58 protein-coding genes, 1 tRNA gene and 4 pseudogenes (1 of these 63 cut by a window edge) are annotated in these 55372 nt (G+C 60.2%); 22 read left to right on the forward strand and 41 right to left on the reverse strand.

All coding sequences use genetic code 11. The features are described 5' to 3' along the window. From IEX16_RS17165 to IEX16_RS17180, 4 genes are all read right to left on the reverse strand, one after another. Nucleotides 1–1371, reverse strand: a 1371-nt coding sequence (locus tag IEX16_RS17165; protein WP_188709710.1) for a retention module-containing protein, incomplete at its 3' end; no start/stop codon positions are given. Nucleotides 1372–1458: 87 nt separating this feature from the next. Next, nucleotides 1459–1983, reverse strand: a complete 525-nt coding sequence (locus tag IEX16_RS17170; protein WP_188709711.1) for a response regulator transcription factor — start codon at nucleotides 1981–1983, stop codon at nucleotides 1459–1461. 129 nt (nucleotides 1984–2112) lie between these two features. Further along, on the reverse strand, nucleotides 2113–3528 hold the full coding sequence (locus IEX16_RS17175) for an HlyD family type I secretion periplasmic adaptor subunit (protein ID WP_188709712.1): 1416 nt from the start codon (nucleotides 3526–3528) through the stop codon (nucleotides 2113–2115). After that, nucleotides 3525–5714, reverse strand: a complete 2190-nt coding sequence (locus tag IEX16_RS17180; RefSeq protein ID WP_188709713.1) for a type I secretion system permease/ATPase — start codon at nucleotides 5712–5714, stop codon at nucleotides 3525–3527. Before IEX16_RS17180 ends, IEX16_RS17175 begins: the two co-directional genes overlap by 4 nt. A 225-nt stretch (nucleotides 5715–5939) precedes the next feature. On the opposite strand from IEX16_RS17180, the pseudogene IEX16_RS17185 reads away from it, so the two are divergent. Further along, nucleotides 5940–6983, forward strand: a pseudogene (locus IEX16_RS17185) (IS3 family transposase). Between the two features lie 146 nt (nucleotides 6984–7129). Here the strand turns inward: IEX16_RS17185 and IEX16_RS17190 are convergent. From IEX16_RS17190 to IEX16_RS17290, 21 genes and pseudogenes are all read right to left on the reverse strand, one after another. After that, a tRNA-Met gene (locus IEX16_RS17190) sits at nucleotides 7130–7206 on the reverse strand. A 17-nt stretch (nucleotides 7207–7223) separates the two neighbouring features. Continuing rightward, on the reverse strand, nucleotides 7224–7625 hold the full coding sequence (rplQ, locus tag IEX16_RS17195) for a 50S ribosomal protein L17 (protein ID WP_188709714.1): 402 nt from the start codon (nucleotides 7623–7625) through the stop codon (nucleotides 7224–7226). 86 nt (nucleotides 7626–7711) lie between these two features. Further along, on the reverse strand, nucleotides 7712–8701 hold the full coding sequence (locus IEX16_RS17200; protein WP_077592473.1) for a DNA-directed RNA polymerase subunit alpha: 990 nt from the start codon (nucleotides 8699–8701) through the stop codon (nucleotides 7712–7714). Between the two features lie 95 nt (nucleotides 8702–8796). Next, on the reverse strand, nucleotides 8797–9420 hold the full coding sequence (gene rpsD, locus IEX16_RS17205) for a 30S ribosomal protein S4 (RefSeq protein ID WP_188709715.1): 624 nt from the start codon (nucleotides 9418–9420) through the stop codon (nucleotides 8797–8799). Between the two features lie 130 nt (nucleotides 9421–9550). Next, the gene (rpsK, locus tag IEX16_RS17210; protein WP_077592475.1) at nucleotides 9551–9955 is read right to left on the reverse strand and encodes a 30S ribosomal protein S11; all 405 of its coding nucleotides are present in this window, start codon (nucleotides 9953–9955) and stop codon (nucleotides 9551–9553) included. 17 nt (nucleotides 9956–9972) lie between these two features. Next, nucleotides 9973–10338, reverse strand: coding sequence for a 30S ribosomal protein S13 (gene rpsM, locus IEX16_RS17215; RefSeq protein ID WP_188709716.1), 366 nt, complete (start codon nucleotides 10336–10338; stop codon nucleotides 9973–9975). A 25-nt stretch (nucleotides 10339–10363) separates the two neighbouring features. Beyond that, nucleotides 10364–10477, reverse strand: a complete 114-nt coding sequence (rpmJ, locus tag IEX16_RS17220; RefSeq protein WP_188709717.1) for a 50S ribosomal protein L36 — start codon at nucleotides 10475–10477, stop codon at nucleotides 10364–10366. A gap of 28 nt (nucleotides 10478–10505) precedes the next feature. Next, entirely contained in the window at nucleotides 10506–10724 is a 219-nt protein-coding gene (gene infA, locus IEX16_RS17225; protein ID WP_188709718.1) for a translation initiation factor IF-1, read from the reverse strand. 3 nt (nucleotides 10725–10727) lie between these two features. Further along, nucleotides 10728–12047: a preprotein translocase subunit SecY gene (gene secY, locus IEX16_RS17230; protein WP_188709719.1), complete on the reverse strand. Its 1320-nt coding sequence runs from the start codon at nucleotides 12045–12047 to the stop codon at nucleotides 10728–10730. Between the two features lie 20 nt (nucleotides 12048–12067). Beyond that, the gene (rplO, locus tag IEX16_RS17235) at nucleotides 12068–12499 is read right to left on the reverse strand and encodes a 50S ribosomal protein L15 (RefSeq protein ID WP_188709720.1); all 432 of its coding nucleotides are present in this window, start codon (nucleotides 12497–12499) and stop codon (nucleotides 12068–12070) included. Between the two features lie 12 nt (nucleotides 12500–12511). Then, the gene (gene rpmD / locus IEX16_RS17240) at nucleotides 12512–12694 is read right to left on the reverse strand and encodes a 50S ribosomal protein L30 (RefSeq protein WP_077592479.1); all 183 of its coding nucleotides are present in this window, start codon (nucleotides 12692–12694) and stop codon (nucleotides 12512–12514) included. Between the two features lie 11 nt (nucleotides 12695–12705). Further along, nucleotides 12706–13224: a 30S ribosomal protein S5 gene (gene rpsE, locus IEX16_RS17245; RefSeq protein WP_188709721.1), complete on the reverse strand. Its 519-nt coding sequence runs from the start codon at nucleotides 13222–13224 to the stop codon at nucleotides 12706–12708. A gap of 17 nt (nucleotides 13225–13241) precedes the next feature. Continuing rightward, entirely contained in the window at nucleotides 13242–13607 is a 366-nt protein-coding gene (gene rplR, locus IEX16_RS17250) for a 50S ribosomal protein L18 (protein ID WP_188709722.1), read from the reverse strand. An 11-nt stretch (nucleotides 13608–13618) separates the two neighbouring features. After that, on the reverse strand, nucleotides 13619–14152 hold the full coding sequence (rplF, locus tag IEX16_RS17255; protein WP_188709723.1) for a 50S ribosomal protein L6: 534 nt from the start codon (nucleotides 14150–14152) through the stop codon (nucleotides 13619–13621). Between the two features lie 24 nt (nucleotides 14153–14176). Beyond that, nucleotides 14177–14572, reverse strand: coding sequence for a 30S ribosomal protein S8 (gene rpsH / locus IEX16_RS17260; protein WP_188709724.1), 396 nt, complete (start codon nucleotides 14570–14572; stop codon nucleotides 14177–14179). Nucleotides 14573–14589: 17 nt separating this feature from the next. Beyond that, nucleotides 14590–14895: a 30S ribosomal protein S14 gene (gene rpsN / locus IEX16_RS17265; RefSeq protein ID WP_188709725.1), complete on the reverse strand. Its 306-nt coding sequence runs from the start codon at nucleotides 14893–14895 to the stop codon at nucleotides 14590–14592. A gap of 7 nt (nucleotides 14896–14902) precedes the next feature. After that, nucleotides 14903–15478 (reverse strand): 50S ribosomal protein L5, encoded by a 576-nt coding sequence (gene rplE / locus IEX16_RS17270; RefSeq protein WP_188709726.1) that lies wholly within the window; start codon nucleotides 15476–15478, stop codon nucleotides 14903–14905. Nucleotides 15479–15480: 2 nt separating this feature from the next. Continuing rightward, nucleotides 15481–15801 (reverse strand): 50S ribosomal protein L24, encoded by a 321-nt coding sequence (gene rplX, locus IEX16_RS17275; protein WP_188709727.1) that lies wholly within the window; start codon nucleotides 15799–15801, stop codon nucleotides 15481–15483. Between the two features lie 9 nt (nucleotides 15802–15810). Then, nucleotides 15811–16179: a 50S ribosomal protein L14 gene (rplN, locus tag IEX16_RS17280; RefSeq protein ID WP_188709728.1), complete on the reverse strand. Its 369-nt coding sequence runs from the start codon at nucleotides 16177–16179 to the stop codon at nucleotides 15811–15813. A gap of 329 nt (nucleotides 16180–16508) precedes the next feature. Next, complete coding sequence (locus IEX16_RS17285; RefSeq protein WP_188709729.1) at nucleotides 16509–18095, reverse strand: glycerol-3-phosphate dehydrogenase/oxidase; 1587 nt, start codon at nucleotides 18093–18095, stop codon at nucleotides 16509–16511. Nucleotides 18096–18215: 120 nt separating this feature from the next. After that, a pseudogene (locus IEX16_RS17290) lies at nucleotides 18216–18491 on the reverse strand (ATP-binding cassette domain-containing protein); the annotation flags it as partial. Between the two features lie 187 nt (nucleotides 18492–18678). On the opposite strand from IEX16_RS17290, the gene IEX16_RS17295 reads away from it, so the two are divergent. The 4 genes from IEX16_RS17295 (at nucleotide 18679) to proC (ending at nucleotide 23079) form a co-directional block, all read left to right on the forward strand. Next, nucleotides 18679–19446, forward strand: a complete 768-nt coding sequence (locus IEX16_RS17295) for a DeoR/GlpR family DNA-binding transcription regulator (RefSeq protein WP_188709730.1) — start codon at nucleotides 18679–18681, stop codon at nucleotides 19444–19446. Nucleotides 19447–19455: 9 nt separating this feature from the next. Beyond that, complete coding sequence (glpK, locus tag IEX16_RS17300) at nucleotides 19456–20949, forward strand: glycerol kinase GlpK (protein ID WP_188709731.1); 1494 nt, start codon at nucleotides 19456–19458, stop codon at nucleotides 20947–20949. Between the two features lie 82 nt (nucleotides 20950–21031). Continuing rightward, nucleotides 21032–22231 (forward strand): esterase-like activity of phytase family protein, encoded by a 1200-nt coding sequence (locus IEX16_RS17305; protein ID WP_229676408.1) that lies wholly within the window; start codon nucleotides 21032–21034, stop codon nucleotides 22229–22231. Nucleotides 22232–22236: 5 nt separating this feature from the next. Continuing rightward, the gene (gene proC, locus IEX16_RS17310) at nucleotides 22237–23079 is read left to right on the forward strand and encodes a pyrroline-5-carboxylate reductase (RefSeq protein WP_188709732.1); all 843 of its coding nucleotides are present in this window, start codon (nucleotides 22237–22239) and stop codon (nucleotides 23077–23079) included. A gap of 91 nt (nucleotides 23080–23170) precedes the next feature. On the opposite strand, the gene ubiA is transcribed toward proC, so the two are convergent. From ubiA to recG, 5 genes are all read right to left on the reverse strand, one after another. Then, nucleotides 23171–24034 (reverse strand): 4-hydroxybenzoate octaprenyltransferase, encoded by an 864-nt coding sequence (gene ubiA, locus IEX16_RS17315; protein WP_188709733.1) that lies wholly within the window; start codon nucleotides 24032–24034, stop codon nucleotides 23171–23173. Nucleotides 24035–24059: 25 nt separating this feature from the next. Continuing rightward, nucleotides 24060–24584, reverse strand: a complete 525-nt coding sequence (locus tag IEX16_RS17320) for a Dps family protein (protein WP_188709734.1) — start codon at nucleotides 24582–24584, stop codon at nucleotides 24060–24062. A gap of 114 nt (nucleotides 24585–24698) precedes the next feature. Continuing rightward, nucleotides 24699–25682, reverse strand: coding sequence for a LysR substrate-binding domain-containing protein (locus IEX16_RS17325; RefSeq protein WP_188709735.1), 984 nt, complete (start codon nucleotides 25680–25682; stop codon nucleotides 24699–24701). A gap of 58 nt (nucleotides 25683–25740) precedes the next feature. After that, nucleotides 25741–26244, reverse strand: a complete 504-nt coding sequence (locus tag IEX16_RS17330) for a hypothetical protein (RefSeq protein WP_188709736.1) — start codon at nucleotides 26242–26244, stop codon at nucleotides 25741–25743. Nucleotides 26245–26294: 50 nt separating this feature from the next. After that, nucleotides 26295–28427 (reverse strand): ATP-dependent DNA helicase RecG, encoded by a 2133-nt coding sequence (recG, locus tag IEX16_RS17335; protein WP_188709737.1) that lies wholly within the window; start codon nucleotides 28425–28427, stop codon nucleotides 26295–26297. Between the two features lie 256 nt (nucleotides 28428–28683). Between recG and queA the strand changes: the two genes are divergently transcribed. From queA to IEX16_RS17355, 4 genes are read left to right on the forward strand one after another with little or no spacing between them, the layout of a single operon-like run. Further along, nucleotides 28684–29751 (forward strand): tRNA preQ1(34) S-adenosylmethionine ribosyltransferase-isomerase QueA, encoded by a 1068-nt coding sequence (gene queA / locus IEX16_RS17340; RefSeq protein ID WP_188709738.1) that lies wholly within the window; start codon nucleotides 28684–28686, stop codon nucleotides 29749–29751. Then, nucleotides 29745–30896, forward strand: coding sequence for a tRNA guanosine(34) transglycosylase Tgt (gene tgt / locus IEX16_RS17345; RefSeq protein ID WP_188709739.1), 1152 nt, complete (start codon nucleotides 29745–29747; stop codon nucleotides 30894–30896). The genes queA and tgt overlap by 7 nt, the downstream gene beginning before the upstream one ends. A gap of 24 nt (nucleotides 30897–30920) precedes the next feature. After that, nucleotides 30921–31928: an aldo/keto reductase gene (locus IEX16_RS17350; protein ID WP_188709740.1), complete on the forward strand. Its 1008-nt coding sequence runs from the start codon at nucleotides 30921–30923 to the stop codon at nucleotides 31926–31928. 42 nt (nucleotides 31929–31970) lie between these two features. Then, nucleotides 31971–33173, forward strand: coding sequence for a hypothetical protein (locus IEX16_RS17355; RefSeq protein WP_188709741.1), 1203 nt, complete (start codon nucleotides 31971–31973; stop codon nucleotides 33171–33173). 163 nt (nucleotides 33174–33336) lie between these two features. Here IEX16_RS17355 and IEX16_RS17360 read toward each other — a convergent pair whose 3' ends face one another. From IEX16_RS17360 to IEX16_RS17380, 5 genes and pseudogenes are all read right to left on the reverse strand, one after another. Beyond that, entirely contained in the window at nucleotides 33337–34680 is a 1344-nt protein-coding gene (locus IEX16_RS17360) for a hypothetical protein (RefSeq protein ID WP_188709742.1), read from the reverse strand. A 209-nt stretch (nucleotides 34681–34889) separates the two neighbouring features. Beyond that, nucleotides 34890–35352 (reverse strand): annotated as a pseudogene (locus IEX16_RS17365) (serine endopeptidase); the annotation flags it as partial. A gap of 181 nt (nucleotides 35353–35533) precedes the next feature. After that, nucleotides 35534–36814 (reverse strand): FIST signal transduction protein, encoded by a 1281-nt coding sequence (locus IEX16_RS17370; RefSeq protein WP_188709743.1) that lies wholly within the window; start codon nucleotides 36812–36814, stop codon nucleotides 35534–35536. A gap of 73 nt (nucleotides 36815–36887) precedes the next feature. After that, a complete protein-coding gene (locus IEX16_RS17375; protein WP_188709744.1) occupies nucleotides 36888–37742 on the reverse strand; it encodes a PhaM family polyhydroxyalkanoate granule multifunctional regulatory protein in 855 nt (284 codons plus the stop codon). Nucleotides 37743–37946: 204 nt separating this feature from the next. Further along, complete coding sequence (locus IEX16_RS17380) at nucleotides 37947–38765, reverse strand: enoyl-CoA hydratase/isomerase family protein (RefSeq protein WP_188709745.1); 819 nt, start codon at nucleotides 38763–38765, stop codon at nucleotides 37947–37949. Nucleotides 38766–39020: 255 nt separating this feature from the next. Between IEX16_RS17380 and IEX16_RS17385 the strand changes: the two genes are divergently transcribed. Together IEX16_RS17385 and IEX16_RS17390 are read left to right on the forward strand one after the other, a co-directional pair. Further along, nucleotides 39021–39434 (forward strand): VOC family protein, encoded by a 414-nt coding sequence (locus tag IEX16_RS17385; protein WP_188709746.1) that lies wholly within the window; start codon nucleotides 39021–39023, stop codon nucleotides 39432–39434. A gap of 114 nt (nucleotides 39435–39548) precedes the next feature. After that, nucleotides 39549–40154 (forward strand): MarC family protein, encoded by a 606-nt coding sequence (locus tag IEX16_RS17390; RefSeq protein ID WP_188709785.1) that lies wholly within the window; start codon nucleotides 39549–39551, stop codon nucleotides 40152–40154. 116 nt (nucleotides 40155–40270) lie between these two features. Here the strand turns inward: IEX16_RS17390 and IEX16_RS17395 are convergent, their stop codons facing one another. Beyond that, the gene (locus tag IEX16_RS17395; protein WP_188709747.1) at nucleotides 40271–41287 is read right to left on the reverse strand and encodes a fumarylacetoacetate hydrolase family protein; all 1017 of its coding nucleotides are present in this window, start codon (nucleotides 41285–41287) and stop codon (nucleotides 40271–40273) included. Between the two features lie 154 nt (nucleotides 41288–41441). Here IEX16_RS17395 and IEX16_RS17400 point away from each other — a divergent pair, with 154 nt between their 5' ends. The 4 genes from IEX16_RS17400 (at nucleotide 41442) to IEX16_RS17415 (ending at nucleotide 44137) form a co-directional block, all read left to right on the forward strand. Further along, nucleotides 41442–42275 carry an IclR family transcriptional regulator gene (locus IEX16_RS17400; protein ID WP_188709786.1) on the forward strand — a complete coding sequence of 278 codons (834 nt, stop codon included), beginning with the start codon at nucleotides 41442–41444 and terminating at the stop codon, nucleotides 42273–42275. Next, nucleotides 42272–43342, forward strand: a complete 1071-nt coding sequence (locus tag IEX16_RS17405; protein WP_188709748.1) for a DUF3108 domain-containing protein — start codon at nucleotides 42272–42274, stop codon at nucleotides 43340–43342. The genes IEX16_RS17400 and IEX16_RS17405 overlap by 4 nt, the downstream gene beginning before the upstream one ends. A 109-nt stretch (nucleotides 43343–43451) precedes the next feature. Further along, on the forward strand, nucleotides 43452–43733 hold the full coding sequence (locus IEX16_RS17410; protein WP_188709749.1) for a BTH_I0359 family protein: 282 nt from the start codon (nucleotides 43452–43454) through the stop codon (nucleotides 43731–43733). A 2-nt stretch (nucleotides 43734–43735) separates the two neighbouring features. Next, on the forward strand, nucleotides 43736–44137 hold the full coding sequence (locus tag IEX16_RS17415; RefSeq protein ID WP_229676409.1) for a hypothetical protein: 402 nt from the start codon (nucleotides 43736–43738) through the stop codon (nucleotides 44135–44137). A gap of 3 nt (nucleotides 44138–44140) precedes the next feature. On the opposite strand, the gene IEX16_RS17420 is transcribed toward IEX16_RS17415, so the two are convergent. Beyond that, nucleotides 44141–44392 (reverse strand): helix-turn-helix domain-containing protein, encoded by a 252-nt coding sequence (locus tag IEX16_RS17420; protein ID WP_308421369.1) that lies wholly within the window; start codon nucleotides 44390–44392, stop codon nucleotides 44141–44143. A gap of 12 nt (nucleotides 44393–44404) precedes the next feature. Between IEX16_RS17420 and IEX16_RS17425 the strand changes: the two are divergent. Then, a pseudogene (locus IEX16_RS17425) lies at nucleotides 44405–44830 on the forward strand (cbb3-type cytochrome c oxidase subunit I); the annotation flags it as partial. 71 nt (nucleotides 44831–44901) lie between these two features. On the opposite strand, the gene IEX16_RS17430 reads toward IEX16_RS17425, so the two are convergent. Beyond that, nucleotides 44902–45975: an AbrB family transcriptional regulator gene (locus IEX16_RS17430; protein ID WP_188709789.1), complete on the reverse strand. Its 1074-nt coding sequence runs from the start codon at nucleotides 45973–45975 to the stop codon at nucleotides 44902–44904. Nucleotides 45976–46058: 83 nt separating this feature from the next. Between IEX16_RS17430 and IEX16_RS17435 the strand changes: the two genes are divergently transcribed. Then, entirely contained in the window at nucleotides 46059–46919 is an 861-nt protein-coding gene (locus IEX16_RS17435) for a ChaN family lipoprotein (protein ID WP_188709750.1), read from the forward strand. A 127-nt stretch (nucleotides 46920–47046) separates the two neighbouring features. Here IEX16_RS17435 and aptA read toward each other — a convergent pair whose 3' ends face one another. After that, on the reverse strand, nucleotides 47047–48387 hold the full coding sequence (gene aptA, locus IEX16_RS17440; protein WP_188709751.1) for an omega-aminotransferase AptA: 1341 nt from the start codon (nucleotides 48385–48387) through the stop codon (nucleotides 47047–47049). 99 nt (nucleotides 48388–48486) lie between these two features. Between aptA and purU the strand changes: the two genes are divergently transcribed. The 5 genes from purU to IEX16_RS17465 all read left to right on the forward strand — a co-directional run bounded on the left by purU (nucleotide 48487) and on the right by IEX16_RS17465 (nucleotide 53307). Then, entirely contained in the window at nucleotides 48487–49359 is an 873-nt protein-coding gene (purU, locus tag IEX16_RS17445; RefSeq protein ID WP_188709752.1) for a formyltetrahydrofolate deformylase, read from the forward strand. Nucleotides 49360–49435: 76 nt separating this feature from the next. Further along, a complete protein-coding gene (locus tag IEX16_RS17450) occupies nucleotides 49436–50317 on the forward strand; it encodes a LysR substrate-binding domain-containing protein (protein WP_188709753.1) in 882 nt (293 codons plus the stop codon). A gap of 170 nt (nucleotides 50318–50487) precedes the next feature. Continuing rightward, nucleotides 50488–51990: an FAD-linked oxidase C-terminal domain-containing protein gene (locus IEX16_RS17455; RefSeq protein WP_188709754.1), complete on the forward strand. Its 1503-nt coding sequence runs from the start codon at nucleotides 50488–50490 to the stop codon at nucleotides 51988–51990. Between the two features lie 251 nt (nucleotides 51991–52241). Continuing rightward, the gene (locus IEX16_RS17460) at nucleotides 52242–52598 is read left to right on the forward strand and encodes a CidA/LrgA family protein (protein ID WP_188709755.1); all 357 of its coding nucleotides are present in this window, start codon (nucleotides 52242–52244) and stop codon (nucleotides 52596–52598) included. Then, complete coding sequence (locus IEX16_RS17465; RefSeq protein ID WP_188709756.1) at nucleotides 52582–53307, forward strand: LrgB family protein; 726 nt, start codon at nucleotides 52582–52584, stop codon at nucleotides 53305–53307. Before IEX16_RS17460 ends, IEX16_RS17465 begins: the two co-directional genes overlap by 17 nt. A gap of 89 nt (nucleotides 53308–53396) precedes the next feature. On the opposite strand, the gene IEX16_RS17470 is transcribed toward IEX16_RS17465, so the two are convergent. Continuing rightward, entirely contained in the window at nucleotides 53397–55232 is a 1836-nt protein-coding gene (locus tag IEX16_RS17470) for a carboxyl transferase domain-containing protein (RefSeq protein ID WP_188709757.1), read from the reverse strand. Nucleotides 55233–55343: 111 nt separating this feature from the next. Further along, nucleotides 55344–55372 carry the 3' end of a bactofilin family protein gene (locus tag IEX16_RS17475; protein WP_188709758.1) on the reverse strand. The gene runs 526 nt beyond the window's last position, so the window shows 29 of its 555 coding nt (coding positions 527–555); the start codon falls outside the window, past its right edge — the gene reads right to left on this strand; the stop codon is at nucleotides 55344–55346.

The following is a 55372-nucleotide window of genomic DNA, read 5'->3' on the forward strand; positions in this document are numbered from 1 at the left end:
GCTGGCCGTCAACGCGCCGTCTTCTTCCACGCTGCCGCTTTGCACCGCGCTGCTGATCACCGGCGTGTGATTGTTATTTAGAAGCGTGGTAGTAACACTGCTGGCACTACCCACCACCAAGCTCTCGAAATCCCCCCCCACGACCGAAACCACCGTCACAGTGATATTTTCCGCACCCTCGGCAAGAAAATCATCTATCGCTGTGATGTCGAAGCTCGCCGAGCTGCTCCCAATGGCAATCGCAACCGTAACCACGCCCGTGAAGTCACTACCATCTGCAGCAGTGCCACTGTAAGCAAGGTTAACCATCACCGCCGTCATCTGGGCCGGGCTGGTCAGACTCACCGTGTAAGAGGCTGTCCCACCCTCAGTTACCGATTCACTTCCCATCAGACTGAGCGTCGCTGTGTCAACGTCGTCGACCACGATGTTGGCCACCGTGCCGATCGCGGCCACTGCTTCAAAGCTGCCGCCACTGATGCCACCTATCGTCACCGACAGCGCCTCGTTGCCGTTGCCGTACAAGTTATCTGCTCTGACCGTATACAGTGCCGTGGCGCTGCTTTGGCCAACCGGGATCGTGATGGTCTGGCCGTTACTCAGACCTACCACCAGGTCGCTACCAGTCACCGGGGCGCCGACGGTGGCGATGTAGGTGATCGAGCCGCCTTCAGTTATGCTGGCGCCCGCCGTCGCCGAGCTCAGCGTCACGGTAGTGGTAGTCGTAGTCGTAGTAGGAGTGGTTGCAGGCGTGGATACAGGTGAGAGTGTTGACACCAGCTCCAGAAAATCTTTTCTCGATGTGCGCTGAACAACTATCTCATCACCAATATCAGGAACGCCAGCTGTGTTGGTAGAACGTCCGCCGCCAGTAGGCGAATACTCAACGGAATGCCGCTCGAGAGAAGTGTACTCATAGGTCAATGGGGCAAGTGCCTCGGCTATTCGTATTAGCCGAACAAAGCTATTACCATCATCTGGCCTGATATTGTTGCCGCTAACGCTAGACGCAGACCCTACTCCTGAGGATGTTTCCTGCAAAAGCCTGTCAAGGCTACTTCCCTCGCTAATCGCATTGATAATGTTTGTAAGCTCTCCAATCCGCGGCAGAAGAGCGCCACTATTGCCGTCGGGCAATAAGTTATCGAACACCGTCGAATCTAGCGTGACGGTTTCTTTGGAACGAAGAAGAAACTTACCACCTTGATCAAACACCAGTTCCACGCGCCCGCCAGTGGCCGTGACGAGAACCTCGCCTTCAAAGACAGGGTCACCAAACTGGAGTTGACGCTGTACCCCCTCTTTGTTTTGAGCAAAGGCAACGCCTTCAATCACAACTACATTACCGACAACTTTGGTTTCGTTAGCCATTGAAAATCCAGACGGAGTTACCACACTGGCTTCAATGTACCTCGGTTATCCAGTCACAGAAACTGTACTGAGGTACTAGAGCGGCACTCAGCCACGTCCATTGAGTATGAGTGATAGCTGAAGACGGTCCCGAACTTGAAGTTTTTCAAGGATAGCGCCCACATGAGCTTTGACGGTTCGGTCTGTTATACCCAACGCCCGTGCGATTTCCTTGTTGCTGGCGCCTCGAGCAAGCGTTCTGGCGACCTGCTCCTCCCGATCCGTCAGAGTTCTGGACCAAGTTTCGTTCTTCTCTGTCACCCCAGTAGACGGGAGCGCTTGAAGTCGGTTTGTAGCACCAACCAGCCTTTGCATTAATGACTCGCCAATCCAGAGTCCACCTTGAAGTACAACTGCAGCTACCTGAATCAGCATTTGCGCCGCGGCATGCGTGTTGCAATATCCTCTAGCACCAGCAGCGAAGGCTGCGAGAGCCTCTTCATCTGTGGGCCGATCACTCAACACCACGCAAGGAATCTGCCTCAATTTCGGTGCGAGTCGTTCAAGTTGGATCGCCACAGGCAACTCCTGCTCCAAACGCAACCAAATCATATCGGCGTTAACGAGCTTCACGCCCACTTTTACAGTGGGCACTTTTCCAGCCCTCCCCTCCTGAAATGCCTCACTCCAGCGAGGGAGCATACGGCCATGCGGACAGAGAAACAAATGCACAAACTCCTGATTTCTCACTGCTGCCTCGATCTAACGCTCGGTAAAGGCAGCCTGCTTCGCCTTTAAAACAGGTTTTAGGATATACGACAGAATCGATTTTTGCCCAGTAATAATATCTACCTCCGCCACCATTCCGGGGATTATGGGAAGACCCTCGCCCAACTTCGATTTTTCGGTGCGGACACGTACCGTATAAAAGGTGTTACCACGCTCATCCGTTACAGAGTCGGCACCAATGAATTCCAGCTTAGCCTCAAGACCTCCATAAATGGAGAAGTCATACGCAGTAAATTTCACAAGGGCTCGATCCCCGGGGCGCAAGAAGGCAATATCTTTCGGTAAAACTTTTGCCTCCAAAAGCAAATTTTCTTCAAGAGGCACAATCTCAATGATGTCCCTCCCTGGTTGAACCACGCCACCTACGGTATTGACCAAAAGACGCTTCACAGTCCCCCTAACGGGCGACCGCAAAGAAGACTTATCCACCTTGTCAGCAAGCCCAACACCGCCGGCTGAACTAACGTTGAGTTTTGCCAGCGTCTCCGACAACTCTTTACGCGCCTCACTTTGGAAGTTCAAAGTGATTTCTTGAATCTTGCGAGAAGCCTCAACAATAGCCGATTGTGTTTTTGATATTTGGGCGGACGCCATCTCACGCTCCCCCAAGAAACGCCCCGTTTCACGCTCCAACCTCAATAGCTCAACTTCGGATACCGCCCCATCTTTCAACAATGGCTTGGTATATCCCAATTCCCTGGCCGTCAACTCGTACGCACGGGAAGCCTGCTCTCGCTTGGCGCGCATCTCGACAAGCTCTTGCTGGCGTTGGGCTAGCTGCTGCTGAGCAATTGACAACTGTGCATTCAATGTCGAAGTACTGGCCTCATACGCACGCAACTCCTCTTCGACCGTCTTCGGAGCATCAGCAACCGCTTCAGGCGGCGGCACAAAAGGTACGCCTTCGGCAAGGGCCCGCACCCGTGCCGCTCTGGCAAGCAGAGCGAGATACTGAACACGATTTTCCTTAACCGAAGAATCAAAACGTGTGGTGTCGATATTCACCAAAATCTGTCCCGGTTCAACAACTTGCCCTTCCTGAACCAGGATCTCAGAAACCACTCCGCCATCCAAACTTTGCATGATCTGCAGCTGTTTGGACGGAATGACTTTGCCTTCGCCTTTTGTAATTTCGTCGATTTCGGACAGCCCCGCCCACAAAATCGCCAGAACAAGAACAATGCCAAGACTATTGACAAGCAAACGAGCGCGCAATGGCTCTTGGTCCAATATGGCGCGGTCTGCGTCCCCACTAAAGCCTGCGTCCATCCGTCCTTCGTCTTGACGCCACAGCGCGATTGTGCGGTCCAGGCGAGGCTGCAAAGCTAGCCTGATTGCCTCCAAAATCGCAACTAGAGGTCGGGCCCAAGTTATCCAGCGAGGCTTCATGAAGCTTTTCCAATGCGCCCAGCCTTCAGCGCTTCGATAACCTGCTCATAGGGTCCATCCGCAACAATTCGACCCTCGTCAATAACAATAATCCGGTCCGCCAAATCCAGCAGCGTATTTCGGTGTGTTACCACAATCATCGTCTTATGCTTTGCGTAGCTACGCAACCGCTCTTTAAACTGCGCTTCGGAGGAAAAATCCATGGCCCCCGTCGGTTCATCCAGCAATAGAACTGGCGGCTCAAGCAAAGCCGCCCTGGCAATAGCTACCCCCTGACGCTGCCCCCCAGACAAAGATTCTCCACGCTCTCCGATAATCATGTCAAAGCCTTGAGGGTGGCGATTCGCAAACTCAATCAAACCACCGACTTCAGCAGCTGCGAGAATAGCACCGTCGCCTGCATAAGGCGCCGCAATAGCAATGTTGTCGCGCAACGTCCCATAGAAAAGCATAGCGTCTTGCTCAACATAACCTACATTGCGGCGCAAGTCAGCGGGATCTAGCTGCCTAAGGTCAATCCCGTCCATGGTGATTGCACCCTCAGTCGGGGTATAAAGTCCGAGTATCAGCCTTTGCAAAGTAGTTTTTCCCGAACCAACCCGACCGATTACAACCACATTTTCACCAGGCTTGATTCTGAAGGAGACGCCCCTCAATGCCTCCTGCGTACGCCCCGGATAACTAAAGTGCACATTGTCAAATACAATTTCTCCCGCCAAATCCGGCCGGTGCACGAAATTTATTTCACCAGAACGCTCTCCGGGTTTTTTCATAGTGTCCTCCAGCGAGGACAATGCCGTTCTAGCATTCTGATATTGCATCAGCAGCGCCACGATTTGCCCCAAAGGCGCCATGGCTCGACCAGACAGCATGGTGGCAGCCACCAGCCCCCCCATGGTCAACATACCTGCGTGAATCAAATAAACGCCTGCAACGATGATCGTAATATTGACCAGTTGCTGGAGGGTTGAAACACCATTGATCACCGAGGAGGACAACAAGCGTAGTTGTGCGCTAACCCGAGCCAAAAAAGAAGCAGTGTCTTCAAGCTTAGACTGCATCTGACTTTCTGCACCGTGGGCCTTGATGGCCTCCATGGCCGTGAGCGTCTCCACGAGAGTTGCGTTTCGCATCGCAGCGGCTCTGAAAGTGGTTTCTGACAGCTCGTGCATCTTGTGCTGGACGATGTAGCTGTAAATAACCACCAAAATAACCCCGATAAGCGGAGGGATCACAAGAGGCCAAGAAATCCAGCCGAGCACAAAGAAAAAGAGAAGACCAAATGGCAGATCCACAACTGCAGTAACCGTAGCTGATGCGATGAAGTCTCGCACTGACTCAAAAGAGCGCAGGGTAGCAGCATACGAGCCGACAGAGGCAGGTCGCTCTGATAGCCGCATTCCCAGTACCCGCTCCATGATTAGAGTAGAAAGCTTGAGATCAATGCGCGAACCAGCCAAATCAACGAAGTATCCTCGCATTACGCGTAGGAAATAATCAATCACGAGCACGAGCAACAACCCGAATGCCAGCATCCAAAGGGTCTCTACCGCGAAGTTAGGTACTACGCGGTCATAAATATTCATCGAAAACAGCGGGACCGCGAGCGCGAACAGATTTATTAGCAGCGCTGCGGCCAGAATGTCCCGATAAAGCGGAAGCTGATCGCGAAAAGCGCCCCAGAACCAGTGACGCTGAGAAGTGCTAGAGAGTTCGGGCGTCCGCTGGTCGAATCGAAAATTCGGTCGCGAAAATATCGCAATACCTGCATACCGGCCAAGCAACTCTTCTCGCTGAAGCACCACCACACCTTGACCCGCCTCAGGGAAAAGTAGATTTGCCGCCCCCCCCTTTTCATCCCATCCCAATAAAAGGCACGCGCCATCTCCCTCCAAAAGAAGAACCACCGGCAACAAGGCCGCATCTATTTTTTCAAGCGGTCGCCGTAATATTTTGCAGGACAAACCAGCACGCGCGGCGGCCCGCGCAAACAAAGTTGGCGGCAGTCCTGACTTAGGTAGCGGAAGGCCAGCGGATAAAGCGGCTCGGGTGCTGGGACGGCCGTGTATGCGGGTCAACTCTACCAAGCAATCAAGCAACGGGTCGTGATGAAGTAAGTCCTCACGCAAGCCTTGAGCCAAATGACTTGCTTCACTTTTGGCACTTGCTTGAAACGGAACGTTCATGTCACCCATTGTTATTGATCTTAAGATTGGCTAGCCTAAAATTAGAAGCCCCTTAGACGCGTAATTAATTGTAATTTAATCAAGCACTTGCCACAATATTTTCAAGCCAAGTATCTGGATTTATCGCTTTTCCACAACTCTAACGATCGTCTGATTAAAAAGCCTGGGCTGCTGCCGGTTTGATAGACACCTTGTTAAGGTGGAAAATGAAACGGGATGTGGAAGATGGTTACCAGAAGGAAATTCAGCAGGGAGTTCAAGCTTGAGGCTGTGAGGATGGTCAGGGAGCGCGGGGTGGCGCTGACGCAGGCTGCACGCGACCTTGATGTTTACGAGAACGTCCTGCGCAAATGGGTGCGAGAAGCGGCGGTTGACCCGCAGCATGCATTCTCTGGATTGGGCGTGATGAAGCCGAGACGGCAGAACTGGAGCGTTTGCGCAAAGAAAACGGCAAGCTGAGGATTGAGCGTGACCTGCTGGAAAAAGCGGCGGCCTACTTCGCGCGGCTGGGCAGGCCGCGCAGTCAACGCAGCGTCTATGACGAAGCTTTGGGCAGCCAGGTGGGCCAGAGCTTCCTGGTTAGTGACCGTACCTACGGCGCACGCCGAGTCTGGCACGACATCCTGGCGTTGGGTCAGCGATGCGGACTGCACCGCATTAAACGGCGCATGCGCGAGCAGGCGCTTCGGGCGCGGCTCCAGATTCCGGGGCTTACCCAAGGACCACGGGCAGCGAAGTGCGATTGCAGACAACGTGCTGGACCGCCAGTTCCAGGCTGATGCACCGAACCAGAAGTGGGTGGCTGACTTCACTTACATCTGGACGGCTGAGGGTTGGCTCTATACGGCTGCGGTGCTGGACCTGTACTCGCGGCGAATCGTGGGCTGGTCAATGCAGGAGAGCATAACTTCGCAATTGGTGGCCGATGCGCTGATGATGGCCGTCTGGCGTCGGGGCAAGCCGGTAGCGCTACTGCATCACTCAGACCAGGGCAGCCAGTACACCAGCGAGCACTTCCAGCAGTTGCTCAAGGAGCAAGGCATTACCTGCAGCATGAGCCGTGCGGGAGAAGTCTGGGACAACTCAGCGATGGAGAGTTTCTTCAGCTCATTGAAGACGGAGCGCACAGCCCGAAAGGTGTACCGCACCAGGGAGCAGGCCCGAGCAGATGTCTTTGACTACATCGAGCGGTTCTACAACCCGACGCGCAGGCATTCGACGCTGGACTACGTCAGTCCGATAAACTTTGAGAAAGCTCAAGAAGCTTAAGTCGGTGTCCACGGAACCGGCAGCAGCCCACACTGTACATAATCCCAAATGATCTGATGCAGTCAAAACTCAAACAGAAATTTTTACCAAAATGTAAAACGCCCACATGAAGTGGGCGCCTTGCTGCCGGCTAGTCCGACAGGAATTGGTTGCGCGGGCAAGATTTGAACTTACGACCTTTGGGTTATGAGCCCAACGAGCTACCAGGCTGCTCCACCGCGCGATAATCTTTATTGTACTCTATTCTGCTTTCGCAGTGTCGGTATTTGTGGCTTCAACTATTTCTGGTCGGTCCACTAACTCAACCAGAGCCATGGGCGCGTTATCGCCGACGCGAAATCCCATTTTCAGAATGCGTGTGTATCCACCAGGACGGGCTTTGTAGCGAGGGCCGAGCTCGGCGAACAGTTTCACAACCATGTCCCGATCACGCAGACGATCAAACGCAAGTCGCTTGTTCGCGAGGGTAGGTTCTTTGGCCAAAGTGATCATCGGCTCCACTACCCTGCGCAGCTCTTTTGCCTTGGGAAGCGTTGTCTTGATCACTTCATGTTGAATCAAAGAATTCATCATGTTGCGAAGCATGGCCAGCCTATGAGAGCTGGTCCGGTTAAGTTTACGAAGTCCGTGTCCGTGGCGCATGGTGCATTCCTTTCATTTATATTTCGGCCAGCCGTATCAGGAACTGCCCGTGCACTGCACCTCTCTTAGTGAGAGGCTATGTTTAATTAACGCTTGTCAAGTCCTGCTGGTGGCCAGCTTTCCAAGCGCATACCAAGGGTCAGGCCGCGAGATGCCAGCACTTCCTTGATCTCATTCAACGATTTTCGGCCCAAGTTCGGCGTTTTAAGAAGCTCGTTCTCTGTGCGCTGAATCAGATCGCCAATGTAGTAAATGTTTTCAGCTTTCAAACAGTTGGCCGAACGCACCGTTAGTTCCAACTCGTCAACAGGACGAAGCAAGATCGGATCAAACTGCTGCGAACTGCGTTGAACCGGCGCATCAAATGCCGCAAGTTCGTTACCTTCAAGCTGCGCAAATACCGCTAGTTGCTCCACCAGGATCTTCGCCGATGCACGGACAGCGTCTTCAGCAGTTACCGCGCCGTTCGTTTCGATCTCTAACACTAGCTTGTCCAAGTCAGTCCGCTGCTCGACGCGGGCACTTTCGACGGTATAACTCACACGCTTGACGGGAGAAAAAGAGGCATCAAGGACAATTCGGCCAATCGATTTGGTCGATTCATCACCATAGCGGCGCATGGTGCCTGGGACATACCCACGGCCATTTTCCACCTTGATCTGCATATCGATCTTGCCGCCATGCGATAAATTGACGATAACGTGCTCAGGATTGATGATTTCCACGTCATGCGGCGTCTGAATGTCAGCCGCCGTAACTGGACCTTCGCCATCTTTACGCAGGCTCAGCGTGACCTCGTCACGATTGTGGAGTTTAAAAACTACACCCTTCAAGTTCAGGAGAATATTGACAACGTCCTCCTGGACACCGTCGATAGACGAGTATTCGTGCAGAACGCCTGCAATGGTGACTTCCGTGGCCGCATGTCCAACCATTGACGACAGCAGGACACGACGCAAGGCATTACCAAGCGTATGGCCATAGCCCCGCTCGAACGGTTCCAATGTCACCTTGGCGCGATTTGCAGCAAGTTGCTCGACGTTGATGGTTTTTGGTTTAAGTAAATTTGTTTGCATGCATTCTTCCTCTCAATACCCTCGGCTCGTTACACCGATAAGGCCGGGTAAAGCGACCCTGCGATTACAGTGCCCCGTAAACGCAGGAACGAAAATTAACGTGAATAGAGTTCGACGATCAACGACTCATTGACGTCGGCAGCAAATTCGTCGCGATCAGGCACTTTCTTGAAAATGCCTTCGCCCTTGTCAATGCTGACGTCAACCCATGCCGGCAAACCGACTTGTTGAGCCAACTGCAGCGCTTCCGTCACGCGAGTTTGCTTCTTGGACTTGTCACGCACCGCAATTACATCACCCGTCTTGACCATGTAAGAAGGAATGTTGACAGAGCCGCCGTTGACGGTAATGGCCTTGTGCGACACCAGCTGGCGCGCCTCTGCGCGCGTGGAGCCAAAGCCCATGCGGTACACGACGTTATCAAGCCGTGATTCAAGAATGAACAGCAGGTTGGCACCGGTATTGCCCTTGCGCCGATCAGCCTCTTCGAAATACCGGCGGAACTGTTTTTCAAGAACGCCATACATACGCTTAACTTTTTGCTTCTCGCGCAACTGCAAGCCAAAGTCCGAGGTACGCGTACCAGACGTACGGCCGTGTTGGCCAGGCTTGGAGTCAAATTTTGCCTTGTCACCGATCGCGCGTCGAGCGCTCTTCAAGAAAAGGTCGGTACCTTCACGGCGGGATAATTTGGCCTTGGGGCCGAGATAACGTGCCACTTGAATTCCTTATGTCATCTGCTGCAATAGCTTGCAGGAGCCTTCGGCGTAAACCTAACGGCGGTGGGCTTTAATAAAAATGTTTCAGGACCTGGAATGGGCAAATACCCTCCAGCTCCAACAACTCAACTTAAATACGGCGACGCTTCTGAGGGCGGCAACCGTTGTGGGGAACTGGCGTCACGTCGGCAATTGAATTGATCCGGATGCCGAGAGCTGCAAGCGCCCTTACAGAAGATTCGCGTCCAGGACCGGGGCCTTTGATTTCAACATCAAGATTCTTGATGCCTTGTTCAATAGCAGCGCGACCAGCAACTTCTGAAGCAACCTGCGCTGCAAAAGGCGTCGATTTACGCGAACCTTTAAAACCCTGACCACCAGAAGAAGCCCAAGACAATGCATTGCCCTGGCGATCAGTGATTGTGATGATGGTGTTGTTGAAAGACGCGTGAACGTGAGCGACGCCGTCGGCAACATTCTTGCGTACTTTCTTGCGAACGCGTTGTGCTGCGTTACTGCTGGGGGCTTTTGCCATAACTACCTCTTACTCAATTATTTCTTCAAAGACGCGGCGGCCTTACGCGGACCTTTGCGGGTACGTGCGTTGGTACGCGTGCGCTGACCGCGCATGGGCAAGCCACGACGGTGACGGAAGCCGCGATAGCAGCCGATATCCATCAGGCGCTTGATATTCATCGTGGTTTCACGACGCAAGTCACCTTCGATGGTGAATTGCGCGATCTGATCGCGAATTTTCTCAAGATCACCGTCTGAGAGGTCTTTGACCTTCTTGGAATACGCAATATCACATGCCTCGCAAATCTTGCGGGCACGAGTGCGGCCGATGCCGAAAATAGCAGTCAAGCCGATTTCGGCGTGCTGCTGCGGCGGAATATTGATACCAGCTATACGAGCCATGTGCGTCCTCTAAAACTCTTGAAAATCAGCCTTGGCGCTGTTTGTGACGTGGATCCGCGCAGATCACGCGTACAACGCCCTTGCGACGGATGATTTTACAGTTGCGGCAAATTTTCTTAACCGAAGCTGAAACTCTCATTTATTTCTCCTGAACTTATGAACTGCGCTTATTTGGCGCGAAACACGATACGTGCCCGCGACAAATCGTAGGGCGTTAACTCAACCGTCACCTTGTCACCAGGAAGAATGCGAATGTAGTGCATGCGCATTTTTCCTGAGATATGACCCAAAACCACATAACCATTTTCCAGCTTCACGCGAAATGTCGCGTTGGGCAGATTCTCCACGACCTCCCCTTGCATCTGGATGACATCGTCTTTCGACATCGCTCAACCACCAGGTGAGGTCTTAAAATTTGCTTTCTTCAACAGCGATTCATACTGTTGCGACATCATGTAGTTCTGCACTTGTGCCATGAAATCCATGGTCACAACCACAATAATAAGTAAGGAAGTACCGCCGAAATAGAACGGCACGTTGTACTTCAAAATCAAAAACTCCGGTAACAGACACACAAAGGTGATGTAAATAGCACCAGCCAGCGTCAACCGCACCAAGATCTTGTCTATGTAGCGCGCTGTCTGGTCACCCGGGCGAATACCAGGAATAAATGCGCCGCTTTTCTTCAGGTTGTCCGCCGTTTCACGGCTGTTGAAAACCAGCGCCGTATAAAAAAAACAGAAAAACACGATGGCCACGGTGTACAGCAACACATAAATAGGTTGCCCCGGCGTCAACGTCCCCGCAATATCCTTCAACCAGCGCATGCCCTCACCAGCACTGAACCAGCCGACAACAGTCGCGGGCAACAAAATGATCGACGACGCGAAAATCGGAGGAATCACGCCGGCCATGTTGAGCTTCAGGGGAAGGTGGGAAGACTGCCCGCCATACACCTTGTTGCCAACTTGCCGCCTGGCGTAATTGACCAGAATCTTTCGCTGACCGCGCTCCACAAACACCACAAAATAAGTTACCAGAGCGACCACAATCACAATCACGATCGCAACCAGAATGCTCATGGCACCGGTACGAACCAACTCAAGCAAACCGCCCAGTGCACTCGGCAAACCTGCTGCAATACCCGCGAAGATAATGATTGAAATTCCGTTGCCCAGACCACGCTCAGTGATCTGTTCGCCAAGCCACATCAGGAACATGGTTCCAGCCGTCAGGCTTACCACCGCAGTCATCCGGAAACCAAAGCCCGGCGCCAGCACCAGGCCCGGCGAGCTTTCCAGTGCAATCGCAATGCCCATGGACTGGAACAGCGCAAGACCCAGTGTCCCGTAACGCGTGTACTGGGTAATCTTCCTGCGGCCAGCCTCGCCTTCCTTTTTCATCTGCTCGAATGTCGGCACGACATAAGTGAGCAGTTGCATGATGATCGACGCCGAAATATACGGCATGATTCCCAGAGCAAACACCGTGAACCGGGACAAAGCACCACCGGAAAACATATTGAACAAGCTCAATATGCCGCCCTGCTGGCCTTGAAAAAGTTGCTGTAACTGGGAGGGATCAATGCCCGGCACTGGAATATGAGCGCCCACACGATAAACCACCAGCGCTAGCAGCAAGAATACAAGCCTGTTGCGCAGATCACCGAACTTGCCGGTCTTTGCAATTTGTGCGGAGCTGGTCGCCACTGATCTTTATCCGTCTGAATTTAAGCGAGCGTGCCGCCAGCGGCTTCAATCGCGGTTTTTGCACCCGCGGTCGCGCCAATACCATTGAGCTTGACAGCCTTGGTCAGAACGCCCGACTTGATGACTTTGACATTTTTCGCGATTTGACCAACCAAACCAGCAGCCTTAAGCGCAAGCAGATCAACTTCAGCCAAGCCAAGCTTCTCAAGAGCAGCGAGAGTCACCTCAGCATTGAATTTAAGCGACTGCGATTTGAAGCCGCGCTTTGGTAAGCGGCGCTGCAGAGGCATCTGACCACCCTCAAAACCCACTTTGTGGTAACCACCAGCACGGGACTTTTGACCCTTGTGGCCACGGCCAGCGGTTTTACCCAGGCCCGAACCGATGCCACGGCCAACGCGGCGCTTGGCATGTTTTGCGCCTTCGGCAGGCTTGATTCCGTTTAATTCCATCATAAGCTCCGCTTACAGCACCTTCACCAGGTAGCTGATCTTGTTGATCATGCCGCGCACCGCAGGTGTGTCCTGAAGTTCGCTCTTGCTGTTGATACCGCGAAGGCCCAGGCCACGCACGGTGGCGCGGTGGGACTCCTTGGTGCCAATCGGGCTGCGAACCAGGGTCACAGTGAGTTTTTTCTCTGTCGTCATTGGGTACCGCCTTAGCCGAAGATCTCTTCGACTGATTTGCCACGCTTGGCCGCGATGTCCGAGGCGGTCGTGGAGTTATTCAGCGCGTCCATCGTTGCACGCACCATGTTGTAGGGATTGCTGGAGCCATGGCTTTTCGCCACGATATCAGTGATGCCCATCACTTCAAACACTGCACGCATCGGGCCGCCGGCAATGATGCCGGTACCCTTGGCTGCAGGCATCATCATGACGCTGGCTGCACCCCAGTGACCGAACACGTTGTGATGAATCGTGCCGTTTTTGAGCGACACCTTGGTCATGTTGCGGCGAGCCTCTTCCATAGCCTTCTGCACAGCTGCCGGCACTTCTTTCGACTTGCCTTTGCCCATGCCGACGCGGCCATCGCCGTCACCCACAACCGTCAATGCAGCGAAGCCGAGGATACGGCCGCCTTTGACGACTTTGGTCACGCGGTTAACCGCGATCATTTTTTCCTTCAGACCATCGTCTGGAGCGTCATTATTCGATTTTGCTTGAAACTTAGCCATACTTAATTCCAGTCTGCTTAGAACTGCAAGCCAGCTTCGCGGGCAGCCTCAGCCAGCGCTTTGACGCGGCCGTGGTACGCAAAACCAGCGCGGTCAAACGCTACTTTTTCCACACCTGCCGCTTTTGCCTTTTCGGCAATACGCTTGCCAATGGCCTGCGCAGCAGCTACGTTCGCCCCCTTGCCTGAGGCACCGAGCTCCTTGCGGACTTCGGCTTCCGCAGTTGAAGCGGATGCGAGGATTTTGGCGCCATCGCCAGAAATAACACTGGCGTAAATATGCAAATTGGTCCGGTTGACGGTCAGACGGGCAACACCTTGCGTGGCAATGCGAATGCGGGTCTGGCGTGAACGACGAAGGCGCTGCTCTTTTTTGGTCAACATGATGCAGCTCCTTATTTCTTCTTGGTTTCTTTGATCGTGATCTTCTCATCCGAATAACGGATGCCCTTGCCCTTGTATGGCTCGGGAGGACGAACAGCACGAACCTCGGCAGCTATCTGGCCTACACGCTGACGATCCGAACCCTTGATCACCACTTCAGTGGGGGTCGGCGTCGTCGCAGTGATGCCAGCAGGCATATCCATGATGACGGGGTGCGAATAGCCCACAGTCAGGTTCAGTTTGGCGCCCTGCGCCTGGGCTTTGTAACCCACACCCACCAGACTCAGCTTCTTCTCGAAACCCTTGGTGACCCCGGTAACCATGTTGTTCACGAGTTGGCGCATCGTGCCGCTCATGGCATTGGCCTCACGAGAATCATTGGCCGGAACAAACGTCAATTTGCCCGCATCATTTTTGATCGTCACCAGTGCGTTTTGCGTCAGCGCCAGGGTGCCGAGGCTTCCCTTGACATTGATCTGGTCATCTTTCATCGCCACATCGACACCCTGAGGCACGACGACTGGCATTTTTCCTACACGAGACATTTCAGTTACTCCTCAATGTCGCCGTTAAGCCACATAGCAAAGCACTTCACCACCGGTACCGGTAGCGCGCGCCTTGCGATCTGTCATCACACCCTTGGGGGTAGTGACGATGGCGACACCCAAGCCATTCATGACTTGGGGGATCGCGCCGTGGCCTTTGTAGACGCGAAGGCCAGGGCGGCTGACGCGCTCGATGCGCTCAATCACGGGCTTGCCTGCGTAATACTTCAGGGCGATTTCCAACTGGGGCTTGCCGTCGTCAGTCTTGACGGAGAAGCCATCAATGTAGCCCTCATCCTTCAACACCTGCGCGATGGCGACTTTGACTTTTGACGATGGCACCACCACAACGGCTTTTTCAACCATTTGTGCATTGCGGATGCGCGTCAGCATGTCGGCAATAGGATCACTCATGCTCATTTGTAGTTCTCCTATGCTTACCAGCTTGCCTTGGTGATACCAGGGATATCACCAGCAAAAGCCAACTCACGGATCTTGGCGCGAGCCAGGCCGAATTGACGGAATGTGCCACGCGGACGACCCGTGATCGCACAGCGGTTGCGCTGGCGGGTCGGGTTCGCATTGCGGGGCAACTTTTGCAACTCCAGACGGGCCAGTTGACGCTCTTCATCGGAGCGCTTGGCATCGTTGGACGTTGCTTTGAGTTCTGCGTACTTCTTGGCGAACTTTGCGGCGAGTTTTTCGCGCTTCAATTCACGTTGCAATAAAGCCTGTTTTGCCATACCCGCCTCAGTTCTTGAACGGAAAACGGAAGCCGGTGAGGAGCGCCTTGCACTCTTCATCGGTCTTAGCCGTGGTGGTGATGCTGATATTGAGACCGCGCAAGGCATCCACCTTGTCGTATTCAATTTCAGGGAAAATGATCTGCTCTTTCACGCCGATGTTGTAGTTGCCACGACCATCAAACGCGCGGCCCGAAATGCCGCGGAAGTCACGAACGCGCGGCAGGGCCACGGTCACGAAACGGTCCAGGAACTCATACATCTGCACACCGCGCAGGGTCACCATGCAGCCGATAGGCAGATCTTCGCGGATCTTGAATCCGGCGATAGCCTTCTTGGCCTTGGTGACCACAGGCTTCTGACCCGCAATCTTGGTCATGTCGCCAACAGCGTTGTCCATGACCTTCTTGTCAGCAACAGCCTCGCTCACACCCATATTGAGCGTGATCTTGGTGATGCGGGGAACCTGCATCGGCGACTTGTAGCCGAATTTTTCAATCAGCGCTGGTGCGATTTTTTCGCGGAACTGGGCCTGCAGGCGAGCCTGAGCAGGAGCAGCTTGTGTAGGTGCGGTCTTTGCCATGTCTATGCAACCTTGATTTCGTCGCCACTGGATTTGAAGACGCGCACTTTTTTGCCGTCAGCCAGAAGCTTGATGCCAACACGATCAGCCTTGCCAGTTGCGGCATTGAAGATGGCCACGTTGGACTGGTGAATCGGCATACTTTTTTCAACAATGCCACCGGTGGCGCCCTTGAGGGGATTTGGCTTGGTGTGTTTTTTCACCAGATTGATACCCTCAACCAGCACGTAGCTATCATCCTTGCGGAGCGAGATTGTGCCGCGCTTGCCTTTGTCTCGGCCGGCGATCACGATGATTTCGTCGCCTTTGCGAATCTTGTTCATGGCGTGTCCTTACAGAACTTCAGGAGCCAGGGACACGATCTTCATGAACTTCTCAGTGCGCAGTTCGCGCGTGACTGGTCCGAAGATGCGGGTGCCGATGGGCTCCAGCTTGGCGTTAAGCAACACGGCTGCGTTGCCATCGAATTTGACAAGGGAGCCATCACCGCGGCGAATGCCTTTGGCGGTGCGAACAACCACAGCGCTGTAAACCTCGCCTTTTTTGACGCGGCCACGCGGAGCGGCTTCTTTAATAGTCACCTTGATGACATCACCAACGCTGGCGTACCGGCGCTTGGATCCGCCCAGCACCTTGATGCACATCACGGATTTGGCACCCGTGTTGTCAGCAACATCGAGTTTGGATTGCGTTTGAATCATTTAAATTAGTCCCAACTTGCACCGGCGCCTTTTCCCTTGCAGGAAGACTTGCCAGTCAGTCTTGGGCCCGTCGTCCACATCGCAAACCACTTGCAATGCTTCCGTTAGGCAGAATTCTTAGCTTTTTATAGCGAAGCCCTCGATTATCCGAAAAATTCGCACCCTTGTCAACACATGCCACCACCCAATTCTATGCACACCGTGGAAATTTTCCAACTCTCGGACAATTTCGGCCCTCAGCCCAGTCCACACATAGGGGGAACGCTATTAATTCATGAGCATCATGGGGAAACATTCGGCCCGGCTGAGCGCCAAGCGGCCGTCCGGCATCAGGCCGGCAGGGTCAGATATTGGTCAGCGAGGACCAAAAACTCCTGCAGGCGGGGGTGCGCCTGGCCCTCCTGCTCGAGCAGGCCGGCCACCTCTGCCGCCAAAGATTTGGCAAGCGCCGCGTCGAGAAACAGCAGGCGTGACCGTCGCGCCAGCACATCCTCGACAGTCCTGGCGTATTCGTGACGTGCAGCAAACCGCACCATGGCCTCAGTCAAACCGCCGCCAAGAACGCGGTCTGCGCCCGCCAGGGCCTGAACGCTCCCGGCGTCGCTGCCATACAGGTGCAAGCCAGGGGAGTCGCTAATCCGGTGGCCGGACGATTGAGCACCCACCAGCCGAAGATCGTCTGTCACACCGCCCGGCCGTTTGGCCAGCAAGTCTCTGGCGAAACAGTGGTCCAACACATCCTCGGCCATGGCGCGATAAGTTGTCCATTTGCCGCCGGTCACGGTGACCAGGCCGCTTTTGCTGACCAATACCGTGTGTTCCCGCGACAACGCCTGAGTGCGGTCGCCGTCATCTTCTGGCGGCTTGACGAGAGGCCGAAGTCCCACCCAGATACTTTTGATATCGGCCGGGCCTGGCGCCTTGCTGAGGTAGCGCCCCGCCTCTCCCAGAATGAAGTCCACCTCTTCCCGGAAAGCCAGGGGCTCGCGTGCCAGATCATTGCGCGGCGTGTCGGTAGTACCAAGAATCGTCTTGCCCAGCCAGGGCACTGCGAACAACACCCGACCGTCAGCCGTTTTCGGAACCAGCAAGGCATGATCCGTTGGCAGAAACGAACGATCCACCACAATGTGCACGCCCTGGCTGGGCGCCACCATGGGCCTGGTCTCACGACCGATAGCCTGGCCGTCCAGCACGCGCAATTCGTCGACCCACACGCCAGCCGCATTCACAATGCATTTCGCTCGCAACGTAAGTGTCTGCCCACTTTCTTGATCTGCGACACATAAACCCACCAACTTGCCAGCCTCATGGACAAGCCCGGTGGCTGCGCAGTAATTGACCAGCAAGGCGCCCGCGCGCGCCGCGCTGCGCGCCAGCGCCAGCGCCAGCCGCGCGTCGTCGAACTGACCATCCCAATATTTGACGCCCCCCTTCAAACCGGCCTGCTGGGCGGTTGGAAGATCGCGCAGGGTTTCGGCGCGGGTCAGGAATTGAGTGGCGCCCAGGCCAGCCTTGCCGGCCAGCGCGTCGTACATCTTCAGCCCAACGCCATAAAAAGGTGCCTCCCAGAACTTGTAGGAAGGCATCACAAAAGGCAGGGGTTGCGCCAGATGCGGCGCATTTGCCAGCAGCCGGGTGCGCTCATGCAAGGCTTCACGAACCAGCGAAATATTGCCCTGCGCCAGATACCGAACACCGCCGTGCACCAGTTTTGTGGCGCGCGAGGAGGTGCCCTTGGCAAAGTCATGTGATTCGACCAGGACCACGGAAAACCCGCGTGCCGCCGCGTCCAGTGCCACACCGAGGCCGGTGGCACCTCCGCCAATGATGGCGATATCGTAGGTGTGGGGCGCCTTGAGGCGTTCTATCAGGTCTGCGCGCTGCGTCGGCAACGCGGGGAATTCAACAGTCATGAGCCCCATTGTCCGTCTCCAAGGAAACCCCTGAGCAGGTTTCGCCTCTTGGCTTCATTGTTGGCGGGTGCGTGCAAACGTCGTTCACACGCACCCTCACTGGACTCGACCCGCTTTAATAGACACCCGAAGCGAAGGATAGTTAATGAACTGCTGGCACACCATGGCCACGTTGCGCTGGTGTATCGGCATGCCAGTCACGTCGGCACCATCGACACACACCCGGCCCATGCTGGGCACATCGAGCCCGGCCATGATGCGCATCAGGCTGGTTTTGCCGGCTTGCGTGGCGCCCAGCAATACCGTGACCTCCCCGGTCTGCGGCGCCAGGTCCATGTTGTAAAGCCATGTCTCTGCGCCCACTTTTTTGCTGACACCCTCCAGTAAAAGCTGCATCACGCACCTTTCATATCAGGGCCTTCAGGCGCGTCGTTCAAACGGAAAGCTGCATTCAAGATGAATTTCTGGAGGTTCGTATTCTTTCTATTCTTATTTTTTTAAGCGCGTTTTGAATAAATAGCTTCCCTTATTTGTTTCTTTTTGTTTCGATATAAAGTCGTTTTACTCTGAAGCAAAATAACGTGTGAACTCGAACCCCCGGCAACTCAAACTTCTTGATGTGGTCCGCACGCGCGGCTCCGTCACGGTCAAAGAACTGGCCGACACCCTCGCAGTGACGCTGCAAACGGTGCGCCGCGATATCCAGCGCCTCTCCGAAGCTGGCCTGCTGGCGCGTTTCCACGGCGGCGTGCGTGCGCCGAGCTCCACGATTGAAAACCTGGCGCATCGGCAGCGCGAAAGCCTCAACGCTGACGGCAAGGCGCGGATTGCGCGCGCCGTCGCCGCCGAAGTGCCTGACAACTGTTCGCTGATCCTCAATATCGGCACCACCACCGAGGCCATCGCGCGGGCATTGCTGCACCACAAGGGCCTGCGCGTCATCACCAACAACCTCAACGTCGCGGCCATCCTGAGCAGCAATTCCAACTGCGAAGTGATCGTGGCCGGCGCCGTGGTGCGCTCGCGTGACCGCGGTATCGTCGGCGAAGCAGCGGTCGACTTTATCCGCCAGTTCCGTGTGGACATCGCACTGATCGGCATCTCAGGCATTGAAGCCGATGGATCGCTGCGTGACTTTGACTACCGCGAAGTCAAAGTGGCGCAGACCATCATCTCTCACGCGCGCGAGGTCTGGCTGGCCGCGGACAGCAGCAAGTTCAACCGTCCCGCGATGGTCGAACTGGCCACCCTCTCACAAATCAACCGGCTGTTCACTGACCAGCCACCGCCCGAGCCGTTTCCGGCATTGCTGGCCGACGCCGGCGTTAGCTGTCATATTGCCTCTAACTGAGTATCCGCCATGACCTACCTGCTCGCCCTGGACCAGGGCACCTCCAGCTCGCGCAGCATCGTATTTGACGAGCGCGGCCACATCGTGGCCCTGGCGCAGCAGGAACTGCCGCAGATTTACCCCCGACCCGGCTGGGTCGAGCATGACCCGATGGAAATCTGGCGCACGCAGTTGGCGACTGCGCGCGAGGCTTTGGCCAAAGCCAATCTCAAGGCTGGTGACATCCGCGCGCTGGGCATCACCAACCAGCGCGAAACCACGGTGGTCTGGAACCGCAAGACCGGTCAACCGATTCACCACGCCATCGTCTGGCAGGACCGCCGCGCCGAAGCCACCTGCGCGCAATTGCGCGAAGACGGCAAGGCCGGCTTGATCCAGTCAAAAACCGGTCTGCTGATCGACGCCTATTTTTCAGGAACCAAGCTCAAATGGCTGCTGGACAATGTGCCGCAGGCTAGGGCCCAGGCCGAGCGCGGCGAGCTCGCCTTCGGCACGGTGGACAGCTGGCTGATGTGGCAGCTCACCGGCGGCAAGCTGCATGCCACCGACGTCACCAATGCCTCGCGCACCATGCTGTTCAATGTGCGAAGCAACCGCTGGGACGACGAGTTGCTTGCGCTGCTGGACATCCCGGCCTCGCTGATGCCCGAGGTGCGGCCGTCCAGCGCGCACTATGGCGAGGTGCTGCCCGATCTGCTGGGCACGGCCATCCCGATTGCCGGCGTGGCTGGCGACCAGCAAAGCGCGCTGTTCGGCCAAGCCTGCTTCAAGGAGGGCATGGCCAAAAACACCTACGGCACCGGCTGCTTCATGCTGATGCACACCGGCAACAAATTTCAAACCTCGCACAACGGCCTGTTGACGACCAGCGCGGCGCAGATAACGCTACAGACGGAATATGCCTTCGAGGGCAGCGTGTTTGTCGGCGGCGCGGTGGTGCAGTGGCTGCGCGACGGCCTGCATGCGATCAAGGGCAGCGGCGAAGTACAGGCGCTGGCCGAAAGCGTGCCTGACTCCGGCGGTGTCATGGTGGTGCCGGCCTTCACCGGGCTGGGCGCACCTTACTGGAAACCAGAGGCCCGTGGCACCATCACCGGCTTGAGCCGCGGCACCACGCTGGCGCACATCGCGCGGGCATCGCTCGAAAGCATTGCCTACCAAAGCGCGGCTCTGCTGCAAGCCATGAGCCGCGACGCGGTCGCCGCTGGCGCCGCACCCGTGGCCGAACTGCGCGTCGACGGCGGCGCCTGCGTCAACGATTTGCTGATGCAGTTCCAGGCCGACCTGCTGGGCATTCCGGTGCTGCGGCCCGCCGTGACGGAAACCACTGCGCTGGGCGCGGCCTACCTCGCCGGCCTTTCCAGCGGCGTCTACCAAAATACAGAGCAGTTGTCTGCCCTGTGGCGCAGCGAGCGCCGCTTTCTGCCGACGCTGGACGCCAGCCGCGCAGCCGAACGGATGGCGCGCTGGGAACATGCGGTGCGACAGACAGTGGCGCCTTAAGAGCCTGTCGGGTTCCTAACCAAAAATCAGCCGTCCCGTGACTTGTCACACGGCGCCCTTGCTCGGCCGCTAGACTCGCGCCATGCCCCGTCATCCCGAGCCACGCACGCACGCCTCCGGCTGGACTCGGCGCCAGTCGCTGCGCTACATCACAGCAGGCGCCATGGGTCTGGTCGGCTTGCCGCGCGCCCACCCGGCGCCAGCTTCACCGTCCCCACCACGCACCCGCTTGCGGCTGATCGGCGAGGCGCGTTTGCCACACCGGTTTCAATTTCAGGGAAGCACCGTCGGCGGCTTGTCGGGCATTGATTACGACGACGCCAGCGGCCTGTTTTACCTGCTCAGCGACGACGGTTCGTCTATCAACCCGGCGCGTTTTTACACCGCGAATATCGCCATGGAAACCCGTCATCTCGGGGAACCCGAACTCCGAAGCGTGACTTTTTTGCGCCAGGCCGATGGCAGCACTTACCCGGCTGCGCTGCGGGGCATCGACGTGCCCGATCCGGAGGCCATGCGTTGGCGCGCGGCCAGCCAGAGCCTGTTCTGGACCAGCGAGGGCCATGTGTTGACGGGTGCCGCACCAGCGCTGCGAGAAAGCCGTGCCGACGGGACGCTGGTGCGCGAATTTGCGCTGCCGCCGATGTTTGACTTTCAATTGAACCAGGGGCCGCGCATCAACCGCACACTGGAAGGCCTGGCTCTGAGCCCCGACGGCAAGCGTGCTTGGATTGCCATGGAAGCGGCCTTGCGCCAGGACGGCCCGGTCCCGACGGTGCAGGCCGACGGCGGGCCTTGCCGGTTCACCGAAATCGATCTGTCCAGCGGCAACATCCTGCGGCAAATTGCCTATGTTCCCGATGCCGTTCCGGGCGCGCCGGTGCCGCCCGCCACCCAGGCCGACAACGGCGTGACCGAGATCCTGATGCTAGATGCACAGCGCATGCTGGTGCTTGAGCGGGCCTATATGGCCGGACATGGGCCCACCACCGGCAATTCGCTGCGCCTGTACCTGATTGACACGCGGCTTGGCTCGGACACCCTGGGCCTGCCAACGCTGCGGCCGGATATTTACCAGCCGGTGGCCAAAGTACTGCTGGCCGACTTTTCGGCGTTCACAGGCGCAGGCGCCGGACCCCGGCTTGATCGCCTCGACAATACGGAAGGCATGTGCTGGGGGCCACGGCTTGCCAACGGCGCCCGCAGCCTGCATGTCATAAGCGACGACAATTTCAGTTCGCGGCAAATCACGCAATGGCTGGCCTTTGAATTTTTTGACTGAGTACCATGACTTCACCACTGCGCACAGAAACAACAGCCTATGGCATCGCCTTCATAGGCGGCGGCAACATGGCCAGCGCCATCATTGGCGGCCTGCGTAAGCAAGGCATGCCCGCCAGCCAGATTCAGATCGTCGAACCGTGGGCTGAGCAGCGCGCCAAACTCGACGCGGAATTCGGCATCACGGCACAGGCAGAACCCGGCGCCACACTGTCCTCGGCTGGCCTGGTGGTGTGGGCCGTCAAGCCCCAGACCTTCAGGCAGGCCGCGCTGCAGGCTGGGCCACACACCGGTCACGCGCTGCACCTGAGCGTGGCGGCCGGTATCCGCTCGGGCAGCATCGCCGGATGGCTGGGCACTGAACGCATCGTGCGCGCCATGCCCAACACCCCGGCGCTGGTTGGCAAGGGCATGACTGCCCTCTTCGCCCGCCCGGCGGTCACGGCAGCGGACCAGCTGGCGGTCGAGCGTGTGATCCAGACCACCGGCGAGTACCTGTGGCTGGCGCAGGAAGAAGCGCTTGATGCCGTGACCGCCCTGTCGGGATCGGGTCCGGCCTATGTGTTTTATTTCATCGAGGCCATGGTGCAGGCAGGCACCGAGATGGGCCTGAGCCGCGCGCAGGCGCACCAGCTGGCGGTCGAAACTTTTGTCGGCGCGTCGGCGCTAGCAAAAGCATCGAGCGAGCCCCTCGAAACCCTGCGTGAGCGCGTGACGTCCAAAGGCGGCACCACCTACGCCGCGCTGACCGCCATGGAACAGGCCGGCATGAAACAGCACTTCAAACACGCCATGCACGCAGCCCGGCAGCGCGCTGCGAAGCTTGGCGATGAGTTTGGTGCTGACTGAGATTTATGAATGAAAAGTGGCCTCAGCCCATATTCAGCGGGCGTGACCAGCTATATTTTTTGTAGCAAAACTGCTTGACGCGTGTTTGAATCTAGCTGCGACCCAGCGCATACGACAGCGCAATGCCTGCAAACACGGTGAAGCCCAGCCAGTGATTCAGGCGAAAGGCCCTGAAACAATCGGCGCGGCCACGTTTGCGGATCAGCCAGACATGCCAGAAAGCTTGTCCGAGCGCGATGGTAATCGCTATGAAATAAATAGCGGTTTGCGCAATATCCATAAGGGCTACAGCCCAAATAGACAGGTAAACCAGGTAACTGGCCAACACCGCCGCCACATCGAAGCGGCCCAGCGTGATAGCCGAGGTTTTCATGCCAATTCTCACGTCATCGTCACGGTCCACCATGGCGTATTCGGTGTCGTAGGCAATCACCCAGAACAGGTTGCCCAGCAGCAGCAGCCCCGCCAGCGCCGGCACCCGCGACTGGACGGCGGCAAAGGCCATCGGGATGCCAAAGCTGAAAGCCACGCCAAGCACCGCTTGCGGCATCGCCACAAAACGCTTGGCATAAGGGTAAATAAGGGCCACGGCCAGCGCCGCGAAAGACCAGGCGATGGTGGTAATGTTGGTCGTGAGCACCAGGCCGAAGGCCATCAGCGCCAGCACGGCACCCAGCAGCAGCGCCTCCCCGACCGGCACCGCGCCGCGCGTGACCGGCCGCTGCGCCGTGCGTTTGACGTGGCGGTCGAAATCCCTGTCGGCAACGTCGTTGAGGCAGCATCCGGCACTGCGCATCAAGATGGTTCCCAAGGTGAACACCCCGATCAGGTGCCAGCCTGGAAAGCCATGCGATGCCACCCACAACGCCGACAGCGTGGGCCACAACAGCAGCAACCAGCCGGCCGGACGGTCCCAGCGTATCAGTTCGAGGTAGAGGCGAAGGCGGCTTGACACCCGGCGATGTTAATCGCTGCGGGGCTTATTCTTCCAGCAAGGAGCGCAGCATCCACGCCGTCTGCTCATGCACAGTCAGGCGCTGGGTCAGCAGGTCGGCGGTGGGCTCGTCGCTGGCTTTGTCTGCCAATGGGAAGAGTTCGCGCGCGGTGCGGGCAACAGCTTCGTGGCCCTTGACCAGGATGCGCACCATCTCCAGCGCCTGCGGTGGCTTGACCGGCACATCTGGCAGCGAGGTCAGGCGGCCGAACTCGGCGTAAGAGCCGGGCGCGTGATAACCGAGCGAACGGATGCGTTCAGCCACCGGGTCCACCGCATTCCACAACTCGGTGTACTGGGTCATGAACATCACGTGCAGCGTGTTGAACATCGGGCCAGTCACATTCCAGTGGAAATTGTGCGTGGTCAGGTAGAGCGTATAGGTATCAGCCAGCAGGCGGCTCAGTCCCTGCGTGATGGCGGCACGGTCTTTTTCACTGATCCCGATGTTGATGGGCGGTGCGCCGGTGCGGCTCACGGGCGAAGCTTTTTTGGGAGCAGATTTGGCCATGGAAAATTCCTTTAAGTGACTTCAGGTTTTACTCTAAGCAATCAGGGGGCACGATGCAACAGTCAAACTGTATCGCCTTGATAGACATCACGAAACACCGGAACAGGCAGGTGTTCAGGACAGACGCGACACGCCCGGCAGTTCGCAGGCATAAATCGCGTTGCGCAAGGCCGCGATGGCCTCATAACGCGTGAAGCTGCGGCGCCAGGCCAGCACCACGCGCCGTGTTGGCACATGGCCTTCAAAGGGCAGGTACTTGATATAGGAGGGCAACTCCGGGACTTGCTTGCTTTTGGACTTTGGCGGAGGTTTTGTGGGTGTGGCGGGTAAAAAGGCGTCTTTGGGCACACTCAGACGCGGCACCAGCGTCACCCCCATGCCGGCAGCCACCATGTGTTTGATGGTCTCCAGCGACGAGCCTTCAAAACTCTTGCGTATGCCTTCGGCATTGCTGGAAAAACGTGCAAACTCCGGACAGACCTCCAGCACATGGTCGCGAAAACAATGGCCGGTGCCCAGCAACAGCATGGTCTCTTTTTTCAGCTCGTCCGCGGTGATGCTGGTGCGCGCCGCCAGCGCATGGTTGCTCGGCACGGCCGCCATGAAGGGCTCGTCGTACAGCGGTGCAATCGCAAGGTTGGTGTCCGGAAACGGCTCAGCCAGGATCGCGCAGTCAATCTCGCCGGTACGCAGCTCTTCAAGCAGCTTGACAGTGAGATTTTCCTGAAGCATCAGCGGCATCTGCGGTGTGAGCGCAATCGCCTGGCGCACCAGATCGGGCAACAAATAAGGGCCGATAGTGTGGATCACGCCCAGGCGCAAGGCGCCAGCCAGCGGGTCCTTGCCGCGCTTGGCGATCTCGCGGATGCTGTCGGCCTGCTCCAGCACGCTCTGCGCCTGCCGCACGATCTCCTCGCCCAGCGGTGTCACCGTGATTTCGTTTGCGTTGCGCTCGAACAGCTTGACCTGCAGCTCTTCCTCAAGCTTCTTGATCGCCACGCTGAGCGTCGGTTGCGACACATGGCAAGCCTCTGCGCCCTTGCCGAAGTGTTTTTCCCGGGCGACGGCCACGATGTATTTGAGTTCGGTCAGCGTCATGGACCTATTGTCAGGCTTTTCCCTGAGATGGCGCCAGCGCGAGCCGCTGCCGCCCTGCCTATTCGAGCTTTTTATCCTCGCTTTTGGCTTCAGCCATGGCCTCGGGTTCAAGTTTTTCAGCGGAGGTATTGAGCCGGATAAAAACACCCCAGCCCGCCAGCAGAACGCCCACGGAGACCAGGAAAGCCGCCACGCTGGCGAGCTGGGAAGGGTCGTCGTGAAGCGCCTTGAAGGTGGCGACCAGCCCCTCCACGGCGAGCGCAATGACGATCACCACCAGAAAACGCGACAGGTAGCGGCGCACGCGCGTGGGCGCACTGACCTGTACTTCGCGAATCACCTCTTCCTCGACAATCGTTTGCGCAATCTGCAACGCCACCACCGCCACAGCGATCAGGCCAATCGCCTCAATGATCCCCTGTGCGGCCGCGGCATTAAGACCGCCAGCCAGCGCTTCCCAGCCGGTGCGTGCTGCGATGACCACGATCAGCAGGGATGCGACGGCAAAAAGAACAGCGATCAGCGCGTGGATGGAAGCAAACAGGCGCAGGAGTATTTTCATCAGGAGATAGTAGCAGCGCAGCATGGCCGCCGCCAACCTGAAACGCCCGATCAGGCCTTCAAGAACTCCGCCTTCCCGCCCAGCCACCGCAGGATATGCCGGTGCGTCAGATCCGGGTATTTGTCCAGCATCACCGGCGCCAACGTCCGCGCCCAGGTCAGCAGCTCGGTGTCCGTCGCCAGGTCGGCAAAACGCAGCAGTGGGGCGCCCGACTGCCGCGCACCCAAAAACTCGCCCGGCCCGCGAATCTCCAGGTCGCGCCGGGCGATTTCGAAACCATCCTGTGTTTCCACCATGGCCCTGAGCCGGGCGCGTGCGGTTTCGCCCAGGCGCGGCGCCTCGCCCGTCGAATACAGCAAAACGCAGGCGGACGCCGACGCACCGCGCCCGACACGGCCACGCAACTGGTGCAATTGGCTCAGGCCGAAACGCTCGGCGTGTTCGATCACCATCAGCGAGGCATTGGGCACGTCGACGCCGACCTCGATCACCGTGGTGCTGACCAGCACGCCCACCTGGCCGCTGGTGAACAGCGCCATGACCGCCTTCTTCTCCGCCACCGGCATGCGTGAATGCAGCAGGCCGACCTGCGTGCCGGGCAGCGCCGCGTTCAAGGCCTCATGCGTTTGTGTCGCGTTGATCAGGTCCACCGACTCGCTTTCCTCGATCAGCGGACAGACCCAGTAGACCTGCCGGCCGTCTAGAAGCTGGCCGCGTATACGTTCGACCACCTCGTCGCGCCTGGCCTCGGCAACCACCTTGGTGACGATGGGCGTGCGCCCCGGCGGCAGCTCATCAATCATCGAAACATCGAGGTCGGCGTAGTAACTCATGGCCAGGGTGCGCGGGATCGGCGTGGCGGTCATCATCAGCAGATGCGGCTCTTCGCCCCCTTCGGTCATTTTGCTTCGCAGCGCCAGCCGCTGCGCCACGCCGAAGCGGTGTTGCTCGTCGATAATGGCCAGCGCCAGATTCTTGAAAATCACCTTGTCCTGGATTACCGCATGGGTGCCAACCACCAGTCCGGCTGCGCCGCTTGCTATCAGGGCCAGCGCCTCGCGCCGCTCTTTCGCTTTCTGGCTGCCGGTCAGCCAGGCGGTCTGTATGCCCAGCGGTTCCAGCCAGCCGATCAGCTTTCGAAAGTGCTGCTCGGCCAGGATCTCAGTCGGTGCCATCAGTGCGCATTGCCAGCCGGCGTCCATGCAGCGCGCCGCCGCAAGCGCCGCCACCACGGTTTTGCCGGAGCCGACATCACCCTGAAGCAACCGGTGCATGGGCAGGTTTTTCTGCAGGTCGGCTGCGATCTCGGCGCCGACGCGTTGCTGCGCCGCCGTCAATCGGAAAGGCAGGCGTTCCAGCAATTGCGCCTGCAGCGTGCACTGGGGGCCGCGCATCGCGGGTGGCACCAGCGCCGGCGCCCGCATGGCGGCACGCACACGGCGTGCCTGCAATTGCGACAGTTGCTGGGCCAGCAACTCCTCCGCCTTGAGCCGCTGCCAGGCCGGATGGCTGCGATTTTCCAGCGTGGCCAGCATCACCTCAGGAGGGGGTTGATGCAAAAATGATAGCGCCTGAATCAGGCTGGACAAGGGCTGAGGCAGGTTCTTATTAAGAAATTCCTCAGGAATTGTCTCTGACAGGTCGGCGCGGGACAAACCACCGAGCACCGCCTTGCGCAAATAGGCCTGCGGCAGGCCGGCGACCGTGGGATAGACCGGCGTCAGCGCCGTGGCGAGCTCGCCACCGGCGACCCGAAAGCCCGGATGCACCATCTCGCGGCTGACAAAACCACCGCGGATTTCGCCACGCACCCGCACCCGCGCGCCCACGCTCAGGGTCTTCTGGTGCGAGGGGTAAAAATTGATGAAGCGCAACACACAGGTGTCGCTGCCGTCGTCCACCGTCACACGCAATTGCCGGCGCGGCCGAAAGGCCACTTCACTGTGCGTGACTTGGGCCTCGATCTGCACCATGTCGCCGTCACGCGCGTCGAGCAGCCGGGTGATGCGGGTCTCGTCCTCATAACGCAACGGCAAGTGCAGCGCCAAATCGATGTCGCGCCGCAGACCCAACTTTTCCAACGCTTTTTGCGGCTGCGATTTGGACAGCGCAGCCGCAGCGGCGCCTGCCACAGCAGGCAGCGCCTTGCGGGGAGAAGCAGCTGGAATAGACCGGGTAGGCATGGGACAATTGTGCCGTCACCTGAAAACCGCAGTTGACCGCTTGCAAACTTCCAACAAGCCACTTGAATACCACTTTTCTCCTTTTCGTTGGCACTTACCTTGTAGGTGACAGCGCTATGCACCCGATTGCGCCACCCGCACAGCGCCATGCGGCGTTGCTCCGCCTTGTGGGCAACAGCCCCCTGCGTTGTCGCGTCTTGCCTGGCATCGCGCGGGCGGCACACTCGGGCGCATCCAACTGCGATTTCCAGATTTTATGAAGACGTTTTTCAGCCTCAGTGACTTTGATTTCACACTCCCCGACGAATTGATCGCCCAGCACCCGGCCGCCGAGCGCAGTGCCTCGCGCCTGCTGGACGGCCGCAGCGCCACGCCTGCGGACCGGCGTTTTACAGAATTGCCAGAACTGCTGCAGCCGGGTGACCTGCTGGTACTCAACGACACCAAAGTCGTCAAGGCGCGCCTGTTCGGACAAAAAAGCAGCGGCGGCCGCTTGGAGCTGCTGATAGAACGCGTGTTGTCGCTGTCGCCGGACGCCGGCCATGAAGTCGCGGCGCACATGAAGGTCAGCAAAAAGCCACTGCCCGGCGCGGTTTTGCTGATGGATGGCGGCTTCACCGCCACGCTGCTGGGCCGGTGGCCGAATGAGGACGGCCCGCTGTACCGGTTTACATTGAGCAGCGACCCGTACGCTCTGATGGAAAGCCACGGCCATGTGCCGCTGCCGCCTTACATCACCCACAGCGATTCAGCCGACGATGAACGTCGTTACCAGACTGTGTTTGCCAAAAATCCCGGCGCCGTTGCTGCCCCCACGGCCGCGCTGCATTTCGACGAAGCCGTGCTGGCGAAGCTGGCAGCGCGCGGCGTACAACGCGCGACCGTCACGCTGCACGTCGGTGCCGGTACTTTTCAGCCAGTGAAGACCGAAAACATCACCGAGCACGTCATGCATTTCGAGCGTTTCGAGGTGCCGGACACCACGCTGCAGGCCATCCGCGACTGCAAGGCGCGCGGCGGTCGCGTCGTGGCGGTCGGCACCACCAGCGTACGTGCACTGGAGTCGGCGGCGAAGTTCGGTCCCGGCTGCAGCGACACCAACATCTTTATCACGCCGGGCTTCAAGTTTGAGGTGGTCGACCTGTTGTTAACCAATTTCCACTTGCCCAAAAGCACACTGATGATGCTGGTCAGCGCTTTTGCCGGCTATGAGCACATCATGGCTTTGTACGAGCACGCGATAACACAGCGCTACCGCTTCTTCAGCTACGGCGACGCAATGCTGCTGCAACGAAGCGCCCCTGAGACAATCAAACCATGTTGAACTTTGAACTACTGAAAACCGACCCGGCCGACGGCGCCTACCCCGGCTCCCATGCCCGCCGTGGGACCCTCACACTGAACCACGGCGTAGTTCAAACCCCCATCTTCATGCCGGTCGGCACCTACGGCACGGTCAAGGGTGTGATGCCGCAGTCGCTGCACGAGATGGGCGCGCAAATTATCCTGGGCAACACCTTTCACCTGTGGATGCGTCCTGGGCTGGACGTGATGCAGCAGTTCGGCGGCCTGCACAAGTTCGAGAGCTGGCACAAACCGATACTTACCGACAGCGGCGGCTTCCAGGTCTGGTCGCTTGGGGAGATGCGCAAGATTTCCGAAGAGGGCGTGAAGTTCGCCTCACCCGTCAACGGCGACAAACTGTTTCTGACGCCCGAGATCTCTATGCAGATCCAGACCATCCTGAACAGCGACATCGTGATGCAGTTCGACGAATGCACGCCCTACGACACCAAGGGCCACATCACCACCGAAGCTGAAGCGCGGATTTCGATGGAACTGAGCCTGCGCTGGTCTAAACGCTGTGTTGATGAATTCAACAAGCTGCAGAACCCGAACGCACTGTTTGGCATCGTGCAAGGCGGCATGTTTGAGAACCTACGCCAGGAATCACTCGATGCGCTGGTTGAACTCGACCTGCCTGGTTATGCCGTCGGCGGCGTCAGCGTCGGCGAACCCAAGGAAGAAATGTTGCGCATCATGGCGCACACGCCGCACCGCCTGCCGGCCCACAAGCCGCGCTACCTGATGGGCGTCGGCACGCCGGAAGACCTGGTTGAAGGTGTGGCCGCGGGCGTGGACATGTTCGACTGCGTGATGCCGACCCGCAATGCGCGCAACGGCCACATGTTCACGCGTTTCGGCGACCTGAAGATCCGCAATGCGCGCTACAAGACCGATGAAGCGCCGGTCGACGCGACCTGCAGCTGCTACACCTGCCGCAATTTCAGCCGTGCCTACATGCACCACCTGGACCGCTGCGGCGAGATGCTGGGCCCCATGCTCAGCAGCATCCACAACCTGCACTACTACCTGAACCTGATGCAGGAAGTGCGCGATGCGCTGGATGCCGGTAAATTCGGAGCCTTTGTGCTGCAGTTCCGGCAGGACCGCCAGCGCGGCGTCTAGACCTCTTGAACATCAGGACGATTCATGCAATACCGTCGACTTGGCAGCAGCAACCTGAAAGTGTCCACCCTGTGTCTGGGCACCATGATGTTCGGCCAGCAAACCGCTGACGACGAAGCCGCCCGCATCGTCGCTTCGGCCAAAGACCACGGCATCAATTTCATCGACACCGCCGACGTTTACAACGAAGGCGCGTCCGAAACCCTGCTGGGCAAATTGCTGGCCGGACAGCGTGACCACTGGGTACTGGCCAGCAAACTCGGCAACAAGGCGGGCCAGGGCATCAACCAGGCGCATTACTCACGCAGCTGGATCATGCGGCAGACCGACGCCATGCTGGCGCGTCTCGGTACCGACTATCTGGACATCCTTTACCTGCACCGCGATTTCCATGGCGAAAACCTCGAGGAGGCGGTACGCGCGGTCGGCGATCTGATCCGCGCGGGCAAAATCCGCAGCTTCGGCCTGTCCAACTTTCGCGGCTGGCGCATCGCCGAGATCATGCGAATCTGCGGCGCGACCGGCGTTGCGCAACCGGTGGTCTGCCAGCCCTACTACAACCTGCTCAACCGCGGCCCCGAGGTCGATATCCTGCCGGCCTGCGGCCACTACGGTATCGGTGTCGTACCCTACAGCCCGCTGGCGCGCGGTGTGCTCACCGGAAAGTACTCGCCGGGCCAGCCGCCAGCGCAGGACACGCGCGCCGGCAGTGGCGACAAACGCATTCTGGAAACCGAATTCCGCGAAGAGTCGCTGTTGATTGCGCAGAAGATCAAGGCACGCTGCGAAGGCAAAGGCTGGGTGCCGGGCCAGTTTGCCGCCGCCTGGGTGCTGGCCAACCCGCTGGTTAGCTCGGTCATCGCCGGGCCGCGCCTGTTGTCCCACCTGGAAGATGTGTACGGCGCGGTGAACCTGGTGCTGGATGCCGAAGACGAAGCCTTCGTCAACGCGCTCGTCATTCCGGGCCACGCATCAACCCACGGCTACAACGACCCCAGCTACCCTTTCTACGGCCGCCCGGTGCCTGGCTGACCGCGCCCGCCGCCCTTTTTCTCTGCCTCTAGAAAAAATGCCATGAAGAACTGGTTATGGGTCAACGCCAACAACCTGATTCAGATCACGCGCAATGCGGCAGGTCTGTTTATCAATGACGATCGTATTGGCGCGTTGCTCGACAAGATGCCTGTTGTTGCCCGTTCGGTGGCGCCGACACGCTTTGGAGAGGATTCAGCGGACCGATTAACACCTTTCGTAGAAACGCGCGCTCACTTGCTGCGGCGCTACTACAACGGCTATGACAATCGCAGTTGCCGTGACTTCAAGCTGTCTTATGAAGAGTTGGTGACTTTCGGTGAATTCCAGCTGCCAGACTGCCTGCAGGTCGACCTGACTGCGTTCAGCGTGAACTTGCGGCAGAAAGAGTGGAAAGTCGACCCGCGTCTCAAGCGGCATGGAAACGCCGCGTGTGAGATCTTCACGGCCATCGGGAAACTGCATCGGCAGCCCGACGGCCAGATGATGAACGAGCTCAATCTTCGACTGAGCAATTGGGATGTCGCTGGCAAATCGCTGGCCCTGGCTCCGACCCGTTACAACCAGCAGGTCGGAACCAACCTGACGCTGGACTGGGCATCAGGTCACTTGAGCCGCCGCAATTCGATGACCCTGTCCGGGCACATCAATGCGACCACGCGCAACGATCTGGATTTCTCCGCCAATGGCCAGCTTACGGCGCTGCGCGACTCCTGCCTGGCAAATGTGATCGGCGTAGCATGCATGCTTTACACCGCGAAAGGACATGCGTTGATCAGGGCGAGGTCGGGTGCCACCGCCATCATGGCGGACCGCGACAAGATGCATTGCTCGGCCTCCGGCGCGGTGACCTTCCCGGATGATCCCGCAAAGCTCTCAAGCGGCAAGGAGTTTGAGAACTATCTTTACGCCGAGATGGCACGGGAAATTCAGGAGGAAACCGGTCTTGGCCCGGAGGACTACGAGCTGCGTCTTGTCGCATTCGCGCGGGAACTGGTGCGCGGCGGCCATCCCCAATTTTTCTTCTCGGCGCAAACCAAGCTTGAACGCTTTGTCATCGAGGAGCGGCTCCGCACCGCGACCGACCGTTGGGAATTCCGCGACAGCGAGGAACTGGAAGAGCGCCTGAAGATGTTCCAGAGCGACCCCGTGGCCTATCTGGATACCTACAGTGAAATCTTTACCTATGAAGGATTTGCCGCGCTTATGCTCACAGCTGCTTTCAAAGAGCAGTGCGGCGACTGACGCCCAGGAACCTTTGCTGCACATCGACCCACGGCTTCAACGACCCAAGCTACCCCTTCTTTGGCTGGCCATCACGATAAATTCGCTATCTAAACGATAGTTGACTCAGCAGACAAAAAAAAGGCAGGGAAGCGATTTCCCTGACCTTCTTTATAAATCCGGTTTACTTCTGGAACAGCACCAGACGGGACTCGGTCGGCGTCATGCCGTCCTTGCTGGAAGTCATGGAAACCTCATACCGCGTCGTTGGAATCGGGAACTGGGGTGCAAAGCTGAACGAGAAGTTGCCGCCGGCATCGGCCTGGACGCGCTGCGCAAACACGTTCTGGTTCAGTCCAAACAGGCCGGCAATCGCACCGACGGCGCCTACCTTGACATCGACCAGCGCACCCGGAGCCGTGCGCCCGCGCACAACCACGGGACCGCCTTCCACCGTGGCGTTGTTGGCGTGGCTGGTGATTTGCAGAGGTACCGTCGTCGGTGCGGCAGCCGCCGCAGCCACAACGTCAAAGGTCCAGGTCTGGCGGACCCCATTGCCGACCATGTCCTTGGCGGTCACGTCTGCGGTGTAGCGGCCAGGCGCCAGGTCAGCGCGGTAAGTGAAGAACTGGGGCGTGATCTGCGTTTCTGCGGTCACATTGCGGCCAGACAACATGAAACGCACGCTTTTCGGATCTACGCCTACGCCCCCTGCATCATCAAAAGTACCCGACACCGAGGTAAAAGCGCCCCGTGCCAGCGACTCGCCGTCGCGCGGCGCCATATTGCGAATCACTGGCGGTTTGGCGTCAGCGATCAGGGGCTGGGTCAACGTTGAGGAAACCGCCCTGTCACCTAGACGCAAGGTGGCGACAACCGGGAGCGAAGGTGACAGGTTGTCCAGGCGTCGGATGGTGTAAGCACCTTCGTAAACGCCAGGTCGGGTTTCGCGAAGGGCCAGGTTGTTAATGACACCCTGAATATTCACCTCGGCAACACCGCCGGGCGCGCCGTTTAGCGTAAAACGCAGATCTGCGCCTGGTTCGATCTTGTCGACCGGAGCCACCGAAAAACGGTCGATTTTCAGACCGACAGCAGCTACAGGTGCAGGAGGCGCGGTAGGTGCGGCGGGCGCGGAAGCGATGGCAATGCCAGCAGGAAAACTGTAGTTTGCCGCCGTGCTGCGGTTACGCACGCGCAGTGTTGCACGAATGGGGCTGTTCTCGGCGATGCGATCCTTGCGCCTGACGGTGTAGCTCCCTTCATAGACGCCGCGCGAAGTCTCTTTGAGAACAATCGTGCGCGGGATACCGCGCACAGTAAGACTGGCCTGACCACGCGGCGTACCTTCCACCGTGAAGTCCAGTTGTGATCCGGCGCTGAGCCCGTCATCGGCCCCGACCTGGAGCGATTGCAGCTCGGGCGTGGCCGATTGGGCGTAAGAACTACCTGGCACGGCCAGCATGACCGAAGCGACAGGAAGCAGCAGGAAGAAAGCTGCGAGTTGATTGCGTATTAGTTTTTTCATGGTTCTAACCCAGTAGTGAAGTTTGATTATTTTGATCGAAGCGCGTGGGTGCTGATGTAGGTAGAAGGTAGCGGCGGAAGTAGGCCGCCATCACTAACGGCAGACAGCGAAACGCTGCCCGGACCGCTTCAACGCTAGCCGGAAGCGGACGCGCCGACGTGAACCGCCGACGGGGCTTCGCATTGATCCTCCCTCGCGCCACACGGATGTCAAAACTTGGCGAACGCGCTCTTGCTGGTACTGCAGATGCCGCATTGGGGCAGAAATCAATCGTCGCGTTTTTCAGGTCCACCGTGCGCTCGCAGCCGGGGCACACACTTTTGGACGGGCGTATCACGCGGTGTCGTAGCTGAGTTACTCGCGGCACTGCGCGTCCGGGAGCAGTTTGGCAAGCTTCTGCTCTTTCAGGTAACGGTTCAGCGAAACAATCGCATGGCGCCCCACCAGCACCGTGATGACAATACCGACGATGTAGCGTACATAACCGCCAAAACTGGGCAGGTAGGGCACCAGCTCGGCAAAAAAGGCGAGCAGTGCAAAAAAGATGAAACCCCAGACAAAAGGCCAGTAAGTGCTTTTGCGTTTTTTGGCGAACGGCCAGCCTGCTGCCACCAGCAGCGCCAAGGTCAGCGCCAGCCGGTACAGAAACACCCGCAGTTCCTGGGCGCGTTGCGCGCTCTGCCATTTGTCACGCGTGCGCACCGCGCCCTGGCTGGCGTCCAGCGCTTTTTGCTGCTGGGCCTCCATCGCCGCCAGCGCCAGGCGCTCCGCCGCCTTCAAAAATGTCCAACGCGCGCGTATTCCTGCCGTGTTTTTTCGACCGCGAGGCCGCAGCCGTTTCTTGTCAAGACGGCTATGACGCCGCCGTAAACACCGTCAATACTCCGGTGTAGCCATAAAGATGGTGCCGTGCAATCTCGCCGCCGGCAAAAAAACCGACCAATGGCACGTCGCCCAGCGCGCGCCGCACAATCTGCAACTCGGCGCTGGGCGCGCCGAAATGCGGGCCACCGCGGCCGGAGCAGCTGACATAAATCGCACCGGCAATGCGGCGTGCCGGGTGCGGCGCAGCGTCGGCTTGCACGCCGCTCAGGGAACTGGCCACTTCCAGCGTGAGTTCTTCGGGCTCCAGCTCTTCGCGGATTTCGGCGCAGACACGCACCAGGTCGGCACGCGCCGCCTCGGCGTTGCGCTCACAGAAAGCCAGCTTGGTGCCGACAGCCGGCAGGTCGGCGATGGCGATGCCGCTGCGCGCCGGGTCCAGGCCAATGATGTGGCGCACCACCACATCGGCGCCGAACTGGCCCGACCGCTGGATGCGCCCGTCCTGCAGGCCCGCTTCGGCACTGCGCAAGCCGACCAGCGTCGTGCGCACCTTTTCCAGTGCGTCGCGTGGCTTCTCCAGCGTCACACCCAGATCGGCCAGCATCACGTCGAGGGCGCTCTGCCCGTCCAGCTTGGTGACCACATTGCCATCGCAGGCGGTGATCTCATGCTCGCCGGAGATCGGCTGGCAGCCCTGGGTGACGCGCGACATCAGCGCCGCGCCCTGCGCAAAAGCCACGCCGCTCAGGCCGCCGCTGAACACTCCGCCCGCAGCGCCGTGGCCTTTGACGTTACCGTTGCCGCTGAGCGCAAACTGCACCGCCTCGCTGCGGGTGGAGGCCAGCCCACCGAAGACATACCCACTGCCGGTGCGCTGGGCCATTTCGGCGATCAGCTCCGCCACGTCGGGCGTGCCGGCGTCGGCATGCACCAGCGCGGTATGCGCTTTAAAGTGGGTGGCGTTGGCCGGTGGCAAGGGCGAGATGCCGGAGAAAACGCGGTACTGGTCACTCGGCAGGCCGCACAACATGACGGCCAGTGCGGGTTCGTCGAAATACTCGACGTTGTTGGATGCGATGCCGATACCCACAGTGCCGGCCCAGTCGACGATCTCGGGCAATTCGCCGCCCAGAAAATCCAGAATTTCCTGCGCCTGGCCAGCGTAGTGATCCGTGATGTAAAGCAGCCCCAGGGTTGGCGCGCTGGCATAGGCCGGCAGCGCCATGTGGGCACGCAATTGGGCCAGCACCAGGCCGGCCGCCATGCGCCATTGCGGATGGGTGGCGTGGCCGTATGGAAAAAGCTTCATGGGGTCCTGGACGAAAAAATCAAAGGGTCGACTTGCTGCTTGCGGCGACACTCACCGTATCACGGCGCGCCCATTAACGCGCCGGTTTTCGGGCGGTCTTGCTGGCCGCCGTCTTGCGCGCCGGCGCTTTGCCTTTCGGCTGCGCCCGAGAGGCGTCCTTTGGGGCGACCGGCGTGGGCCAGGCCTGGGCACTGCGCAGCGCCGTGTTCATGGCCGAACGGGCACCCCGCGCCACGGTCTTGCCAGCCGAGTCGGCCATGCCTTTGGCCAGCCCCGCGGCCATGCCGGTCGCGGTTTTCATCGCATCCTTGGCCAGGCCGGTGGCCATGTTTTTAGTGGCGCTCATGGCGGTTTTTTTGGCCGCATCCTGCATGGCCGTGGTGGCGATATTCTGAAATTGCTGCGTCAGCGCGCCCCACCACTGCATCGGGTCCACCACCCCGGCCGGTGCTGCCGCTTCTGGCGTTTTGGCGGTTCTGGTTTTGGGCGCGGACTTGCCGCCTTGGTCATAACTTGTGGGGGGCACCTCCAGGCCAGAAAAGGTCTTGGCCTTGTCGGCGACCTTTTGAACCCCGCCGGCCATCGTATCGGCCACCTTGAGCTTGAAGGCGTTGGCCACGTCGCCCATGTTGAAGTTCATGCCCTTGAGTGTGGCAAGCGTCATCTTCTGCACCTCCAGCGCCTGGATAGTGGCCTTCAGAGCCATGGCATTCTGGTCCAGCCAGAACTGCACCGCCTTGAGCTCCTCGATGCGTTTGTCGAGCTCCTCGACATTGAGTGTGGGTGCCACCCAGTTGCCCAGGTTAGGCATTTGCGGAATGCTCTGGCTGGCGCTGCCGGCCGCCTGTTTGGCCAGATTCTGCAAAAAATCAAAGCCCGGAACCAGCTTGCCAAAGCCGGCAAAAGAAGGGTTGTCTGCGTTGCTCATGGCGGTCTCCTGGTGGTTTTTAGGTGTCTTGGCCAGAGCGGCCACTGTGCGTCATGGTCTCATTGTGCAGGGTAGCCGCAGTGCGTCAACCCGTTTTTTCAAAAACCACGGGTTCGTCACTACCTTCCCAAATTTTCAAGCCGAATCATGCCCCAGCCCATACGAAATGAGAGCAAGCAGCTATTGATTTAATAGCATCTAGATTTAGGAACCATACGAAGGTGGACGCCGCTCGCGCAGGCTGGCCACCCCTTCACGCACATCCGGGCCGGAAAAACCCATGAATTCCAGCGCCAGCGACGCGTCGAAGGCCGGCCCGGCCTGGCGCAGCCAATTGTTGAGCGCGTACTTGGTCCAGCTGATCGCGGTTTGTGAACCATTGGCCAGCCTGTCCGCCACCTCGTAGGCCTTGGATAAAAGCGCGTCGTCGTCGACCGCCAACGACACCAGGCCAATGCGTTCGGCCTCTTCGCCGCTGATCGGCTCGCAGAGCATCAGGTAGTACTTGGCCTTGGCCATGCCGCACAGCAGCGGCCAGACAATCGCGGCGTGGTCGCCGGCAGCCACGCCGAGCCGGGTGTGGCCGTCCACAATCTTCGCGCTTTTCGCCGCAATCGAAATGTCCGCCAGCAGCCCGGCCACCAGCCCGGCGCCGACCGCCGGCCCGTGTATCGCGCTGACGATGGGTTTGTCGCAATTGATCACGTTGTAGACCAGGTCGCGCGCTTCCTTCCAGACCCGGGTGCGGGTTTCAAAATCATCAGCCATGTCCTGCACCAGCGACAGGTCGCCGCCGCCCGAAAAACCCAGACCCTCGCCGCGCAGCACGGCGCAGCGCACCGAGTCGTCGCTGCCCACATCGCGCCAGATCTGCGCGAGCTCACGGTGACCGGCGTGGCCTGCCGTGGGTAGTTTGCCGTTGAGGGCTTTCATCTGGATGTCGAGCACGCAACCGATGCCTTCTATCAACGGGCCGCGGCGGGTGATGGTGAGCGTGGTGTAGGTGGTGTAGTCAGGTGTCATGCAGCCCATCATGCCGCGTCCAGCCGCCTCGGGGAATCAGGGATCGCCCTGCACACCCGTCAAGCGCACGGCTTCGGAAGCGCTGAATGAGTCCTTGCGGAAATGTGCGGCAGCCGAATCGGGATGGGATGCAAGGCGGATTTCGCGGCCAATAGTGGGCTATTGGCAAGAGATTCAACGCAGCAGACCGCCCGAGTCCGGATGATCGCAAGCCGCAGGGGACTTGTTCAGCACTTCCTTTGATAAGCTTCAGCCATGAAAAGCCTGTTTCACTTTGCATTCAACGTCACCGATCTCGACCAGGCTCGCCGCTTTTACGGCGAGGTGCTGGGCTGCACCGAGGGCCGCAGTACCGACACCTGGGTTGATTTTGATTTCATGGGCCACCAGCTCTCGCTGCACCTGGGCGAGCCCTTCAAAACCGAACGCACCGGCCACGTCGGCGACATCCTCGTGCCGATGCCGCATTTCGGGCTGGTGCTGGCCCTGCCCGACTGGCAAGCCATGGCGCAACGTTTGCAGGCGGCGAATACAGCGTTTTTATTCGCGCCGCAAGTCCGTTTTGAAGGCCAGCCGGGCGAGCAGTGGACCATGTTTTTTTGCGACCCCTTCGGCAACCCGCTGGAAATCAAGGGCTTCCAGGATCTGGGAGCGATTTATGCGTCTTGAGGCTGGGCCGGTGAGCACGCCACCGCGCATCGAAGGGCGGCCCCGAGCAAGCGGCGGCCCTCTTGGTTGGAAAAGCGCTACACGCAGTGAGCGACCGTGGGGGCCATTTTCGTCATGACCTACACCTTTGTCTCAGCCACGATTTTGCTGCTGCTGATCACTGATCCGCTGGGCAACATCCCGATTTTCGCCAACGCCCTGCGCAAGGTCGCGCCCGAGCGGCGCGCGTTTGTGATCCTGCGCGAGGTGCTGATCGCCTTCCTGTTGCTGCTGGCTTTCATGTTTGTCGGCGACAGCTTTCTGCGCGTGATGAACCTCAGCGAGCTGTCGCTGCAGATCGCCGGCGCGGTAATCCTGTTCCTGATCGCACTGCGCATGATTTTTCCGGGCGGCCATCCGGTGGCCGAACCGCTGCAGGGCGAACCGCTGATCGTGCCACTGGCCATCCCGGCGCTGGCCGGGCCGTCGGCGCTGGCGACGGTTCTGCTACTGGTCTCGCAGGCGCCAGCGCGGCGCATGGAGTGGGTGGCCGCGCTGTGCGTGACCATGGCCGTCTGCGCCGTGGTGCTGGTGCTGGCCGAGCGCATCCAGCGGGTGCTGGGGGACAGGCTGGTGATGGCTTTTGAACGCCTGATGGGCCTGATCCTGGTGGCGATTTCGGTCGAGATGCTGTTGCGCGGCATCCAGCTCTTTATCTCCCAAACCCGCGCTGCAGGCTGACGGCGCGCGGCCCCCGCTTGTCATTGCGGACTTGATCCGCAATCCACGCTCCACAAGCTCCTGTCGCGTGTCATACAGCATGCAGGCCGGATCGCGTCCGGCACGACGGTCCGGCGTTATTTCAGCGCTGCGGCCGCAACGATCTTCTGGTCGATCGCGCCGAATACCAGCTCGCCATCCTTGCCCTTCATCTCGATGCGGATGGTATCGCCGAATTTCATGAACTCGGTCGAGGGCTTGCCGTCCTGGATGGTTTCGATGGCGCGTTTTTCGGCAATGCAGCTGTAGCCTTTCGGCCAGTCGGTCTTGCCCTTGGCCTCGACACCCTTGTTGCTGACGGTGCCCGAGCCAATGATGGAGCCCGCTCGTACATTGCGCGTCTTGCAGATGTGGGCGATCAACTGGCCGAAATGAAAGGTCATTTCCGGACCGGCGTCGCACATGCCGACCTTGCGGCCGTTCCAGGTGCTTTGCATGGTGAGGTTGACGCGCCCCTGGTCCCAGGTATCACCGAGCTCGTCCAGTGTGACAGCCACCGGGCTGAAGGCCGTCGCTGGCTTGCTCTGGAAAAAGCCAAAACCCTTGGCCAGTTCATTCGGAATCAAATTGCGCAGGCTCACGTCGTTGGCCAGCATCACCAGGCGAATGCCCTCGAGCGCCTGCTCGGGCGTGCTCTGCATGGGCACATCGCCGGTGATGACCGCTACCTCGGCCTCGAAGTCGATGCCGTACTCTTCGCTCGGGCAGATCACGTCGTCGCAGGGGCCAATGAAGTCGTCGCTGCCGCCCTGGTACATCAGCGGGTCCTTGTAGAAGCTGCCCGGCACCTCGGACTCGCGCGCCTTGCGCACCAGCTCCACATGGTTGATATAAGCCGAGCCGTCGGCCCATTGGTAGGCACGCGGCAGCGGCGCCATGCATTGCGCGGGGTCAAAGGGAAATGCGTGGCGCGCCTTGCCGTTGTTCAGCGTGTCGTACAGGTCCTGCAACTGCGGCGCCAGAAAGCCCCAGTCGTCAAGCACCTGCTGCAGTTTGCTGGCGATGCCCGTCGCATAATGGGCCATGGTCAGATCGCGCGAGACGACCACCAACTGGCCGTCACGGGAGCCGTCTTTGTAGCTTGCGAGCTTCATCTGTTTCCTTTGGGGTTATGGGGTGCACGGCGAGGGTTCGCGACGAGGGATTGGAGTTACGATAAGTGAAATCAATTTACCTAAATGTAATTTTCAATTTTAGTCGAATTCCATGAAAGAGCGCAAAACCGCCCCCCCCCCATCATCACCGGCCCTGCCCGCGCAACGCGCCGGCATCCAGTCGGTGGAAGTCGGCTTCAGTCTGCTGCAGGTGCTGGGCGCCTCGCCGGGCCCGCTGATGCTGCGCGACCTCGCCCTTGCTGCCGGCATGAGCGCGGCCAAGGCACACCGCTACCTGGTGAGCTTCCAGCGCCTAGAACTGGTGACGCAGGACCCCGGCACCACACGTTACGACCTCGGCCCCGCCGCACTCAAGCTGGGCTTGGCCTCGCTGTCGCGTCTGGACAGCGTCAAACTCGCGCGCCAGCGCATGGCGCCACTGATGGAGCAGATAGGCCAGACCCTGGCACTCGCCGTCTGGGGCAACCAGGGGCCAACCATCGTGCACTGGGAAGAGTCGCCCCAGGCCATCACTGTCAATTTGCGCCTGGGTGACGTGATGCCCTTGCTGTCCTCCGCCACCGGCCTGTGTTTTTCTGCCTTCATGGCCCAGCCAGCCGGCGGCCGCAAGCGCGCTGCGGCGAGCAACAGCCACCAGTCACATGACCGCCTTCCGCCCTTGTTGAGAGACGAGCTGACTCGCCTGCAAAAGCTGGCGCGCAAGGATGTGCCCAAAACCATGGCCGATGTCACGGCTGTGCTGAACGAAGTCCGGCGCCGCGGTCTGGCGCGTGTGGTGGACACCTTGCTGCCGGGTGTCGCTGGCTTTTGCGCTCCGGTGTTCGACGCCGATGGTCACCTGGCGCTGGGTGTGGTGTCCATGGGATCGGTGGCCACTTTCGACACCGACTGGGATGGCGCGGTGGCGCAACCCTTGTCGGCCGCGGCGCGGCAGCTCAGCAGCGACCTGGGCTACACAGAGTCATGAACGCCCTGACGGCACAGCACACCGCAGCGCCGCCGCTGCGACCGCTGCTGGTGCTGACGTCTGCGGTGGTGCTCGCCCATGTGCTGCTGCTGCAAGCCGCGCCGGCCCATTGGGGCATGGAAGCCGAGCGAGCCCTCAAGCTGCGCCCCTTGATCACGCGCAGCATAGAAATCAAGCCGCCCAGCCCGACGGCTGCCCTGCCGGCCCCGCCGCCACCGGTTCAACGGGCCGCTCCTGCCGTCGCGCCACGTTTACAACAAAATACGGCCTCAGCCCTTGCCAAGAAAGAGCCAGCAGCTATTGAATCAATAGCATCCCCGGTACCCGAGCCGACCGCGACCACCACGCCACCCACACCGGCGCCTGAGCCCAGGCCGCCGGTTGCGGAGGCGGCGCCTGCAACGCCGGTGGCAGCCGCCGGCGCGCTGACCATTCCCGGCTCCATGCGTCTCAAATACAGCATGACCGGCCGATCCAGAAACATGGACTACCACGCCTCAGCCCAGCTCGACTGGCTGCAGGACGGCGAGGCCTACCAGGCCGGCATGGTGGTCAGCGCCTTTGGCCTGGGCGAGCGTTCCATGGCCAGCCGGGGTCAGATCACCGGCGACGGGCTGGCACCGACCCGCTTCCTGGACAAGTCGCGCAGCGAGCGCGCGGCGCATTTTCAGCCCGACAAAGGCAAGATCACCTTCAGTGCCAACTCGCCCGACGTACCCTGGCAGCCAGGCGCGCAGGACCGTGTCAGTGTTTTTGTGCAGCTCGCCAGCTTGCTTGCCGGCGACCCGGCCAAGTACCCGGTCGGCAGCAGCGTATCGCTGTTCACCGCCGGTCCCACCGGGGCGGACACCTGGACTTTTGTGGTCGAAGCCGAGGAAAAGCTTTCGCTGCCGGCTGGCGAGTTCAGCGCCGTCAAACTCACGCGCAAGCCGCAGCGCGACTACGACCAGGCTGTTGAGGTCTGGCTTGCACCTTCGCTGGCCTGGCTGCCTGCACGCATACGCATCACCCAACACAATGGCGATTTTGTGGACCAGCAGTTGCGGGTTGCCGAGAAGCCCCTGTGAGCGCGAATCGGGAGATATTTCGCGACTTTTCACACATTTTGCGGATTTACCCTGTGGCCCTTGAACTTGGCTCGGTCGTTGCTATCTGATGGACAAGGACCCAAGCTCTATGCACATGCTCTACGACTCTGAATCATTTGTGGTGGTGCAAATCCACGCCAACGCGCCGGAAAAGTCCGCGCCCACGCCTGCCGTGCCCCAACTGGCGCGCCATGGCTTTGAAATTGTCGACAAACGCTCTGGCAAAGAGGTCTACCTCGATGGCTCCTGGGCCGAGATGTTCCAGCAGCGCCTGAACGTCTGGCAGCAAAAAACGCCCACGCAGGAAGAAATCGAAGACACACTGGAGGGTTACGCCGAACTGGCGCACACCCCTGTCTCCCTGCACTGACCATGCCGGACAGTAAACCGGCCCAGCAGAAGCGTTCACAGCTTCACAAAAAAATACTGGACAACTGGGACAACGAGGACGCCGCGAAAGCCGGCCTTCCGGGTGTGATGCATGTCGCCAACGCCGACGTGCCTCCGCTGGCAAACGCCGAACTGGTGCAGCTTCAGGTTCGCGTAATCGCACTGGAAAATTTGCTGATTGCCCTGCTCTCGGAAGCTTCCGACAGTCAGCGCACACTGGCCCGTGAAATGGCAACTTACATCTCGCCGCGACCTGGGTATACCCCGCATTCGCTGACGCTTCATGCCGCCGACCAGATGCTTCATCTCGTTGAGCGTGGTGAACTTTTTGGTCTTAACGCCCGAGCGGGTCAGGCCGGCGCAGACAACGCCGGGGATCAATAGGTTTCACGCCTTCAGCCCGAGGCGCCGGGCCAGCTTGTGCAAGTTGCTCGCATTGACGCCCAGTTGCCGCGCCGCTTGCGCCCAGTTGCTTTGATGCGCGGCCAGCGCCTGAATGATTGACTGGCGTTCGCAGCCGTTTACTGCGTCGCGCAGCGTGGTGCCCGGCACCACTGGGGCGGCAGACTTTGTGTCCGGCGCTGAAGCCGCAGCAGCGTCGTCCGCGACCAGCAACTCTGGCCCATCCAGATCAAGCAAGTCGGTTTGCAGCAGGGGCTAAACACCACGCCGGTGCATGCCCACGCCGCCCTCTTCGGGGTATACGGCATGCTGGCCCTTGGCTTCACGCTGCTGGTGTTGCGCTATATCCGGCCGCACTACGAGTTCAACCAGAAGCTCATGAAAACGGCGTTCTGGGGCCTCAATGCAGGCCTGGTGTTGATGATCTTCACCAGTCTGCTGCCGATCGGCATCATCCAGTTTTATGCCAGTGTCAGCGAGGGCCTGTGGTACGCGCGCAGCGAAGCTTTCATGCAGCAACCGCTATTGCAAACCCTGCGCTGGGTGCGTACCTTCGGCGATGTGGTGTTCATCATTGGCGCACTGGCCGTCGCGCTGCAGGTGGTTCCGGGCTTGCTGGGCAAAAAACCTGCACTCGTCCTGTCCGGTGATGGTCTTCGTACCGTTGCAGTCTGAGAAAAAAGCGTAGCCCAGCCGCATGAAAACCGGGGAACGGACATAGCGAGTGTGGCGCATCGGCCACCTGGTCAGTGCGTGGGCTTCGCCGTTTCCGGGTACAGCCAGCGGTACAGCGGCGCAACCAGCACCAGCACCGCCACCAGCCGGCACACCTGAAACGCGGTCACCACCGGCACCCCGAGCTGCAGCACCTTGGCGGTGATCGCCATCTCGGCGATACCGCCCGGCGACGTGCTCAAAATCAGCGTCGCCAACGGCAATCCGGTCGCGAAGGTCAGCAACCAGGCAAACCCACTGCACAGCGCGATCATGCCCAAGGTGCCCACCGCCACCGACATCAGCCAGCGCGGCGCGGCATGCAAAAACGCCCTCGAAAAGCGCACGCCCAGACTCACAGCAATCAACAACTGCGCGCCGTTGGTGAGCCAGGGCGGAATCCCCGACAGAAACACGCCGGCCATGGTCAGGCCCATGGACACCAGCAACGCACCCATGAACCAGGGATTGGCGCGCCCCAGGCGCTGCATCGCCCAGGCGCCCAGGGCGGTGGTCAGCGCCAGCATCGCAAAACCCGGCCACTGAACCGCACGCAGCACCGGCGGATGCAGGTCCATGCCATGCAGCCCGCTCAACTGCATGGCAAAGGGCACGGTCACCGTGACCAGCAGCAGGCGCAGGCCGTGTGACGCAGCCACCAGATCGGTGCGCGCATGAGCGCGTTCGGCCAGCAGGGTCATCTCCGACGCCCCGCCTATCGCACCGGCGAAATAACTGGTGGCGCGCATCGACGGCGCCGCCACATCGGTCATGTACTGCGCATTGACGCGGTGCAGCCAGGCGCCAAATACCAGACCCAGGCCCAGGGCCCAGACAATCGCCAGTGCAATGGCCCACCACAAGCTGGCCACCAGCGCGATAACCTGCGGCGTGAAAAAAAGCCCGAGCGCGACGGCGATCACCCACTGGCCGAGGTTGCCCAGCGGCAGCCAGCTTCGGGTCGGCGCCCCCGCCACCGACGCACAGGCCGTGGCCAGCAGCGGACCGATCATCCAGGGCAGGGGCGTGCGCAGGTAAACACAGAACCCGGCGGCGGCCAGCGCCAGCAGCAGGGTCCCAATAATGCGGTAAGGCTTGACGGGCATCAACAAGGCAAACAGGGAAATGGAAAGAGAAAGCTGAGCAGTCAGCCACTTGGCTTTACGATGGCACCAGGACAAGCCCTAGTATGAACCGCCTGAACCCCTCCCATCCCGCCGCGCGCCGGTCTTTCGCCGTGCTGATTCTGCTGCTGGTCGCCGCTTGCGCCCGCGTGCCCGAACCTCGGCTGTTTCCGGAGGCGCCCAACGACATCACCGTGCGCACCGATGCACTGCTGCCGGCCGACGTGGTCTTGCTGGGCGAGCAGCACGACGCGGCCGAACACCAGCACATCCACCAGCATGTGGTGGCGCGGCTGGCGGTTGACGGCAAGCTCGGTGCGCTGGCACTGGAGATGGCCGACGCCGGCCGCAGCACCGCCGCACTCAAGTCCAACAGCACGCAACTGGCGGTGCAGGAGGCGCTGGGCTGGAATAGCAAAAGCTGGCCCTGGGCCGCCTACGGCCCGGCGGTGATGGTTGCCGTGAAGGCCGGTGTGCCGGTGCTGGGCGCCAACCTGCCCGCGGCGCAGATGCGGGAGGCCATGGCCGACACCCGGCTTGATGGCCAGTTGCCGGGGTCGGCACTCAAGGCCCAGCAGCAATTGATCCGCATCGGCCACTGCGGTTTCTTGCCTGAGGACAGGATTTCACCGATGACACGCATCCAGGTGGCGCGCGACATCAGCATGGCCCGCACCATCCAGCAGGCGGCGCTGCCCGGCAAGACCGTGGTGCTGCTGGCCGGCAGCGGCCACGTCAACCGCGAACTCGGCGTGCCGCAACATCTGCCGGCCGACATGAAAGTCAAGGCCGTTCTGCTGCGCGCCGGCCCGCCGCCGGCCGCAAGCAATGCTCGCCCGGACGCCGGCAAGCCGCCGGCCTTTGACGTGGTGTGGACCACACCGGCCGTGCCGGAAAAAGATTACTGCGAAGGCCTGCGGAAATAAGCGCAGCACGCCCGTGGAAGGATGGTCATCCCGGACTTGATCCGGGATCCATTTTCAAGCGACCACTACAGCAAACACTCGGGGCATGGATTGCGGGTCGAGCCCGCAATGACAAGTTCCGGGGCGCTCAGACGTTCTTCCTGATCGCGTCGGCCACCACGCTGACGATGCGCTCCACGTGCTCTTTCTCCACGATGTAGGGCGGGCAGATCACGATGTTCTCGCCCGCCGGGCGTACCAACACGCCGTTGCGGAAACAGTCCATAAAAATGTCATAGGCACGTTTGCCGGGCGATCCGGCAATCGATGACAGCTCTACCGCTGCGGCCAGCCCGAGGCTGCGGATACCGATCACATTGGGTAGGCCCTTGAAGGCACTGTGTACGGCGTCACCGAGCACCCCCCCCATTTGCCCGGCCCGTTCAAACAGCTTTTCTTCCTTGAACAGCGTGAGCGTGGCCATGGCCGCCGCGCAGGCCACCGGGTGGCCCGAGTAGGTGTAGCCGTGGAAAAACTCGATCGCATGCTCGGGGCCACCGGCGCTGGCGTCCATCATGGTGTTGTAGATGCGGTCGGTGCAGATCACGCCGCCCAACGGAATCACGCCGTTGGTCACGCACTTGGCAAAGTTCAGCATGTCAGGCACCACGCCGTAGTAGTCGGCACCGAAGTTGGTGCCGAGGCGGCCGAAGCCGGTGATGACCTCGTCAAAAATCAGCAGGATGCCGTGTTTGTCGCAAATCTCGCGCAGGCGTTTGAGGTAGCCCTTGGGCGGCAAATACCAGCCAGCGCTGCCGGCCACCGGCTCAACGATCACGGCGGCGATGTTGCTTGGGTCGTGCAGTGGCAGGATGCGGTTTTCAAGCTCGAGCAGGAGGTCCTCTTCCCAGACCGGTTCGACACCGTGGATGTAGGCGTGTTTGAGCGGGTCATGGATGAAACGCAAATGGTCCACGCGCGGTAACAGCGCTGCGCCGTAGACCTTGCGGTTGGCCGGGATGCCGCCCACACTCATGCCGCCAAAACCGACGCCGTGGTAACCCTTTTCGCGGCCGATGAAAACATTGCGGTGGCCCTCGCCACGCGCGCGGTGGTAGGCAAGCGCTACTTTCAGCGAGGTATCGGCCGCCTCCGAACCGGAGTTGCAAAACAGCACCTGGTTCAAATCGCCGGGCGCCATGTCGGCGATCATCTCGGCGGCCTGAAAAGCCTGGTCGTTGCTGGCCTGGAAGGCGGTGGCGTAGTCCAGCGTGTCGAGCTGCTTCTTGATGGCCTCGTTGATCGGCTTGCGATTGTGGCCTGCCGCCACGCACCACAGACTGGAGATGCCGTCGAGCACCTGCTTGCCGTCGTGGGTGGTGAAAAACATGCCGTCGGCCGCCACAAACACGCGCGGCTCCTTTTTGAAACTGCGGTTCGGCGTGAACGGCAGCCACTGGTGGTCCATGTTGAAGTCGGGGTAGGCCATCAAAAATCTCCTGCGGTGACAAGGCAAGGGTGCCGGGACGTCATCTGCATTCTGGCACCGTCCGCAGCGGGACAGCGCCGCTCCTGCGACAATTCTTTCATGAGCCCTACTTATATCCTTAACCTGTCCTGCCCGGATCGACCGGGCATTGTCCATGCGGTGTCCGGTTTTTTGTTCGAGCGCGGCGGTAATATCCTCGAAGCGGCGCAGTTCAGCGACGACAAGCGCGACGATCCCGCCGCCGATGCCACCGGCCTGTTTTTCATGCGAGTCAGCTTCGGTTGCGAAAAGCTCTCTTTTGAAGCCCTCAAAGAACAACTGGCCGCTCTGGGCACGCAGTTCGGCATGCGCTGGAGCCTGCACCAGGCCACGCAGCCGATGCGCACGGTGCTGCTGGTCAGCAAGGAAGGCCACTGCCTGAACGACCTGCTGTTCCGCTGGAAGTCGGGTCTGCTGCCGCTGGACATTCGCGCCATCGTCTCCAACCACCGTGATTTTTACCAATTGGCGGCCAGCTACAACGTCCCTTTCCATCACATTCCGGTGACGGCTGCCAACAAGGCCGAGGCCGAAAAACGCCAGTACGACATCATTGAGGCTGAAGGCGCCGAGCTGGTGGTTCTGGCACGCTACATGCAAATTCTCAGCGACGACCTGTGCCGCAAGCTGGCCGGCCGCGCCATCAATATCCACCACTCGTTTCTACCCAGCTTCAAGGGCGCCAAGCCCTACTACCAGGCGCATGCACGCGGCGTCAAACTGATAGGCGCCACGGCGCACTATGTGACCGCGGATCTCGACGAAGGCCCGATCATCGAGCAGGACGTGGCCAGAGCCGACCACAGCAAAACCGTCGAAGCCCTGACGGCCATGGGCCGGGACACAGAGAGCCAGGTGCTGGCGCGCGCAGTGCTCTGGCACAGCGAACACCGGGTTTTGCTTAACGGCCACAAGACGGTGATTTTCAAGTGAAAAACCATCCGTTCGGGCTGAGCCTGTCGAAGCCGGCGCAAACCCTTCGACAAGCTCAGGGCGAACGGAACCCGCCGTGACCGCCGCCCGCATCCCGCCTATCCAGTGCCTGCTGACCTTTGAAACGCTGGCGCGGCTGCGCAGCGTCACACAGGCGGCCGAGGAACTCAATGTCACACCCAGCGCGGTCAGCCACCGCGTCAAGCAGCTCGAGCAAATCATTGGCACCAAGCTGTTTGGCCGCGCCGACTTTTCGCTGACCACCGAGGGCAGCGAGTACCTGGCCCATGTGCGCGAAGGCATTGCCATCCTGCAAAAATTTCCGGGTGCGGCCGGGCAAAGCGGCACGCCGGGCAAACGCAAGCTGCGGCTGGCCGTCACGCCGACCTTTGCGCGCTCCATCCTGATCCCGCGCCTGCGCCAGTTCACCGATGCCTACCCGGAGATTGACCTGACGCTGCAGGTGTCGATTCCGCTGCTGGACGTGGTGGCTGAAGACGCCGACCTGATGGTGCGCTTCGGCACCGGCCGGTATGCCGATGTGGAGCATGTCTGCCTGATGAAGGACGAGGTCACGCCGCTGGCCTCACCGGCCTACGTGCGCGAGCACGGCCCGTTTGAAGCGACGGAAGACTTGGACGGCGAGGCCTTGCTGCGCTCGCCGCTGGAGCCCTGGCGCACCTGGTTTGCCGCGCACGCGCTGGACTGGCCGGAGCCGGTGGACGGTTCGCAGTTCAACGACATCGGTCTGATGTGCGACGCTGCGGCCGCCGGCATGGGTGTGGCGCTGGTGCGGCTCAAGCTCGGCGCGCCCTGGCTCGAAAATGGGGCACTGGTCCGGCTGTACGAACGCAACGTGCCCAGCCCGCACGCCCACTACCTGTGCTGGCGCACCGGCATGATGGACCGCTGGGAATGCGCAGCCTTTGCCGACTGGCTGAAAAGCTCGGTAAGCTGATCTCACCGGCGTTTTACAAGACTTTTCTGCCCCCATCCCATGTCGGATGGGCATGAGCAGCTACACATTTGATAGCGTTCTGATTTTCACGAGCGGCCTGCATTTTCTTCACACCGGCCGCTTGCGCTTTGCATTAAAGTGAGTTGAACCACTTACCCGCGAGCCCGCCCATGAACGCACCTTTGGACACCCTGCAGCAGCAACAGCTCGAACGCGCGGCACGCCAGGCCGAAGTGGTCAAGGCCCTGCAGGCCGTGCTGCCGACCCACGCGCTGCTCTGGAACAGCGAGGACACCACCCCCTACGAATGCGACGGCCTGACCGCCTACCGCCAACGCCCGCTGGTGGTCGCCCTGCCCGAAACCTACGACCAGGTGCAGGCCGTGCTGCGTACCTGCCACGCACTGCAGGTGCCAGTGGTGGCACGCGGCGCCGGTACCGGCCTGTCCGGCGGCGCCATGCCGCACAAACTGGGTGTGACGCTCTCGCTGGCCAAGTTCAACAAGATCCTGAAGATGGACGCGGCCAGCCGCACTGCTGTGGTCCAGGGCGGCGTGCGCAACCTGGCCATCAGCGAGGCCGCCGCGCCGCTGGGACTGTATTACGCGCCGGACCCGTCCAGCCAGATCGCCTGCACCATAGGCGGCAACGTCGCCGAAAACTCGGGCGGCGTTCACTGCCTCAAGTACGGCCTGACCCTGCACAACGTGCTCAAGGTGCGCGGTTTCACGGTTGAGGGCGAAGCAGTCGAGTTCGGCAGCGATGCGCTCGACGGCGCCGGCTACGACCTGCTGTCGGTGCTGATCGGCAGCGAGGGCATGCTGGCCATCACCACGGAAGTGACAGTGAAGCTGGTGCCCAAGCCGGTGCTGGCGCGCTGCATCATGGCCAGCTTCGACGACCTGCGCAAGGCTGGCGACGCGGTGGCCGCGGTGATTGCCGCCGGAATCATCCCGGCCGGGCTTGAGATGATGGACAAACCCATGACCGCGGCGGTCGAGGACTTTGTGCATGCCGGCTACGACCTCAACGCCGAAGCGATTTTGCTGTGCGAAAGCGACGGCACACCGGAAGAAGTCGAGGAGGAAATCGGCCGCATGAGTGCGGTGCTGCGCAGTTGCGGCGCCACTGCGATTGCAGTCAGCCAGAACGAGGCCGAACGCCTGCGTTTCTGGAGCGGGCGCAAGAACGCCTTCCCGGCGTCAGGCCGGATCAGCCCCGACTACATGTGCATGGACTCGACGATTCCACGCAAGCGCCTGGCCGACATCCTGCTGGCGATCCAGCAGATGGAGATCAAGTACGGCCTGCGCTGCGCCAATGTGTTCCACGCCGGCGACGGCAACCTGCACCCGCTGATTCTGTTCGACGCCAATGATGCCGACCAGTTGCACCGCTGCGAATTGTTTGGCGCCGACATTCTGGAAACCAGCGTGGCCATGGGTGGCACCGTGACCGGCGAACACGGCGTCGGTGTCGAAAAACTCAATTCCATGTGTGTGCAGTTCTCGGCCGCTGAAAACGAGCAGATGTTCGGCGTCAAGCGCGCCTTTGACCCGCAGGGCCTGCTCAACCCCGGCAAGGTGATTCCGACACTGCAGCGCTGCGCCGAGTACGGGAAGATGCTGGTGCGCGGCGGGAAGATTGCGCATCCCGACCTTCCGAGGTTCTGAAAACATGTCTGCTTCGGTCGGGCTTGGAACCCCGCATTGGTCTTCATCGTTATCCCGGACTCGATCCGGGATCCATGCTTCATGAGTCACCGTCGGTCGGGTGTGGCATGGATTGCGGGGCCGGGCCGAAGCGCGATGCGGCGGAACGTGCGTAGCGTAGGCCCGGCATCGGACTCGTTCCACGGTACAGCTACGCGCACGGACATTGCGCGAGTCCGGCACCGCAATGACAGACAAAGGCTGCGGTCGCCATGACAGGTCTGCGCGGCCTGGCCTGGCTGCTGCTCCTGCAGTCCCTCGGCGAGCTGCTGTCGCGCGCGCTGTCCCTGCCTTTTCCGGGCCCGGTGGTCGGCATGATCTTGCTGCTGCTGGCGCTGAACTGGCCGTTGGTGCGCGAACCGGTGGCTGCCTGCGCCGATTTTTTGCTGGCGCATTTGTCCCTGTTGTTTGTGCCGGTCGGTGTCGGGGTCATGACGCATCTCTCGCTGCTCGGCGAATACGGCGGCCGCCTGTTGCTGGTCATAGGCCTGTCCACGCTGATCGGTCTGGTGGTGACGGCGCTGACCCTGAACTTTTTGTGGCGCAAGGGCGATGCCAAAGTTCGTTGAGCTCTGGGTCTACCTCTCCGCCACGCCGCTGTTTGGCCTGACGGCGACGCTGGTAGTCTATGTGCTGGCCCAGGCCACTTACGCGCGGCTGCAGCAGGCCGCCTGGGCGAACCCGGTGGCCTGGACTGTGCTGGTTATTGCGGCAGTGCTGCTGGCCACCGGCGTGCCCTACCCGACCTATTTCGCCGGCGCGCAGTTCATCCACTTCCTGCTCGGGCCCGCCGTGGTGGCGCTGGCCTGGCCGCTGTGGCAGCGCCGCACCGAGTTACGCGAGCGTTGGGGTCGTCTGCTACTGGCGGCGTTGGCCGGCGGCGTAGCAAGCATCCTCTCGGCCGTGGCCCTGGGCTGGGCGGTCGACCTGCCACCCGAGGTGCTGCTGTCGCTGGCGCCCAAGTCGGTCACCGCGCCGGTGGCCATGGGCATTGCCGAAAAAATCGGCGGCATCCCGGCGCTGGCTGCGGTGTTTGCGGTCATGACCGGCCTGATCGGCGCACTGGCCGGCAAGTACCTGTTTGACCTGTGCCGCATTCCGCTCGACGCCGCCGGCTGGGCAGCACGCGGCTTTGCGCTGGGCACGGTGTCACACGGCATAGGCGCGGCGCGTGCGATGCAGGTCAACGCCGACGCGGGCGCATATGCGGGACTGGCACTGGGCCTGCAGGTGGTGCTGGCTTCGCTGCTGCTACCGCTGGTGTTTCGCCTGTTTTAGCGCGTCGCGCTATACATTTTGTAGCTATTCAGACCCGCCTGTCATGGGCTGAAGGCTATTTTTATCATGGAAACCGGGCATCCGGCGATTCACCAGGGATCGACAAAACGCGCTCGGACGTCCGGCCGTACACGCGCCGACAGCAGGCCGTGCGCCAGCCAATGACGCGTGTCGGCCGGATCAATCACTGCGTCGATCTCCAGCGTGGTGGCCATGTTGAGGGCGCTGCCGCTTTCGTACTGACGCGCCACCAGTTCGTCGTACAGCGCCTCACGCGCGGGGCCTTCGGGCACCACCTCAAGTTCCTTGCGGTAGCCGAGTTTGACCGCGCCCTCCAGGCCCATCGCGCCGAACTCGCCGGTCGGCCAGGCGACTGTGAACATCGGCGAATGAAAACCGCCGGCCGTCATGGCCATGGCGCCCAGGCCGTAACCCTTGCGCAGCACCACGCTGAAAAACGGCACACGCAAAGCCGCAGCAAGCACAAACATGCGGCTGACATGGCGCACCTGCGCCTGCGCCTCCATATCGGGCCCGACCATGAAGCCGGGTGTGTCGACAAAACTCACCAGCGGCAAGCCGTGTGCATTACACAACTGCATAAACCGCGCGGCCTTGTCGGCGGCATCGGCGTCAATGGCGCCGCCCAGGTGCTGCGGGTTGTTGGCGAGGATGCCGACGGCGCGCCCCTCGATGCGCGCCAGCGCAGTGTGGATGCCAATACCGAAACCGCTGCGCAGGGACAACAGGCTGCCGCAGTCCACCACGCCCTTCACCACCGCCAGCGTGTCATAGACCCGTAGACGGTTTTCCGGCACCACATCACGCAAGCTTGCCGCATCGGGTGGCAGCCAATCCTTCACCGCACCCTGGAAAAAAGACAGGTAATGCCGCGCGGCGGCGACGGCCTGCGCTTCATCATCGACCAGCAGGTCGATCACGCCGTTGCCATGCTGCATGCTGCTGGGGCCGATCTGCTCCGGCGTGAACACACCGAGACCTCCGCCTTCAACCATGGCCGGCCCGCCCATGCCGATGTTGCTGCCCCGGGTGGCAATGATCACGTCGCTGCAGCCCAGCAAGGCCGCATTGCCTGCAAAGCAGCGGCCGGCCACAATGCCGACAACCGGCACCTGGCCCGACAAGCGTGCATAGCTGGCAAAGGTGCTGACATGCAGGCCGGCGACGACAGGCATGTCGGTGTCGCCGGGCCGGCCACCCCCGCCTTCGGCAAACAGCACCACAGGCAGTTTGTTCTGCAGCGAGATGCCGAGCATGCGGTCGGTCTTCTGGTGATTGCGCATGCCCTGGGTACCGGCCAGCACAGTGGCGTCGTAGGCCAACACCACCGTGCGGCTGGCTTCGGCGCCAAACAATGCGCCGTTGATGCTCCCAATGCCGGTGACCATGCCGTCGGCCGGCGTGTTAACGATCAGGTCGTCCTCACTGCGCCGGCCGCGTTGCGCAGCGACGGCCAGTGCGCCGTATTCAATGAAGGAGGCTTCGTCGCAGAGGTCGGCAATGTTCTCCCGCGCGCTGCGCAACCCGAGCCCATGGCGCTTGGCCATGGCCTGAGGGCGACTGGCATCCTGTGTGGTGGCGTGGCGGTCGAGCACGCGCTGCAAATCAGGGCGCAAACCCTGCCGTTCCGATGGCGCTTCTGACCCACTGGGCACGGTGAAGGCCGGAAGCGGCGAAGACCCCAATGGCCCGGACTGCAGCATCGCGAGCACCGCACCGGCTTCCACCAACTCATCGGCGGCAAACAACAGCTCGCCCACCTGGCCGGCCGCACTCGCCCGCACCTCGTGCTCCATCTTCATGGCTTCAAGAATCAGCAGCACATCGCCAGCCTGAACGGAGTCGCCAGGCGCCACCTGCCATTGGACAATGCGGGCCTGCAAGGGGGAGTGGACAGCTTTCATCCAACCATTTTGCGCCCGCCAACAACGCGCGCCCCGTCAAACCGGCGACACTGCACCCGCCCAGCGGTTGGGGTAGCAACAGGCCGGACTCAGGCCTTAATCAGGCACATTTCAGGCGACCTGCAGCCCCGGCTTGCCAA

This window comes from Polaromonas eurypsychrophila, assembly GCF_014641715.1.
GTDB lineage: Bacteria > Pseudomonadota > Gammaproteobacteria > Burkholderiales > Burkholderiaceae_C > Polaromonas > Polaromonas eurypsychrophila.

What these genes read in the sequence shown, in the direction of transcription:
- IEX16_RS17175 (WP_188709712.1), bottom strand. Translation starts at nt 3,528, where the DNA reads ATGAAGCCTCGCTGGATAACTTGGGCCCGACCTCTAGTTGCGATTTTG.
- IEX16_RS17180 (WP_188709713.1), bottom strand. Translation starts at nt 5,714, where the DNA reads ATGAACGTTCCGTTTCAAGCAAGTGCCAAAAGTGAAGCAAGTCATTTG.
- rplQ (WP_188709714.1), bottom strand. Translation starts at nt 7,625, where the DNA reads ATGCGCCACGGACACGGACTTCGTAAACTTAACCGGACCAGCTCTCAT.
- IEX16_RS17200 (WP_077592473.1), bottom strand. Translation starts at nt 8,701, where the DNA reads ATGCAAACAAATTTACTTAAACCAAAAACCATCAACGTCGAGCAACTT.
- rpsK (WP_077592475.1), bottom strand. Translation starts at nt 9,955, where the DNA reads ATGGCAAAAGCCCCCAGCAGTAACGCAGCACAACGCGTTCGCAAGAAA.
- rpsM (WP_188709716.1), bottom strand. Translation starts at nt 10,338, where the DNA reads ATGGCTCGTATAGCTGGTATCAATATTCCGCCGCAGCAGCACGCCGAA.
- rpmJ (WP_188709717.1), bottom strand. Translation starts at nt 10,477, where the DNA reads ATGAGAGTTTCAGCTTCGGTTAAGAAAATTTGCCGCAACTGTAAAATC.
- infA (WP_188709718.1), bottom strand. Translation starts at nt 10,724, where the DNA reads ATGTCGAAAGACGATGTCATCCAGATGCAAGGGGAGGTCGTGGAGAAT.
- rplO (WP_188709720.1), bottom strand. Translation starts at nt 12,499, where the DNA reads ATGGAATTAAACGGAATCAAGCCTGCCGAAGGCGCAAAACATGCCAAG.
- rpmD (WP_077592479.1), bottom strand. Translation starts at nt 12,694, where the DNA reads ATGACGACAGAGAAAAAACTCACTGTGACCCTGGTTCGCAGCCCGATT.
- rpsE (WP_188709721.1), bottom strand. Translation starts at nt 13,224, where the DNA reads ATGGCTAAGTTTCAAGCAAAATCGAATAATGACGCTCCAGACGATGGT.
- rplR (WP_188709722.1), bottom strand. Translation starts at nt 13,607, where the DNA reads ATGTTGACCAAAAAAGAGCAGCGCCTTCGTCGTTCACGCCAGACCCGC.
- rplF (WP_188709723.1), bottom strand. Translation starts at nt 14,152, where the DNA reads ATGTCTCGTGTAGGAAAAATGCCAGTCGTCGTGCCTCAGGGTGTCGAT.
- rpsH (WP_188709724.1), bottom strand. Translation starts at nt 14,572, where the DNA reads ATGAGCATGAGTGATCCTATTGCCGACATGCTGACGCGCATCCGCAAT.
- rpsN (WP_188709725.1), bottom strand. Translation starts at nt 14,895, where the DNA reads ATGGCAAAACAGGCTTTATTGCAACGTGAATTGAAGCGCGAAAAACTC.
- rplE (WP_188709726.1), bottom strand. Translation starts at nt 15,478, where the DNA reads ATGGCAAAGACCGCACCTACACAAGCTGCTCCTGCTCAGGCTCGCCTG.
- rplX (WP_188709727.1), bottom strand. Translation starts at nt 15,801, where the DNA reads ATGAACAAGATTCGCAAAGGCGACGAAATCATCGTGATCGCCGGCCGA.
- rplN (WP_188709728.1), bottom strand. Translation starts at nt 16,179, where the DNA reads ATGATTCAAACGCAATCCAAACTCGATGTTGCTGACAACACGGGTGCC.
- IEX16_RS17285 (WP_188709729.1), bottom strand. Translation starts at nt 18,095, where the DNA reads ATGACTGTTGAATTCCCCGCGTTGCCGACGCAGCGCGCAGACCTGATA.
- glpK (WP_188709731.1), top strand. Translation starts at nt 19,456, where the DNA reads ATGACCTACCTGCTCGCCCTGGACCAGGGCACCTCCAGCTCGCGCAGC.
- IEX16_RS17305 (WP_229676408.1), top strand. Translation starts at nt 21,032, where the DNA reads ATGCCCCGTCATCCCGAGCCACGCACGCACGCCTCCGGCTGGACTCGG.
- proC (WP_188709732.1), top strand. Translation starts at nt 22,237, where the DNA reads ATGACTTCACCACTGCGCACAGAAACAACAGCCTATGGCATCGCCTTC.
- IEX16_RS17320 (WP_188709734.1), bottom strand. Translation starts at nt 24,584, where the DNA reads ATGGCCAAATCTGCTCCCAAAAAAGCTTCGCCCGTGAGCCGCACCGGC.
- IEX16_RS17325 (WP_188709735.1), bottom strand. Translation starts at nt 25,682, where the DNA reads ATGACGCTGACCGAACTCAAATACATCGTGGCCGTCGCCCGGGAAAAA.
- IEX16_RS17330 (WP_188709736.1), bottom strand. Translation starts at nt 26,244, where the DNA reads ATGAAAATACTCCTGCGCCTGTTTGCTTCCATCCACGCGCTGATCGCT.
- recG (WP_188709737.1), bottom strand. Translation starts at nt 28,427, where the DNA reads ATGCCTACCCGGTCTATTCCAGCTGCTTCTCCCCGCAAGGCGCTGCCT.
- queA (WP_188709738.1), top strand. Translation starts at nt 28,684, where the DNA reads ATGAAGACGTTTTTCAGCCTCAGTGACTTTGATTTCACACTCCCCGAC.
- tgt (WP_188709739.1), top strand. Translation starts at nt 29,745, where the DNA reads ATGTTGAACTTTGAACTACTGAAAACCGACCCGGCCGACGGCGCCTAC.
- IEX16_RS17350 (WP_188709740.1), top strand. Translation starts at nt 30,921, where the DNA reads ATGCAATACCGTCGACTTGGCAGCAGCAACCTGAAAGTGTCCACCCTG.
- IEX16_RS17355 (WP_188709741.1), top strand. Translation starts at nt 31,971, where the DNA reads ATGAAGAACTGGTTATGGGTCAACGCCAACAACCTGATTCAGATCACG.
- IEX16_RS17360 (WP_188709742.1), bottom strand. Translation starts at nt 34,680, where the DNA reads ATGAAAAAACTAATACGCAATCAACTCGCAGCTTTCTTCCTGCTGCTT.
- IEX16_RS17370 (WP_188709743.1), bottom strand. Translation starts at nt 36,814, where the DNA reads ATGAAGCTTTTTCCATACGGCCACGCCACCCATCCGCAATGGCGCATG.
- IEX16_RS17375 (WP_188709744.1), bottom strand. Translation starts at nt 37,742, where the DNA reads ATGAGCAACGCAGACAACCCTTCTTTTGCCGGCTTTGGCAAGCTGGTT.
- IEX16_RS17380 (WP_188709745.1), bottom strand. Translation starts at nt 38,765, where the DNA reads ATGACACCTGACTACACCACCTACACCACGCTCACCATCACCCGCCGC.
- IEX16_RS17385 (WP_188709746.1), top strand. Translation starts at nt 39,021, where the DNA reads ATGAAAAGCCTGTTTCACTTTGCATTCAACGTCACCGATCTCGACCAG.
- IEX16_RS17390 (WP_188709785.1), top strand. Translation starts at nt 39,549, where the DNA reads ATGACCTACACCTTTGTCTCAGCCACGATTTTGCTGCTGCTGATCACT.
- IEX16_RS17395 (WP_188709747.1), bottom strand. Translation starts at nt 41,287, where the DNA reads ATGAAGCTCGCAAGCTACAAAGACGGCTCCCGTGACGGCCAGTTGGTG.
- IEX16_RS17405 (WP_188709748.1), top strand. Translation starts at nt 42,272, where the DNA reads ATGAACGCCCTGACGGCACAGCACACCGCAGCGCCGCCGCTGCGACCG.
- IEX16_RS17410 (WP_188709749.1), top strand. Translation starts at nt 43,452, where the DNA reads ATGCACATGCTCTACGACTCTGAATCATTTGTGGTGGTGCAAATCCAC.
- IEX16_RS17415 (WP_229676409.1), top strand. Translation starts at nt 43,736, where the DNA reads ATGCCGGACAGTAAACCGGCCCAGCAGAAGCGTTCACAGCTTCACAAA.
- IEX16_RS17430 (WP_188709789.1), bottom strand. Translation starts at nt 45,975, where the DNA reads ATGCCCGTCAAGCCTTACCGCATTATTGGGACCCTGCTGCTGGCGCTG.
- IEX16_RS17435 (WP_188709750.1), top strand. Translation starts at nt 46,059, where the DNA reads ATGAACCGCCTGAACCCCTCCCATCCCGCCGCGCGCCGGTCTTTCGCC.
- aptA (WP_188709751.1), bottom strand. Translation starts at nt 48,387, where the DNA reads ATGGCCTACCCCGACTTCAACATGGACCACCAGTGGCTGCCGTTCACG.
- purU (WP_188709752.1), top strand. Translation starts at nt 48,487, where the DNA reads ATGAGCCCTACTTATATCCTTAACCTGTCCTGCCCGGATCGACCGGGC.
- IEX16_RS17455 (WP_188709754.1), top strand. Translation starts at nt 50,488, where the DNA reads ATGAACGCACCTTTGGACACCCTGCAGCAGCAACAGCTCGAACGCGCG.
- IEX16_RS17460 (WP_188709755.1), top strand. Translation starts at nt 52,242, where the DNA reads ATGACAGGTCTGCGCGGCCTGGCCTGGCTGCTGCTCCTGCAGTCCCTC.
- IEX16_RS17465 (WP_188709756.1), top strand. Translation starts at nt 52,582, where the DNA reads ATGCCAAAGTTCGTTGAGCTCTGGGTCTACCTCTCCGCCACGCCGCTG.
- IEX16_RS17470 (WP_188709757.1), bottom strand. Translation starts at nt 55,232, where the DNA reads ATGAAAGCTGTCCACTCCCCCTTGCAGGCCCGCATTGTCCAATGGCAG.